Below are 57,671 nucleotides of genomic sequence, written 5' to 3'. Positions count from 1 at the left end.
TTCCTTAATCAATTATTTGCCCGTCCCCTCCTCTTTTGGGGGCAAATAAAAAACACAGCTAAAAATACGGTTCCTCCGGTAAAGTTCAATCTATCCTATTCAAAGAGTAAGAAGAAAAATATATCTTTGCACCGAATACCCGGCAGAGGATGACTGTGCCGAAAATAATATAGATTATGAATATACTGTTACTTATCGGAGGATTGATTCTCATTTTACTAGGAGCTAACGGACTGACAGATGGTGCTGCTTCCGTAGCCAAACGTTTCCGCATACCTTCTATCGTAATCGGACTCACGATTGTTGCTTTCGGTACTTCCGCCCCGGAACTGACGGTGAGTGTCGCATCTGCTCTGAAAGGAAGCGCAGATATCGCCATCGGCAATGTAGTAGGCAGCAACATATTCAATACATTGATGATTGTAGGATGCACGGCACTCTTTGCTCCGATTGTCATCACCCGGAATACTTTACGAAAAGAGATTCCACTCTGTATCCTTTCGTCTGTCGTATTGCTGATATGTGCCAATGATATATTTCTGGATAATGCCACAGAAAATATATTGAACAGAGTAGACGGTTTGCTTTTACTCTGCTTTTTCGCTATCTTCATGGGATATACATTTGCCATCGCTTTTCCCAAGTCTTCCGCTACACCGGAACCGGCAGAACATGCGGCAGTCCAGGAAGAAGAAATCAAATTGCTTTCGTGGTGGAAATCAATCCTCTATATCATTGGCGGATTGGCAGCCCTGATCTATGGAGGCCAACTGTTCGTTAACGGAGCTACGGGCATTGCCCGCAGTATGGGCGTCAGCGAATCTATCATCGGACTGACACTGGTAGCCGGAGGAACTTCTCTGCCGGAACTTGCCACTTCTATTGTAGCCGCCCTGAAAAAGAACCCGGAAATAGCTATCGGAAACGTAATCGGCAGCAATCTTTTCAATATTTTCTTTGTATTAGGATGCAGTGCCAGCATCACTCCCCTTCACCTCAGCGGAATTACCAACTTCGATTTGTTCACACTGGTAGGTTCCAGCATTCTGCTCTGGCTGTTCGGACTGTTCTTTGCCAAGCGAACGATTACACGTATAGAAGGAGGTATTATGATACTTTGCTATGTGGCATATACGATGGTACTGATTTACAATACGTAATCCGGCAAACCACATTAAAAAAACAAAAGGCTTCCGGCAATTATGTCCGGAAGCCTTTCATATTTAGATCCAAAAAGAAGAATCTATTCCACCTCAGCTATAGTCAAAACATTCACGCCATACTTTCCATCTCTGGAAATCCACCAGTCCGTATCTCCATTAGCGCAATGGATAGCATAACGAGGATTATATCTGAGCCTGTCCGATCCGTCCGGTATCCATAACCCTAACTGATAAGTTCCGGCAGGAATCGAAGCCGGGAGTTTAAGAGATAAATTTACCGTGTGCATCAATGAGGTATAGGTCGAATCATTCGGTTCAAACGGTTGCCAGTTCAAAGGATTGGCATCCGTTGGAAATTCCGTAACTTCTCCTTCCTTATCTATCAGCACGAAATAAACAGGATGCTCACCAAATACAGTGGCAAAGCCTCTGTTCTTCAAACTTAACTTCAGCATGTTCTCTTCTCCACCCACGAATTTTGAGGGAAGCTGAAGTGACTGCAGTTCAATCCGATAACCCAGATGATCTCGTATGTAATCAAACACATTACGCTTTACCTTCGTTCCGTCTTTCTTCCGGAAATAGCTGTCGGACACAGGCATATGATGCTGGAGAAGAGAGTCTTCCGTTATCATCGTTTTTTTCCAGACTACCATAGAGTATTCGGGCGGGTTATTTTCGTCAAACCGATTGTTGGGATGCTGTTCTTTATAGTTATGTATAACGCTCAAGGAAGTATAGTGCTGGAGGAACAACCGTCTTGCCGCCTGCACACCGTCAATAATCCATCCGGCAGAAGGACTGTCCGGATCGGCTCCTACACTCCAAAATCCCCAGGGCAGTTCACCGTCAACCACTAAATAAGGAGATTCCGCCACTATCTGATCAAACTTGGGAGTTCCTTCGTGCATGTCGGCATCCCATCTGTCAGGACGTATGACAATAAAATCATCATGGAAAGAAAGTCTCTTATAAAGCTCCGGTTTATCCTTTAACAGATTCTTGAATTCAGGAAGTCTTACTTGTACATTTCTCTCCGCAGGTACTACAGAAAGCAGTTTCTCCAATACGGCAGCCTTTGTTTCTTCCGAGTTTTCCAATCCTTGAACTGAACTATGCCATTCTCCCCATGCACCGATCATTCCGGCTTGCACCACTAAAATCAGATCTCTATTTTTCTCCAGAAAAGGTTTCAACTGGTCCAGATGATCCAGTATCTGTTCGCCGGTAGGACCGATGGGTGATCTCCCCATAAAGTCCCGTTCATAGGCAAAACGCAGTACAGCCTTTTTCCCTTGATTTTGCAGTTCATCAAAATAAGCCTGCATGGTCCGGAAGTTTTCTTCAGATAGCTTCTCGCCTATTAAATAGGTAAGATAAAAGTAACTCTGTGCCAGTGACACACTATCGGAGATATATTTAGCGGACAATTCATCCAGTTCTTTGGTAGGGCTATCTTTTTCGTGCAGTACATCCACGGCTGTTTCCAGCCGGAATCCTCTTCCGGGATTGTACAATCCATGTTCTCCCTGCGCATCATCTACACAAATTCCACGAAACTCCAGAGTCCGCTGTGAATTACCGCACCCGCCCGCCAACAAAGCAAACATGGCAACAACCATACTGCTACATATCCAATTCCTTTTCATAGTCTTATTTTTGTTTACCGGACAAATGTATAACAAATCCGGAGACAAGCATCACCCTACAGTCATTTTGCACAAGAAAGTATCAGTATCTGATAAATAACGCAAAAGTATTAGTGAATGCTAAAATTGTATTTGTCCCACTATCGGAATAATCCTACCTTTGCCGTATCATTCGTTATGACAGTTCATGATCGTAAGATTAATCTTAAAAATAAGGCAATACATGAAAAATCTCAATTGGTTATTACTATTCATTATTCTGCTGATTCCGATAAAAAGTATCAGTGCCAAAAAGAAAGCGGAAAAGAGTGACAGAGAAATCTGGTGTGATATAATGTACCGAATGGCAGCCCCTGTATTGAGTAATATGAGCGAAGGGCTTCTAAAACAGAATATGCTGGTTGAATTAAGTCCGACATGGGACGGACGCAATAAGAACGTCACCTACATGGAATGCATCGGACGTTTAATGGCAGGGCTGGCACCCTGGCTGTCACTGCCGGATGACGACACACCGGAAGGAGTCCGACGCAGGCAACTTCGTGAATGGGCATTGAAAAGCTATGCCAATGCCGTAGATCCGGATTCCAACGATTATTTGCTATGGCGTCAGGAGAATCAGACATTGGTAGACGCCGCTTTTATTGCAGAGAGTTTCTTAAGAAACTATGACGCTTTATGGATGCCATTAGACAGCATCACCAAACAACGATATATCGCTGAATTTACTGATCTCAGGAGAGTAGACCCTTCTTATAGCAACTGGCTGTTGTTCAGCGCCACTGTCGAATCATTTCTCCGGAAAGCAGGTGCATCCAGCGATACCTATCGCATCAGTTCTTCTCTGCGTAAAATAGAAGAATGGTATATAGGAGACGGCTGGTACTCGGACGGTCCTAATTTCGCTTTCGACTATTACAACAGTTTTGTCATACATCCTATGTATATAGAAACACTGGAGATCATTACCGAAGCCGGCAAACATAAAAAGATTGGAAATATGCCCGGCTGTAACTATCATGAAGCGATCAAACGCGCGCAACGATTCGGAATCATTCTCGAACGCCTCATCTCTCCGGAAGGTACACTACCTGTCGTCGGACGGTCTATCACTTACCGCACAGGCTCCTTACAGACCTTGGCCCTGCTCGCCTGGCGCCATTGGCTACCCAAAGAATTACCAAACGGTCAAGTACGTTCTGCTATGACGGCAGTCATCAAACGTATGTTTGGAGACAATCATAATTTCAATGAAAAAGGCTTCCTTACATTAGGATTCAATGGTTCTCAGCCTGATATATCTGACTATTATACCAACAATGGCAGCCTATATATGGCATCTCTCGCCTTCCTGCCGTTAGGTCTCCCTGCCGATGCTCCATTCTGGACAGATGCTCCACTGCCTTGGACGTCGAAAAAAGCATGGGAGGGAGAAGATTTCCCGAAAGACCACTCTTATCATTGCAACAATTGATAATCAATATTATACTATAGTTTCCATTCGTACTGAAAACTATTATTCATGGAGTTGTGTCAAAATGCTGGCACACCCCCATTTTGTTTATATAATTCCCCAATAATCCGAAAATTCTTCCAAAATAGTGTCTAATAAACTTGGAGACCGTTTATAATAAACCCTTCAACTATTTATTAAAAACATTGTGACCGTTTATTCTAAAACTGTAAAGATATTATCTCTAACAAAAAGAGAGTCTATTCATCTTTGGAGAAGAAAACTATGTTGACAGTTAATATTACATACAAAAAACGTATGCGCATAAATTTACAATCAGGATATCGAAAAGCAAAATCAAAATATAGAGCATCCAAAGAAATAGTATAAAAAGTATTAGTATCTGCTAATATTATATTTGTCTTCCCCCTAAAATAGTCCTACCTTTGCCTATCATTAGTTAGGGTCCTCCCCATTAAATAATGAATAAAACATTAACCATATAAATAACAATATCATGAATAAACAAACCTTTTTAACCCTACTTGCTACATTCGCCCTTCTCTTCAGTTTCACCTTCTCCTGCAATGCCAAAGGAAAAGATAAAGCCAAACACGTTGTCTTCATCGGTTTAGACGGCTGGGGAGCCTACAGCCTTCCTAAGGCAGATATGCCCAATGTGAAGAAACTGATGGAAGACGGTTCTTATACGTTGAAAAAGCGTTCCGCCCTCCCCTCTTCCAGTGCCATCAACTGGGCATCCATGTTTATGGGAGCCGGACCGGAACTACACGGATATACCGAATGGGGATCTAAAACTCCGGAACTTCCATCACGCGTATTAAACAAGAACGGTATCTTCCCGACTGTTTTCCAGTTGCTGCGCGATGCTCGACCGGAAGCAGAAATCGGCTGTCTGTACGAATGGGAAGGTATTAAATATCTGGTAGATACACTCTCTCTAAATTACCACTACCATGTGGCCGACTGCAATAAAACACCCAAAGAATTAGGTAATATGTCCTCTTCTTACATAAAGGAAAAACATCCGGCATTGGTAGCCATCTGTTTCGACGGTCCCGACCATACGGGACATACAGAAGGACATGATACTCCGGCATATTATGAGAAACTTAAAGAACTGGATAGTTATGTCGGACAGATCGTTCAGGCAGTCAAAGATGCAGGAATGCTGGATGATACTATTTTTATATTAACTTCCGACCACGGAGGCATTGATAAAGGACACGGAGGCAAAACAATGCAAGAGATGGAAACCGCTTTCATTATATCCGGTAAGAATATTAAAAAAGGCCTCCGATTCGACGATGTAAGTATGATGCAATACGATGTGGCTTCCACAATTGCCCGCATCTTTAATTTAGAACAACCACAAGTTTGGATAGGTAGACCCATGGAGATTGTTTTCAAATAATCATTCAAGATGATTAATAGGAAGAAGAAGAGACTAGAAATAACGAGTTTCTCCTTTTTCAATTTAACTCTTGGCACTATCATTATATAGGCTACAAAAATTATTTCCTATAAGTAATAAAATGGGGAATCATAACAGTTTTATTACTTATAAGTAATAAAACTCCTTCTTTTATAGCTGTTAATTACAGCATAATACTTGCATCAAAATACATATCCTTATACCTTTGCCCTCGATAACAAAACAAAATATAACTTTCATCATATAATGTATAGCGACAAATGAATATTATACCCCGAAAATTTGCCTTCCCCCCAATATACTCTATCAGCATCCTTCACAGGCAATCCAGCGAATTCAAACAGCATCAAAAAAACTGATAGCACATTTGTCCTTTCGCAGAATCAGCTTGAAATACAAAACGATAGAATTGTATTAGTAAATGATAAAATACTACTTGTCTGACGGAGTAAAGCCAAGTAACTTTGCCACATATTAAATAACAAAAATAACATGCAATGAAAAACAAACTATCTTATCTTATTGGAGTAGCGTGTCTATTGTGCTACACAAGTACATTTACTTCTTGTGTCAATGGTGTCGATGACGAATATCTTGAGCAGAAGTTTACAGAAAACAATGGAACTGACGAAGAAGGTGATGAACTCCCTGATCTAAATGGTGATTATAGTATAGAAGGAGATTATGAGTTAATTATGACTTGCAACGGAGAACCCCTTGAAGGAAAAAAAGTGGTTATGGCAGTGGATGAAACAAATGAATCAGCTACTATCACCTTTGCTGCCGCAGAAACTGATTTGGAAAGTATAATCGGCTTGATTCCCGGTGCTAACCTGATTCAAGGTCTGGGTCTTAAATATACAGGCAATAGCCCGGTTCCGGGAGAAAAGGAAATCACCATTACGAATGTTCCTCTATTCAGAAATGGAATGAATTATATGTTCAAAGGTAGCTATATCCAGCCAACATATACTATGGACTATGAAGGGAAAATTGAAGACGAAAAGCTGACTGTCGATATAAATTACGAACTGACAAATCAAAAACTGGCAGGCACATGGAATCTTGCACCGGTTAACACCAATGCGATGATGGAGGGAATAAATTGCGTAACAACTTCTCCATTGTGGATTAACTGGGACTCTCAAGTAGCAATTGATCCCGGCTATATTGAAGGAGTAGACAATTTAAAGCAACAACCTAACGGAATATTTACATATCTTATTGTTATATTAGGTGATCCCATAATGGCAGATTATCTTCCCATCAACTTGCCTGTTCAAAAATGGATATCAAACCTACTGAAGAGTGTGACAGCTAAACCCAATGGCGGTATGTATGCTATTTATTCATATAGCGGTGATCTTGAACATCCACAATGGAGCAGCTCAGACGGCATGCCTCACAATGCAATGCGTTACTACTACGATCCCGAAAAACCGGATGAAAAAATACACCTTGAACTCAACTCGGGTTTACTCATTGATATTATCCAAGGATTTATAACCCCCGTCTCACGCGGGACCCGTGCTGAAATAGACTATGGAAATACAAAAGAAATAGCCAAACAACTGGTTAAATTATTGGTTCCGATGCTCGAAAAAGGTATCCCTTGTGATTATGAACTTAATGGTGACAAATTAATACTTAACATAGACGGAGTTGCATTGAGAGACATTTTAGCCAAATTAGTAGAACTGGCAAATGACCCGGCGGCAAAGACCGTTATTAACGAATTTCTTGACAGCCAAAGCTTAGGAGCATATAAAGAAAATATAGCACTGCTACTGTCGACACTTCCGAACGCCTTAAAGTATCAGAACTATGACGAGAAGAGTGGAGTTGGATCCGGCGAATGTACTTATGTTAAACTTGGATTAAAATTTGTCAAAGAATAATGTAAGGTTTATGATCATAAGGTACCCTCAGATAACATCACATCTATTTTCATTGCAGTAAGAAATGAAAGGAGAGAATCAAAGCATTCTCTCCAATTCAAACTACATTTATTGATTGCTGATACATTAAGTATGAGCCATCAATCAAGAAGATAAATGTGCAGTACCTATACCTCATACCTCCCCAAAAACAATATATGTTTAATACCCTAAGTATTATGAAAAAAAGATTTTATTTATTCTTTATATTATGCCTCATAACCCTTTCCGGATTTGCCCAGGAAATAAAGGTTACGGGTGTAGTAACGGAGGCTTCGACCAATGAACCGATGCCCGGAGTTACAGTTCAGGTGAAAGGAACCACCAACGGCACTATCACAAATTTAGATGGGCAATACACCATTCAGACAAAGATGAACGACATACTCGTTTTCTCGACTATAGGCATGAAAACAGTTGAAAGAAAAGTTTCTTCCAACTCTCCCATCAATATCTCAATGTCAGAAGACAATGTTCAGCTGGATCAAGTGGTCGTTATCGGCTACGGTACGGTAAAGAAGAGCCACCTCTCGGGGGCTGTCAGTTCCGTAGGAACGAAAGAACTGAATGGAGATGTAGCAACTTCTGCGGCTAATGCATTACAAGGAAAAATTGCGGGTGTGTCCGTCATGAGTTCAAGCGGTAACCCGAATGACGGAACTACGATCAACGTTCGCGGTATCAGCTCTTTATCCAACAATGCTCCACTATTTATTGTTGACGGTGCATTCGGCGATATCAATATGGTAGATCCCAACGACATCCAGTCTATAGAGGTATTGAAAGATGCGGCTGCAGCTGCCATCTATGGTTCCCGTGCAGCAGGCGGTGTAGTATTGATTACCACCAAAGGCGGTCGCAAGGAAATGCCGACCAAAGTGGACGTTAATTTCTTCACAGGTGTTCAGCAGAACCCTAAAAAACTGAACGTACTGAATGGCGAAGAATACAGCCGTTTCGCACGCTATTACGGACTTGCCGCTGATGGTTATGGTGCAGAAACCGATGCAGTGCCATATACCGGTGAAGGTACGGACTGGCAAGATGTCATACTGAATACAGCCATGGTGTACAAAGCAAACGTAGCTGTCACAGGCGGTTCAAAAAACGCATCATTCAGTGCATCCGGTGGCTATCTGAATAAAGACGGCATCATGCGCAACAGCAGCCACGAATCTTATAACATCCGGTTGAAAAGCGACTTCAGCTTTCTCAACAACCGCGTCACTGTAGGCGAGTCTTTAATCCTTCGCATGGCAGAAGGCAAAGGCGGTACGGATCAGGATACGATGAACGGCTTGTTGCGTTTCCCCAGCGTTATTCCTATTTTCGACCCGGAGAACGCTACAGGATGGGGTACCTCTGCAGACATCAACCTTCCGAACCCTTATGCAATCTCTGAAATCAATGATATTACGAGCGAAAGTACACAAATCTTTCTGAACGCATACCTCCAAGCTGAAATCATCAACGGATTAAAATACAAGTTGAACCTGGGTATGAGAAGAAATCACACGAAAAACCGTAATTATACAGGCGTATATGACTTGGGGACTTATGGAACCAATGAAGCACCGGACCTTTCGGAAAGTTTTTCAAGCTTCGACTCATGGGTACTGGAAAATACGTTGAATTATGACCGCACCTTCGGCAAGCATACAGTTTCGGGAATGGTAGGCTATTCTGCACAGAAAGATAAAAGCTACGGACTGAACGGAAGCAACTCCGACCTTCCGAAATTTATCGACACAATGACCGGCAACGTGACTACCATGAAATCCAGCAGTTCCATACACGAACAGGCATTGGTTTCTCTCTTCGGACGTGTGATGTATTCATACGACGACCGTTATCTGTTCTCTGCTTCTATCCGTCGTGACGGTTCATCACGCTTCAAAGACGGACATCGTTTTGGCAGCTTCCCCTCAGTCTCTGTGGGATGGAACATCAACCGTGAAAAGTTCTTCCGCCCGTTGGAAAACATCTTCGACCAAGTGAAACTGCGTTTAAGCTACGGTAAACTGGGTAATCAGGAAATGGACAGCTATTATCCTACATTGAGTGTGGTAAGCGACGGTATGAACTACCTGCAAGGCAACTCGATATGGTTTGGTAAGCTACCTTTTGTAAATGCCGTATCACCGGACAACCTGACATGGGAAAATACGGAAACTTACAACATCGGCCTGGACGTAACTTTACTGAACGGGAAACTGGCACTAACCGCAGATGCTTATATCAAAAATACAAATAATGTATTGCTGCCGATTCCTTACGCCTCTTCTACCGGTATCAACGGACTCTCCATCCAGAATGCGGGACAAGTACAAAACAAGGGTATCGAAATTTCCGCTACATGGCGCAGTTCTATCGGTGACAAAGCAAACTACTACATCGGCGCCAACCTAAGTACGGCAAACAACAAGGTGACTGAAATCAACGCCGGCGGAAAGTATATGTCTATCTCCGGTTATTCGGCTCACGGAGCAGGCGGACGCGGTATCAACATGTTTAAGAAAGGACATTCCATGTCTTACTTCAACCTGATTGAAACAGACGGTATCTTCCGCAGCATGGAAGAAATCGAAAACTACAAGAACAGAAAAGGTGAACTGATTCAACCGGGTGCACAAGTAGGCGATGTACGCTACAAAGACTGGAACGGCGACGGAAAAATCGACACGAATGACCAGCACGACGTAGGCAGCCCCCTTCCTAACTTCACCTTCGGACTGAGGTTAGGCGGCGACTGGAACAACTTCGACCTCAACATCTTTATCGACGGTGTGGCAGGCAACAAGATTTATAATTATCCGCGCTATTGCCTCGAATCAGGCGCATTCAACGGTAACTTAAGCACGAACGTCGCCAACTCATGGAGACCGGATAACCCGAATACCGACATGCCCCGTTTCTCAAAGGTAGACGGTACGGACAATAAACTGGCTTATACCGACAGATGGCTGGAAGACGGCTCTTACGTACGACTGAAAACGATTGATATCGGTTATACCTTCCCTAAACAATGGCTACAAAAAGCTATGATCCAGAACCTGCGTCTTTACGTATCTATGGAAAACCTGCTGACCTTGACCAAGTATACCGGCTATACTCCCGACCTGGGCGAAAGTTCTTCTACCGGCGTGAGCTACAATGTTTTCTCAAGAGGAATTGACCAAGGCCGTTACCCTATTCCACGTACATTTTCCTTTGGAATCCAGTTAGGTTTATAACATACTAAGATTAATACATTGAAACATTGAATTATGAAAAAGAATTGGTTATCATATATGCTTGTATCAGCTCTCCTATCCGGAGCGCTGACATCATGCAGCGACTCTTTTCTGGATCTGAAAGACCCGAACCACTTTACCAACGAAAACTTCTGGCAGGATAAGGCAGATGCGGAAAGCGCATTGGCAGCAGCTTACTCACCTATCAAATACCAGATGAACGGATATTACGGCGCATTTGACGGATGGCTCAACCTCAACAGCCGTGGAGACGATATCTTTACGATACTGAATGAAGAAGCCAGTATGTGGGATATAGCTACATTTCAAAACTCCGCCACAACAGGAAATGACCCGTACGGTGCTTTGTATGCAGGTATACAACGTGCCAATATCGTACTGAGATACATCGACCAGGTACCGGCAAGCGGTATCACGGAAAGCGACCGTGCCATGATTAAAGACGAAGCTCTCACGTTGAGAGCCTATCAATATTTCCTGTTGGTAAATAACTACGGAGATGTGCCTTTGCGTCTGGTTCCGTCGAATGAAGACGATCCCAACAAAACGTCATCTCCCGAAGCTGAAATCTGGCAACAGATTGAAAAGGACCTGACCGACGCAATCAATGACGGCAACCTGCCGGAAACCCGCCCGGCTGAACAAAAAGGACGTATCGAGCAAGGGGCAGCCATCGCCATACTTGGCAAGGTGTATGCAACACAGCACAAGTATAAAGAAGCCAAAGAAACACTGAAAGGTTTGATTGACTCTTCATACAGTCCATTCGGAACTTCAGGAAAGCGCTATCGTCTGATGGAAAACTTTGTCGACAACTTCACTACCGCCAATGAAAACAATGCCGAATCTGTATTCGAATTACAGTACAGCAGCGACGGTGACATGTCATGGGGTAATGAAGGTGGTATTAGCCTGGGCAGTTCATTGGCACAGTTTGTAGGTCCTGCTAAATCAGGGGGATGGGCAAAGTTGATGCCCTCAGCCTTCCTTGTCAGCGAATTTACTACTGAAACACGCGGAAGCAAGCCCACCGTTCTAGTCCCTGATCTGGATAAAGACGGAAATCCACAATACAACGAAGACGGAACTCAGAAAATGAAAGAAATCGCCAATCCTGATAAAACAGCAGAACCAAATTCGAAATATGACAAGCGAATTTATGCCAGCATGTTCTTTACTCCGGAAGAATACGGTGACTGGGTTACAGAAGAAAATGGCTGGTATGACGGAAAGTTCTACGGTGGTCTCTTCACGATGGACGACCTCTGGACAGGAAATGCTTCCAAAATGGCTGGTGGTGCTCCTATCTTTAATGTAAGTCAGGCAAGCGGTGCTCAGATCGGTAAGTTTCTATTAAAGAAATACACTGCCCACTATGTAAAATCAAAAAGTGCCGATAACATGGGTAATGTAGAAGGCAGAGCAAACAATGTCCGCATCATACGTTTTGCGGAAGTATTGCTGCTGTACGCCGAAGCGTGCACAAAAGAAGCGGATAAAGACGGAGCCAACTGGGCATTGAACGAAATCCGCCAAAGAGCAGGACTGCCTGAAAAAGAGTTCCAACAACCCGAGCTGATGAAAGAAATAGAACATCAATGCCTGCTTGAATTTTTTGGAGAAGGTCATCGTTTCGACGACTTGAAGCGCTGGTATACAACCCCTCAAATTCAGATGATCTTAAAAGGAAATGATAAACAGGGAGCATATAACTTCAGAGAAAAACATAAATACTTCCCTATCCCCGCAGGAGAACTTAACAACTCATCTGTAGAACAGAATAAATTCTGGAAATAATTAGAAACACTATTAAGAAACAGTTTATGAAAAAGATATATCTATTTTTAAGCACATCATTGTTCCTGTTGCTCGGAGGCGTTACGGCTTGTGACGACAACAGCCTGAGTCATGATGAAGTGAATATTCCGGACCCGGTAGTGATATCCGACGAAGATGACGGCATTTCAGCCGAACCGACTACAGAATCAGTAATCAGAATCCAACCGGAAAACAAGCATCAGGAGATTGACGGTTTCGGATGTAACTTCGGATGGGCGGAAGCTGTATACGGATGTATGAAACGTGAACAAATCATGGACGACTTGTTTGGCGAAAACGGATTGAAATTTAATATCTATCGTGGAGAGGTATGCGCCTCATCCGCCTCTGAAGATGGTAATACTTTTAATTTCAAAACAAATGAAAATTATCATCTGGGAGCACATTCTTCTGAACAGAAAACGCTCTTTAATTCAGATAGCGGGAAATACAAAGAATATTCCCAACTATGGATCATTGACTACCTGTGCAAAAGAAAACTGATGGATATCTATTACTTCTTCTCCGTATGGACTCCTCCTGTAGTATGGAAATCTTTTGGCGAAGGCGAAGTAGCCAGTGGCGGAAGCGGTTCTTTCAATAGCGAACACAGTCAAGTTTATGCCGAGTTCCTGACAGGCTTTGCAAAAGCTCTTGAAGATAAATTCGGTATCAACGTCTATGGTATCTCCGGCTGGAACGAACCCGACCAAGCAATGGGAGGATGGGACGGATGTATGTGGGGAAATCAGCAAATGGCGGATTTCACGATGGACTATCTGCGCCCGGAACTGAATAAGCAAGGCTTACAGGACACAAAAATCATTTACGGTGAGTTGCCTTGGTGGGCAAATGCCGTGACATGGGTGGAAACTTCTTTGAAAAACAACCCGAATTTAGCGGACGCCAACATCGTTGCAGCAGGACATGGTTATTCTACAGTGGATGCCAATATCCTGCCAATGACAGCAGCTCAAGAAAAAGGAATCCATGTGTGGCAAACAGAGACTTGTGATGACAAAACCCGCGACGAAACGTGGAATGATGCAATGAAATGGGCAAAGAACTATCATGATTACCTGACAAAAGCCCAGACCAATGCCGTCGTATGGTGGGCAGGCGCACGTCAATGCACATCGACCGGAGAAAACCTTCTTCAAACAGATGCATGGGATTTCAGTAATTCATATTATCGCATAGACCGCTACTACTCTATCGGACAATTCTCCAGATATATCCAGCGAGGTTCAACGCGTGTAGACGTAGAAACGAAATCAACAACGGCGAACAGAATCCCAAAAGATTTGAGTGCATCCGCATACATCAAAGACGACACATATACCATTGTATTAGTGAACAAGTCAAAATCCAAAGCCTTCGATGCCTTGCTGGAAATAGACGGCAAAGATTTCGACAGTATGGTTTCATATACCTCCAGTTCCAGCGTGAAATGGTTGCGCAAAAAGCTGAATCCGTCTTCGACCGGCAAACGTTCTGTGACTGTTCCCAAATATAGTGTAGTAACAATCACCGGAAGGTTCAAATAAAACACAATCCGGCAAATTGAAAGAGGAACAATTAAGTTTTGTATTGTCAATAAAATGATTCCGGATTCCCTTATCGGATCTGGAATTATTTTATTAAAGAAATAGTATTATGAGTAGAATTTATGACAACAGATTGCGTCTTCTACAAGAAGCGCATGAGACTCTGATAACCCGCGCGAACAGGATTATTCTTCCCGGCAATGGGATTTTCGAAAGATACGAATACCCGGTTTTAACAAACGAGCATGCCCCTCTGGAGTGGCGTTACGACCTGAATCCGGAAACCAATCCATGGCTAATGGAACGGATCGGAGTCAACGCTACCATGAATGCGGGAGCCATCCAATGGAATGGAAAGTATCTGATGATGGTACGCGTAGAAGGAAATGACCGAAAATCTTTCTTCGCCATCGCCGAAAGTCCCAATGGCATCGATAATTTTCGCTTCTGGGAATATCCGATAGAGCTGCCTGACACAGACCCGAATGAAACAAATGTCTACGACATGCGTCTGACGGCCCACGAAGATGGCTGGATTTATGGTATATTTTGTAGCGAAAGCCTTGATCCGAACGCTGTACCGGGTGACCTGTCTTCTGCCATAGCCAAAGCAGGCATCGTGCGTACAAAAGATTTGAAAAACTGGGAACGACTGCCCAATCTGATTTCCAAAAACCAACAGCGCAATGTAGTGCTACACCCGGAATTTGTAAATGGAAAGTATGCCCTGTACACCCGACCGCAAGATAGCTTCATTGATGCGGGAAACGGAGGAGGTATCGGCTGGACGTTAATTGACGATATCACCCATGCGGAAATAAAAAAAGAAACAATCATTAATTATCGACATTATCACACTATAAAAGAAGTAAAAAACGGCGAAGGTCCTCATCCTATCAAAACCCCCAAAGGATGGTTACACCTCGCTCACGGTGTCCGTGCCTGTGCCGCCGGACTTAGATATGTCTTATATTTATATATGACATCCTTAGATGACCCAAGTAAAGTTATAGCCCAGCCGGGAGGTTACTTCATGGCACCTGTAGGAGAAGAAAGAATCGGAGATGTATCCAACGTATTATTCTCTAACGGATGGATTGCAGATGAAGACGGAACCGTTTTTATTTATTACGCTTCCTCCGACACACGGATGCATGTGGCAACTTCCACTATTGAACGATTAATAGATTATTGCCTGCATACACCGGAAGACAAACTTCGCTCAGCAACCTCCGTCAATAGTATCTCTAATCTAATAGAAGCTAACAAGCTCGTTATGTCGGAAACAGCTGTGGCATTATAGTTCCGGAATCATTAGTTAACCGGGAAAACGATTTCTAATCAAACAAGGTTCTTATACAACGAATGTATAGGAATCTTGTTTCTTTATATCGGCGCAAAAACTATAGAGTACACTCCAAAACAGCAGTATTATCGTGTATCTTTCAAGGTGCTCTATTCAGCATTTCAAACGTTAATACCTGATTTGCGGGATGTTAATATCTGACACGCCAAGTATTAACACTTGGGGAGTCAGATATTAAGATATGGGAAGTCAGATAAATAGTATCAGCATGGGTTAAAATAATATTTGTTTCTTCTCTATATTCGCCCTACTTTTGTATCGAATAGATAATTAATATATTAAACCAAATCAAAACAACGACATGAAATTACACACAGCCGATCTTCTTATCATCTGCGCCTATCTCATTACCATGATTATCATCGGACTCATACTGAAAAAGCGAGCTGCACAAAATATGGATTCCTATTTCCTAGGAGGCAAATCACTACCTTTCTATATGCTGGGGCTATCCAATGCATCCGGCATGTTCGACATTACAGGTACTATGCTGATGGTATACTGGGCATTCGCTTATGGCTTTAAAAGTCTTTGGATTCCCTGGTTATGGCCGGTATTCAATCAGATATTCCTGATGGTTTATCTGTCCGTGTGGCTGCGCCGTTCCAATGTACTCACCGGGGCCGAATGGATCAAAACCCGTTTCGGCAAAGGCAAAGGAGCTACCCTTTCTCACACAATCGTGGTAGTATTTGCTTTATTGAGCGTACTTGGCTTCCTGAGTTACGGATTTATAGGAATAGGTAAATTCATGGAAATCTTTATTCCTTGGGAAGTCATCTCACCTTATATTCCTTTCACTGTTTCACCGGAGTATGTTCCGCATGTATATGGCATTTTCTTTACAGCTATCGCCACCTTCTATGTAATGTTGGGAGGAATGCTGAGCATTGTATGGACTGATGTCGTTCAGTTCCTTATCATGACAGTAGCTGGCATCGTCATCGTAGTGATTGGTATGCAGATGGTGGCACCCGATATGATACACTCCTTTGTACCAGCAGGCTGGGATTCCCCTTTCTTCGGATGGACACTCGATATAGACTGGAGCAGTCGGATGAGCCTGTTAACCGAGCGAATGGCAAACGAACCTTACAGCCTGATAGGTATCTTTGTCATGATGGCTTTACTCAAAGGTATCTTCATGAGCATGGCCGGTCCTGCCCCCAACTATGATATGCAGAAAATCCTATCCTGCAAGTCGCCTAAAGAAGCGGCGATGATGAGTGGTTCTGTATCTGTAGTGCTATTAATTCCCCGTTATCTGATGATTATGGGATTTGCGTTACTGGCTATCTACTTCTTTAAGGAAGATGGAGGATTGTCACAAATGGAAGTTACACGCACAGACTTTGAGACAATTCTTCCTCATTTAATAACCCGATATGTTCCGTCAGGACTTGCCGGATTACTACTGGCAGGTTTGCTGGCAGCTTTCATGTCCACTTTTGCTTCTACCGTCAACGCAGCTCCCGCCTATATAGTGAACGATATTTATCTGAAATATATCAACCCGAAAGCAAGTGTCAAAACGCAGATACGCAGCAGCTATGTCATTTCTGTAGCGGTAGTAGTAGTCAGCACTATCATCGGATTCTTCCTGAAAGACATCAATGAAATATTCCAGTGGATTGTAGGCGCACTTTTCGGAGGCTATATCGCAGCTAACGTACTAAAGTGGCATTGGTGGCGATTCAACGGTGAAGGCTATTTCTGGGGAATGACTGCGGGAGTAATAGCCGCTATTGTCATGAAATTCACTGTACCCGATGCATGGGTAATCTACTTCTTCCCTGTATTATTCGGCATTTCACTGATCGGATGTATCATTGGAACTTATAGCGCCCCGGCTACAGATGAAGAAACACTTATCAGTTTCTATGTCAATGTGCGTCCGTGGGGCTGTTGGAAACCGATTCAGGAAAAAGCAATAGCACGCTATCCTCACATCCGGGTAAATAAAAACTTCAAAAGAGACGCATTTAATGTGTCTGTAGGAATTATCTGGCAATGTACTCTTACTATCATCCCCATGTATCTTGTTGTTCGTGAACAGCTGGGACTCTGGAGTTCTATCGCTTTGCTGCTGATTACTACGCTTATATTGAGAAAGACGTGGTACAAGCCTTTATGCAAAGAAGAAATAAGATACAACGAGGAGATGAAACAAATAAAAGAACAAAAAGAAGATTTAACTTAACACACTAAAACAGAGAACCGGCCATGAAAAGACTATCAGTAATACTATTGTCATTTTTATTATACCTTCCGCTATACGCTCAATTCAGAGGAACAGTCTATATCGACACCGATCAATCGGGCACATTCGACAAAGGAGACAAACCACTGGCGGGAGTGATGGTAACTGATGGAATGAATGTAGTAAAAACAAATAAAAAAGGACGGTTCTCCCTGCCAGGGTTCGAGAAAACCCGGTTCATCAGCATGACTACCCCTGCCAGGTTCGAGACGCAACAATTCTACCTCCCTGTCAAAGAAAACAGAAAGAGTTATGATTTCCTGCTGACCGAAAGCGAACGGACCCAACCGAGAGAGCATTCTTTCGTTCAAATCACCGATACGGAAGTAACCGGAGAAATGGGACGTTGGGTAACTGACTTACAACAATATGTAAAGAACGAAAAGCCTGCCTTTCTGATTCATACCGGAGATATCTGTTATGAACCGGGATTGAAAATGCACAATCAAGTAGTGAACGCAGAGACTATGAATTGCCCGGTCTACTATTGCATAGGCAATCACGACTTAGTAAAAGGCAACTATGGTGAAGAACTCTATGAATCGATTTATGGTCCGACCTGGTATTCGTTTGATATAGGCAACATTCATTATGTCGTTACCCCCATCGATCACGGAGACAATCCCACCGATTATACTCAAAGGGATGTATATAACTGGCTAAAAAACGACCTCGCCATGATGAAGAAAGATCAGTCATTGATTCTCTTCAACCACGATCTGTTCACCCCCGGCGATACTTTTGTTTTCAAAGCCGATAACGAACATATCCTCGACTTCCGTACCTTCAATACAAAAGCACAGCTCTATGGACACATGCACTACAACTATGTCCGTAATCAAAAAGGTATTTACACGATCTGCACCGGCACACTGGATAAAGGGGGCATCGACCATTCACCTTCTTCTTTCAGGGATATAAAAGTAGATGCAAATGATCATATCACAACGCAACTGCGATACACTTTCATTGAACCGCAAGTCGCCATCGTTTCTCCGATGGAGAATCAAACAACCCCAATACATCCGGACAACAACCTGCTTCCGGTTTCGGTCAACACCTATAACTCACAGGCAAGAACATCGCGTGTTTCTTATATCCTGAATGATTTGGAAAATCATCAGGAAATAGCCAAAGGCGAACTGACTCCCCGCAGTGACTGGAACTGGAGTGAAAACATCCAAATTCCAGCTAATACAGACGGAAAGAAGCTGGGGCTGACAGTGACCTCATTCTTCAACGACGGAAAGAAAGCGACTGCCACAAACCGATTCCTTTATCAAAAGGACTTTAAATTGACTTCCATTCCGGGAAAAGACTGGAACACTTTACTTCAGAATGCCAGTCATTCCGGCGGAATAAATGACTCTCAGATCAAACTTCCCCTGCAACTCCAATGGACAGCAAACACAGGCAGTAATATTTTCATGACGTCCCCCATCATCACCAGACAAAAAGTATTCATTGCCACTACCGACGATAACACGTCACTCAATACATACATTTGTGCATTCGATTTCAATTCCGGCAAACAAATATGGAAATTCCGCACGGAAAACTCAGTAAAGAATACGATTGCCTGTGAAGATGGAATCATTATCGCCCAAGATGCCTCCTGCAATCTCTACGCCCTTGACGCAGAATCAGGAAAACTACTGCGGCAGCAATACATCCACCTGAATAGCTATCCTTATCTGACGGAAGGACTAACAATAGACAAGGGAATCGTTTATGCCGGAATCGGTACCGGACTTTCAGCCTACGACTTGAAAACCGGAAAAGTAATATGGACAAACAAAGACTGGAAACAACGGGAAGGCTCTACCACCACACTCACCGTTGCCGGAGATGTATTAATCAGTGGAACGCAATGGGGAGGGCTATACGGCAACGATATCCGTACAGGCAAACAACTTTGGAAACTCTCTGATAACGGACTCGGTAACCGGGGAGCTTCTCCGGTCTATAAAGATGGGAAATTGTGGATCATTTCTTCCAAGAGCTTTTTCATAATAGAACCTCAAACCGGAGAAGTACTCCAACAAAAAGAGTTATCAGCCAATCTGGATGTTACGTCTACACCGCTTGTCACCGAGCAAGAAATTATATTCGGAACCGCAGACCGTGGAATCATGGCACTGGACAAATCCACACTTTTCATCAAATGGAAAGCTGAAACAAAACCTTCACTCGTATATACAGCCCCTTATTCTTCCACTCCACAAGCCGGAGTAGAAACAAGCCCTGTATTATCACAAGGAATTGTTTACATCGGAGCTTCCGACGGATACTTATACGCCATCGACCAAGCAACGGGAATTATCAAAGACAAGCTGAATCTCGGGGCACCCATTTTCTCCACAGTGGCAGTGTCAGGAAATAAAATGATAGTTTGTGACTTCGCCGGGAATGTCTATTGCATAACTACCCCCTTTTCTCTAAATATCAGTCCGGAGAACGATTTATAACTTTTTATTTTTCCCGGTCAGCTCTCCGGGCACACAGTTTTCTCGCCCCACAGCGTTGTAATTTAAAGATTATCACGTATCTTTGCCCCTCAATCATAAATACGAGATATGGCTATTACAATCAAGAAAGTCTCTACAAAGAGAGAACTTAAGAAGTTTATTCGCTTTAATTACAGGATGTATAAGGGCAACCCCTATTCCGTGCCCGATCTCTACGATGATATGCTCAACACATTCAACAAAAAGAAGAATGCGGCATTCGAGTTCTGTGAAGCAGACTATTTTCTGGCATACCAAGACGACAAAATCGTAGGCCGTGTGGCTGCTATTATCAATAACCGTGCCAACGAAAAATGGGATGCTAAAAACGTCCGTTTCGGATGGATAGATTTCATAGATGATCCTGAAGTATCATCCGCACTTATCAAAACTGTAGAAGACTGGGGAAAAGAACGAGGTATGACCCATATTGCCGGACCACTCGGATTTACCGACTTCGATGCTGAAGGAATGCTGATTGAAGGCTTTGACCAGCTCAGTACGATGGCCACCATCTATAATCACCCGTACTATCCCGTACACATGGAGAAACTCGGTTTCGAGAAAGACGCCGACTGGGTGGAATACAAAATCTACATCCCCGATGCCATCCCCGACAAGCACAAGCGTATCTCCGAACTGATTCAACGAAAATACAACCTGAAGATAAAGAAATACACCTCCGGAAGAAAAATAGCCAAAGACTACGGACAGGAAATCTTCGAACTGATGAACGAAGCATACAGCCCGCTCTACGGCTACTCCCCGCTGACACAACGGCAAATCAACCAATACGTAAAAATGTATCTTCCGATTCTTGACTTACGAATGGTTACCCTTATCACCGATGCCGATGACAAGCTGGTTTGCGTAGGTATCTCGATGCCTTCACTGGCCGAAGCCCTGCAAAAATCACACGGACGATTACTGCCACTCGGATGGTTTTATCTGCTGAAAGCATTATTCATGAAACGTCGTGCCAAAATGCTTGACCTACTGCTTGTAGCAGTGAAACCGGAGTACCAAAATAAAGGTGTTAACGCTTTGTTATTTTCCGATTTAATTCCAGTTTATCAAAAATTAGGTTTTATCTTTGCGGAAAGCAACCCCGAACTGGAACTGAACGGAAAAGTTCAGGCACAATGGGATTACTTTGAGACTAAGCAACATAAGCGCCGCCGTGCGTTCATCAAAGAGATAAAATAAAAAGCAACTATGGAAGAGAACGAATTGATACCTGTAGACAACAACAATACAGTAGAGTACACAGATGACAATATCCGCCACTTAAGCGACATGGAACATGTACGCACACGCCCCGGTATGTATATCGGCAGGCTGGGCGACGGTGCGCATGCCGAAGACGGAATCTATGTCCTTCTGAAAGAAGTCATTGACAACAGTATCGACGAGTTCAAGATGCAAGCCGGTAAGAAAATCGAAATTACCGTTGAAGAAAACCTCCGTGTCAGTGTTCGCGACTACGGTCGAGGCATTCCTCAAGGAAAACTAATTGAAGCCGTAAGCATGCTGAATACAGGTGGTAAGTACGACAGCAAGGCATTTAAGAAAAGCGTCGGTCTGAACGGTGTCGGTGTAAAAGCCGTCAACGCATTGAGCTCTCGTTTTGAAGTACGCAGTTACCGTGACGGTAAAGTACGCATCGCCACTTTCTCGAAAGGCAACCTGCTAACTGACATGACGCAGGACACCGAAGAAGATAACGGAACATACATCTTCTTCGAACCGGATGCCACACTGTTCGTAAACTACTGCTTCAAGCCCGAATTCATCGAGACAATGTTACGCAACTACACGTATCTGAATACGGGACTTGCCATCATTTACAACGGCCACCGAATCTTGTCACGTAACGGTCTGGTAGACCTGCTGAACGACAATATGACGGCAACCGGACTCTATCCTATCATCCACCTGAAAGGAGAAGACATCGAAATTGCTTTTACACATACCGGACAGTACGGAGAAGAATATTACTCCTTCGTCAACGGGCAGCATACTACCCAAGGAGGTACTCATCAAAGTGCCTTCAAGGAACACATCGCCCGCACCATCAAAGAGTTCTTCAACAAGAACATGGATTACACCGATATTCGTAACGGGCTGGTGGCAGCCATCGCCGTCAACGTAGAAGAACCGATCTTCGAAAGCCAGACTAAAACCAAACTGGGCTCTACCAATATGGCTCCCGGAGGTATGACAGTCAACAAATACGTAGGCGACTTCATCAAACTGGAAGTAGACAACTTCCTGCACAAGAATGCGGACGTAGCGGAAGTGATCCAACAAAAAATACAGGAATCGGAAAAAGAACGCAAAGCGATCGCCGGCGTAACAAAATTGGCTCGCGAACGTGCTAAAAAAGCCAACCTGCACAACCGGAAGCTACGCGACTGCCGTATTCACCTCAACGACCCGAAAGGGAAAGGAATGGAAGAAGACTCCTGCATCTTCATCACCGAGGGAGACTCAGCGAGCGGCTCCATCACCAAAAGCCGTGACGTAAACACACAGGCAGTATTCAGCCTCCGTGGTAAACCGCTGAACTCATTCGGACTGACGAAAAAGGTAGTTTACGAAAACGAAGAGTTCAACCTGCTGCAGGCTGCCCTTAATATAGAAGACGGCATTGAAGGACTACGCTACAACAAAGTAATCGTAGCTACCGATGCCGATGTGGACGGCATGCACATCCGCTTGTTACTGATTACTTTCTTCCTGCAATTCTTCCCCGATCTGATAAAGAAGGGGCATGTATATATTTTGCAAACGCCTCTGTTCCGCGTACGCAACAAGAAGAAAACGATCTATTGCTACAGCGATGAAGAACGGGTGAATGCTATCAATGAATTAAGTCCCAACCCTGAAATCACCCGATTCAAAGGTTTGGGAGAAATTTCACCGGACGAGTTCAAGCACTTTATCGGCAAAGACATGCGTCTGGAACAAGTGACATTACGTAAGACTGATGCCGTGAAAGAACTTCTGGAGTTCTACATGGGCAAGAATACAATGGAACGACAGAACTTTATTATAGACAATCTGGTTATAGAAGAAGACTTGGCATCATGAGAAGAGCAATATTTCCGGGTACTTTCGACCCCTTCACCATCGGTCATTATTCGGTAGTGAAACGTGCACTCACCTTTATGGACGAGGTTATTATCGGAATCGGTATCAACGAAAACAAGAATACCTATTTCCCCATCGAGAAAAGAGAAGAAATGATCCGGAATCTCTACAAAGACAATCCCTGCATCAAAGTGATGTCTTATGACTGTCTGACGATAGACTTTGCGCAACAGGTAGAAGCGCAATTTATCGTCCGCGGTATCCGCACAGTGAAGGATTTCGAGTATGAGGAAACGATTGCAGATATTAATCGTAAACTGGCGGGTGTCGAAACCATCCTGCTCTTCACGGAACCGGAACTGACCTGTGTCAGTTCAACCATTGTACGTGAACTGCTGACCTACAATAAAGATATCAGCCAGTTTATCCCCGAAGGAATGATAATCAGCGAATAATAATCAAGTTAAGCACTTGCCCCAAAGAGAACAGCAGGCAAACTTAACCCAATAATACAGAAGATGATAAAAAAGCTAACGATACTGTGTATTTGCCTGTGTGCTATTAGTGTACAAGCTCAGAACTTCGGTTCTTCCGCCATGCGAAAACTACAGATGGCAGAATTTGCCATTTCCAACTTTTATGTAGACAAAGTAGATGAAGACAAACTGGTAGAAGAAGCCATCATCAAGATGCTGGCACAGCTTGACCCGCACTCCACCTACTCGGATGCCGAAGAAGTGAAGAAAATGAACGAACCGCTTCAAGGCAACTTCGAAGGTATCGGTGTACAGTTCCAGATGATTGAAGATACCCTACTCGTCGTACAACCTGTCAGCAACGGACCTTCCGAGAAAGTAGGTATCCTTGCCGGAGACCGTATCATAGCTGTTAACGACTCCACCATCGCAGGAGTAAAGATGAGCACGGAAGATATCATGAAACGCCTGCGTGGACCGAAAGGCTCAAAAGTTGATCTGACAATTGTCCGTCGTGGCGTACAAGAACCGTTAATATTCACTGTGAAAAGAGATAAGATTCCTATTCTCAGTCTCGACGCTTCTTACATGATTCAGCCAAAGACCGGATATATTCGTATCAACCGTTTCGGAGCCACCACTGCCGAAGAATTCAAGAAAGCTATGACGGCTCTCCAGAAGCAAGGTATGAAAGACCTGATTCTCGACCTGCAAGGCAACGGCGGAGGATATCTGAATGCCGCTATCGACCTTGCCAATGAATTCTTAGGGCAAAAGGAACTGATTGTTTACACCGAAGGCAGAACTGCACAGCGCAGCGAATTCTTCGCCAAAGGAAACGGAGATTTCCGTACCGGTCGCCTCATCATACTGGTAGACGAATACACTGCTTCTGCCAGCGAGATTGTGAGCGGTGCAGTACAAGACTGGGACAGAGGTATCATCGTAGGCCGCCGTTCTTTCGGCAAAGGACTGGTACAACGTCCTATCGACCTTCCGGATGGTTCTATGATCCGACTGACCATTGCACGATACTATACTCCTGCCGGTCGTTGCATCCAAAAGCCTTATGACAGTTCGACTGATTACAATAAGGACCTGATAGAACGCTTTAATCACGGAGAACTGATGAATGCCGACAGTATTCACTTCCCCGACTCTCTGAAAGTGCAGACCAAGAAACTGAAACGTACTGTCTATGGTGGAGGCGGCATCATGCCGGACTACTTCGTTCCAATCGACACAACTCTCTACACAGATTATCACCGGAATCTGGTCGGAAAAGGAGTCATTATCAAATTCACGATGAAATTCATAGAGGATCACCGGAAAGAATTGGCTGACAAATATAAGAAATTCGAGCACTTCAACGAGAAGTTCATCATTGATGACGATATGCTGGCCACTCTCCGTGAAATGGGCGAGAAGGAAGGTGTGAAGTTTAACGAAGAGCAATATCAAAAATCATTGCCGCTTATCAAAACACAACTCAAAGCACTGATAGCCCGTGACCTCTGGGATATGAACGAGTACTTCCGGGTGATGAATGCCACGAATGAAAGTGTTCAGAAAGCTTTGGAAATACTTAATTCAGGAGAATATCAAAAGAAGCTGAAATAAATAGCAAAAGAAAACAGATAAACCGTACCCGATCGGACACCTTTGTTGTAGTATAAGTAAAATCATTAAAACAGAAGTATGATACGACAGTTTAGTTTTACTTGGACAGCAATCGGCTGGTTACTGATGGGATACGGTTTATTTTTTGTCCTTTCCCCTTTGCAAGCGCAGAGCGCCATCAAGAAATTCTCTCTAGAGCTGAAGAACGAAAGTCTGCCCGAAGCGCTGAAACAAATAGAAAAAGCAGGCGGAAAGAATATTCTCTTCACCTACAACGGAACAGAAAGTTATCGGGTAACCGTCAGCATCCACGAAAAAACGGAGCACGAAGCCATTGACCTTGTATTAACCGGCAAACCTTTTGTCTGTATCGAACGGGAAGAGTATTTCGTCGTACAGCGCAAGAAATCGGACAAAGCCATCGCCGTAGAAGGCAAAGTATATGACGAAAAAGGGATGCCCCTGCCTTTTGTCAACATTCTCGCCCTTGCCGCTGATTCCAGTTTCCTTGCCGGAAGCGTGACCGAAGAAGACGGTTCCTTCCATCTGCCCCCGATAGCGGGAGAAGACTGTTTGCTGAAAGCGACTTACATAGGATACTGTCCTCAAATAATCCCCTGCCGCCAACAAAATACCATCCGCCTGCAACCCGACACAGAGTTACTGAAAGAAGTAGTCATCACTGCCTCCCGCCCCCTGATAGAACGGAAAGGCGGAACGCTGACAGCCAACATAGCCGGAACGCCCCTTTCACTGATGGGATCGGCCAAAGAAATGATCTCCCACCTCCCTTTTGTCACCGGCTCGGACGGAGAATATACCGTACTGGGCAGAGGCACCCCCGAAATCTATATCAACGGTCGCAAAGTCAGAGACAAGACTGAACTGGACCGCCTGCAAGCAAATGAAATACTATCGGCAGAAATCATCACTACACCGGGCGTACAATATGGCTCTTCGGTGGGCGCGGTCATCCGTCTGCGCACCATCCGCAAACGCGGACAGGGAATGAGCGGCAGTTTCTACACTGACTACTCGCAAGGACACGAACCGATCGGTAACGAAGGCATCTCCTTGAACTACCGTACCGGCGGACTAGATATTTTCGTGAAAGGGGACTTTGCGGAAATCAACAATTACAGAACAGGTACCTCCAGTCAGGACATTTATGCCTCATCCGACTGGAACCAATCGACAGAGGATAAGAGCAAACAAACCTATCGTACCTTCAACGGTGAACTGGGATTCAACTACGAAATCGACGAAGATCAGTCATTCGGCATGCGCTATATGCCCGGCACGAACATAGGCAATGCACATACTACCAATGAAGGGATAACTCGCATTCTGCAAGACGGCAAAGAAGTAGACCATCTGCACGCTCTCCGCCAAACAGATGCCCATACCGGCTGGTGGCAGGCAGCCAACGGATACTACAACGGTACATTCGGCAAGTGGAACATCGACTTCAACGCCGACTACCTGTACGGACGCGACCGCATCCATCAATATGCCGAAAACAACGGAATCGAAGACGCCACTTCGAGCAACCGCGTACGCAACCACCTCTATGCCGCCAAACTGCTGATCACCGCCCCACTCTGGAAAGGCAAACTCAGTTTCGGCACAGAAGAGACATTCACCAACCGCCACGACATTTTCCTCCAAAGCGGCTTCTCCGCCGATGCCGACGACCGCATCAAACAAACGATGTTCTCCGGCTTCATCGACTACAGCCTGCCATTGGGAAAGTTTAATATCTTAGCCGGACTGCGCTATGAATTTCAACAAACAGATTACTACGAGAAAGGGATTCACCAGGACGGACAAAGCCCCATCTACCACGACTGGATACCTGTAATCAGCATCAGATACACTTCCGGAAACTGGTTTCTCGCCCTTTCTCACCGCACTCTGAAATACAGTCCCAGCTATGACATGCTCACCAGCGCCATCACCTATCAGAACAAATACTCCTATCAGAGCGGAGAACCGTTTCTCGTTCCTCAGATACACCGTTCAACCACCTTCGATGTCGGATGGAAATGGGTCAACTTCAACATCAACTACGACCATTGCTGGAATATGTACACCAACTACACCCGACCGTATGACGACATCAACCATCCCGGCGTACTGCTATTCGGTATGGCAAGCATTCCGCATACCAACATATACGGAGCCGGCATCGCCCTCTCACCGAAAATCGGCATCTGGCAACCTCAGTTCACCACCAGTGTCAACTGGTACGACTCACATGCTGCCTGCGTAGGCATTCCCCAAAACTGGAATGAACCACGATTCCATTTCAATTTCGACAACAACTTCAGTTTCCCTAAAGGTTGGTTCTTCAACATCAAAGGAATACTGTCACCCGGTGCCAAACAAAGTTACGCCATCTGGAAAACCGAAGGAAGAGTGGATGCCCAACTGACCAAATCGTTCCTAAAGGACCAGTCGTTGAAAATATCAGTAACTGCAAAAGACATCTTTCATACTGGCTACAGATACTTCACCATCTATGGTGACCGGACCTTTAGTTCCAACCGTGATTACCTTGATCAACAGCGTTTCGGCATCCGACTGAGTTATCAGTTCAACGCCACGAAGAGCAAATATAAAGGAACCGGAGCCGGAGCAAGCGAAAAGTCACGTTTGTAAACTGGTAGTTTGAAAGAGAAAAGCTACTTTTACAGCCACAGAATCCTTAAAAGAATGTTCCTGTTCCATAAAAGTCAAACAAAGCGAGAAGCCTTCGGACAGATGTTTACGGAAATGTATCCGCGAATGGTACGATATGCCACACAATTGATGGGGGATAGAGAAGAAGCACGTGATATAGTGAGCGAAGTAATGGAACAAGCTTGGAAACATTTCGAGCAATTGAACAAGAATGACCGGGGCGGATGGATATACACAGCCGTCCGCAACAACTGCCTCAACCGCTTGAAGCATCTCCAAGTAGAGCAGGAAAATGTAAAAGCTCTCTACGAAGCAACACTGGCTGATGTAGAAAATAACTATCGGGAACACGAAGCGCTGCTACAAAAAGCGGAAGCGATTGCCCGAAGTCTGCCTGAACCAACTTGCACGGTACTTCGTTTGTGCTACTACGAACATCTTACCTACCGGGAAGTCGCCCGGCAGCTTGGTATCAGTCCCGACACAGTAAAAAAACATATATCTAAAGCTTTGCGTACACTACGCGAAGCCATGAAAGATTAAAAAGGAGGACAGGTTATGAAAGAGAAAGAAAAATGTACGATGAAAGCGGAAGATTCCAGTTATGGACCGGTAGCAGATAGCCGTTGTCCATTCTCTGAAGATGCTGAGATACACCGCTTGCAGAACGCCTTCGGTGAAGCATTGGGTGATATGCCCCTGCCGGAAGAAACCCGGAAAGAATGGAGTATATTCGTGCAACGTCAAGAACAGAAAAAACGGAAACTCCATCTCCGCATCTGGTTGTCCGGCGGCGTAGCAGCAATGCTCGCTTTATCCATATTGCTCTGGTCGCCCTGGCAGAAAACGGATAACAGACAGTTTATCGAAATCTTTAGTGCCCTCCATGCACCGGAGCAGATTACAACCACGGAAGAAAACGGCATCATCATCATCTCTACCCCACCAGCTACAACGACCAAAGTCACTTTGGAGGACGGAAGCAAAGTACTGCTAAACGCAAACAGTCGTCTGGAATACCCGAAAGAATTTGCTTCCAAAAAGAAACGTATCGTAAGTCTTACCGGAGAAGCACGTTTCGAAGTTACTAAGGACAACCACCATCCCTTTATCGTCTCCGCCGGGAAGATGCAAACACAGGTACTGGGTACTGTATTCGATGTAAACGCTTATCCCGGCAATCCTCCTGTCGTCACACTATACCAAGGACATGTGAGTGTAGGCAAAGTAAAATCTCTACCCGAAAAGAGAATATTGCCCGGACAATGCGCTACATTAACGGCAAACGGTGATATTCAGTTATCAAAAGCCACCCAAACAGAAAATGAAGGGTGGCTCAAAGACGAGTTTTATTATGATAATACCGAGATGCTAACAGTACTGCAAAATATAGGCACTTGGTATAATATCAGCATCATCTGTCATTCGGCGGACCTGCTACACAAACGAGTTCATTTCCGCTTTAGCCGGAACGTCCCGATAAAGACTTTGCTGAATGTACTGAATGATTTAAACATTGCACACTTTCAGTATGACAATAAACAGATAATAGTCGAATAAACTTCTAGTAAGAACTGTACGGTCTGATAAACAGAGGAAAAAGAATCAAAGTATAAAACAGTTTTTATTCAAAAGAATAAACAAATAATTCTCTTCTATGAAAGCGGTTTACTCAATAATGTTATAATCGAACGTGCCGGAATCCTGACCGTTTTTCCACTCTTTACCTTTTCAACGGGCATTAAGTCTTCTCCTTCTATATCAGAAGTCCGATAAACTTGCCATTGAACTCTGTTACCGTCAATTTTGTCGATGGCAAATTCTTTCTCCGCCTGTGCATAGTTAATGAGAACAATAACGTACGAACCATCCGCATTTTTATAAGCAGAGCACATCAACCCCTGTTGATCCGTATCACCACCGGGAATTAAATTCTTCATTTTATCGAAAGCAGAAACAGTCAGGCGGACAGCTCCCGGACGGATAAAGCGACTGTAATTACCCAATGCCCACATAAGTTTGGAATCTTCCACACGTCCATCTCTGAGATCTTCATCGGTATATTCCCGAATCAATCCGTCTTTATAATCGCCGCCAATGGCACGCCACCACTGCCAGCTCTTCGCTCCCGCATACACGATGTCATGATGGATGATACGAGCGACGTAAAGCGCTGTCTTCATCGTACGGTCGAAGCCGTGACCACCGCCTATCTCTTCATCATTCCCCATGATGCAGGTTTCTGACTGCCAGAAGCCGACGTTGTATTTATCCAAGGCTTCACGCAGTTCGCAGCGCTTGGCACGCAATTCACTCAGAGGAGTCGTTGTCCAGTAGCTATGTCCAAGCATTAATCGGGGAACATTGGGTATATCCCCCAAATAAGTATCCACACTATCCGGACAAAAGAAAGACTGAATCTGATAGCCACGCTGCCAATCCGTTTGATGGGTACGGAGCATACAACGATAATCCGAAGATTCATTCACCATAATCTGCGTATCCATTTTCCGGTTCACAAACTCTTTGCTCAGCAAACGAACGGTCCGGGCAACTTCCCGATTGGTTGCCGGAGAACCTTCTTGCTTCGGTCCTACCCAGTTCCAATGCCCGTCCGGTTCATTGAAAGGGCATATATAGTCAAACTTAATTCCATCCTGCCTCTCTACTCCTTCTACTACATCTGCCAGAAAACGTGCATACTTCTCGTAACAGTCCGGTTTCAAGTTTGCCGTCCCTCCACGACCGGTATTAGTAGCCAAACCGTTTTGAGTATAATACACAGGAGGAGAATTAAGGAAAGCAAGAAACTTGGTAACACCCCGTTCCTTTGCCAGTTTCAAGAAGTTACGCTGTCCCTGTTGCTTATTCCAGTCGTACGTTCCGTCCGCTTGCAGAAAACATTCGGTACGCATCCAAGGTGAAGCAATCTGGCTTGCTTCACCTTGTTCCGTACTACCTGCTCCAACGTTGAAACGCCAGAGAGACAAACCAATCCCTTTCGGTTTACCATTCTCATCATTCTCCATGCTGAACAGCCAGTCAGCGATCTGATTTTGTTTTTCCTGCGGCCATAAACCAATGAACTGCATACTCCAGGCATCAGAAGCACCGAAATAGTCCATTGTCTGTAGCGGTTTATCCACTTCAATCTGATAGCACAGATCAGGGACAGGCTGAGAACATCCACCTACTATCCCCATATATAAAAAACCGAAAGCGCCCAAAAACATTTTACCTTTCATTACCTAGTCTTACTACCTATTAAAATATGCTCACGATCAGTTATTCTTTAAAACAACGCCTCCTTGCGGTTGAATGGTCAACTGAAACTTGCCATCAGATTTTACATTATACTGCCGTAACTGTGGTTGCAATTGTTTGTCATCACTATAGAAAGAAACTGATTTTCCGGCAAACATCGGTAAATCCAGTTTCAGTTTCAAGGGTTCTTTAGTAGCGTTCACAGCAGCCAGATACCAACTATCACCATGACGACGGGCCAGCACTACATATTTCCCGGGATAACCATCAACAAAACGACTCTCATCCCACTCAGTAGGAACTTCTTTCATAAAGTCAATGCAGACCGGGGAAACATCTGTCAGATTATTAGGAGTCAAAGCAAAGTTCTGAACCGGATTTTGGAATAAAACAGCAGTCGCTAACTGAAATACATCTGTAGTCCGGCGTGTTGTTCCCCCGTTATTTCCCTTATTCAATCGTCTGTTGAAGAAACAGCCGCCAAATTCCATAGAACCGACCGAATTACGTATAAAGGGGTGTAAACAAGCATTGAAAGCCTCTTCATCACAGAAATGCTGATTGAAAATCATATTCTCCGAAGCCAGCACCGCTTCACTGCCTACATAATTGGGATACATCCGTTCCCAGCCACGCGGCAAAGTACAACCGTGGAAGATAACCATCAGCCCATGATCATCGGCATCACTCAATATAGCTTCGTACAAACGCATTGTCTCCTGCTTGTCACCGCCGAAGAAATCGACCTTAATACCTTTTACTCCTTGACTTTGCAACCATTTCATTTCGCGCTTACGGGCAATAGGGTTATCCATCAAATTCGTAGGCCCTTGTTCGATATCATTCCAATAGCCGCTGGAACTATACCACAAAAACATATCCACCTTCTTACTCTGTGCATATTTAATAAGTTGCCCCATACGCTCATAACCGATATTCGTATTCCACCAATTATCTATCAGTACATATTCGTAACCCATAGTTGCAGCCAGATCGATATAGCGCACCTGATCATCATAGTTAATACTACCATCCTGCCAGATTATCCAACTCCATGTTCCCCGTCCCATACGATATTGGTGTTCCGTTTCATACAGCGGTTCGACTACATCCCACGGGACAGTCGTTTCCACAATAGGCTTCAATGTTTCCCCCACAGTAATAGTACGCCAAGGAGTAGAACCGGGTAAAGAGAAAGCCGGTTCTACCGTTCCATTACCATTGTTCTCTTCAGGCATAGGAAAGGTAACTGTATAAAGACTTCCCTCTGTGACATCGCTCAGACGTGAACCGCAATAGCGGCTGTCCACTCCCGTCTCACTGACAAGCACCCAACCATTTTCCCCGATTTTAAACAAACAAGGGAACGTATATCCATGTCCATATTGTGAACGCACATCCATCGGGATATCTGCCTTGTACTCTTCTTCGTAACTAGGTTTCGTCCGTTTCCAGCCAATCATAGGATCACTCTGCGGACAAAGAAAGGTGGTAGTTCCGGCAGGAAAACGGAATCCCGTTTCTTCGCTATTCACTACAACACTTCCTGTCTCTCCCTGACGAGGCAATGTATACCGGAAAGCTACATCATTGTTGCTCACCCGAAACGTTACATTCACTTTCTGCCCCTTATCATTAGAGAAATAGCAAACCAGTTCATTAGCACGATAGTGTATGCGGGAAAATTTTATGCGCGACTGAGTATAAACGGTATCAATCTGCTTCTCCTGATGTCCGATCAGCTTCATTCTTTTGACAAAACTACCCAAATTCGTTTCCAACCCCAACGGGGAAGATTCGAGCATCTGCTTTCCGTTATAAACAAGAGAGTAGGATGCCTTGCCTTCTTCCGGACACGAAACCGTGACCTGCAACTTACCATCAGGTCCGTTAACAACCACATTCTGTGCAGTCAGCGACGAAACAACTGTCGTCAACATAAAAGCGAAACCTTTTAGTCTATTCTTCATCATATCAAATATTTAATAGTCAATATAGGCAGGCGGATATTTTCCGCCTGCCATATTTATAAAAGCAATCTAAAACAACTGATAACCTTTTAAGATTCATGATTTGAATCACAACCCATATGCATATATCTCTGCCAAAGAAGTATTGAGGTCTCTGTTACTTTGTGTAATCTGTACCTTGAAATAACGGCCTTGTACCGGAGTCTCCAAAGTAAAGTTCTGAGTAGCATGAATTTTCTTCATAGTGAACGTTCCGACTTCTGTCCAGTTTACCTTATCATCACTCACATAAAAGACTCCTGTACCCGCATCCATATAACTATCATGTTGTCTTTGTACCAGACCAAACTGAGTAAATGTATATGACTCTTTGGTATCAATAATCAACTCATGAGGTAAAGCATGGGTACCACTCTGCCAGGACGAATGCCAGTAAGTCGAAAGATCGCCGTCCAATGCACATGAAGGCACACCATTTCCGGAACCTTCACCACTCGGTTCTTGTGTATTGGCCTCTATCGTCCAACTCGTACGATCTAACAGCGGACCAAGAATACGAATAGTCAAAGGATACACATCATTGGTTGAAGAGATACCAAATATAGAAACCGATTCAATACGGATAGGTAACATATAATCACCCGGTTCCAACTGATCAGTGTTTATCGTGACAGCCAATTCCGTATTCGTAGTACCGGGAGAAAGAGTCATCTGATCCTGAAAAGAATAACTGCCATCCGGCAAAGCCTGAAATATAGTCTTATTCTTTGTATTATAAGCTGTGCGATATGCATCGTCTACAGCAAACTCACAGTTTATCTCCCAGCTATTTTCCGTATCAAGCCCCAAAGCGACTTTTTCGGTAACAGCAGAACCATAACTATACTCCTTCACAGATACAGCCGAACTTTCAAATCCAAAAGACGGGGTGATGACTCCGGTTATTTGCAGAAACAGCTCATTCTTCTCACTATTTACAGAGTCATTTTCACTTACAACCTGCAAAGGCAATACCCATACCGCATCCGGATTGGCTGTTATCATAGACTTAATATTCTCTGGGTCCAATGACACCGTAACCGGTTTATAACGGTCGGTAGCCGAAAAATCCAGATGGGTCGACTCTATCGAATAACAGTCTGTACCTATCAATTTATAGTTTACAGCCTCAGGATCACTATACTCGTTGTCAAGTTCTTCCTGTGTCAACACATAAATATCTGCGCTGGCAGTCAGACTGGGTTCACTTCCCGATTTGAATATTGAAAAAGTGTATGCATAGCTCTCCCCCGTATCATACAAAGTCACTTCCTGTTTACCACTATTATTCACATACAATATCTTATGATACTGTTCCGGGACCAAGCTGTCCAGATCATATTTTGATTCATCGCAGGCACCCAATAAAAGCAGGCTTCCCGCCAACAATAATGTATTTCTTATTTTCATAATGCATTGTTTTTAGATGATTAATAACCGGGTGCCTGCACCATCTGCGGATTACTGTAAAGTTCATCCATATCACTTCTCGACCATACCGGAAGCAGATACAACCGATCGTCCCATTTAAAAGGCTGGTCAATCTGAGTTGGTGTGTTGAATTCCTCGAAATTCGGGTTTAGAGCTAGTCCGTTCAAACCATAGCGGAGTCCTGCTTTAAGCATTTGTGGAGCAATTGCCCAACGACGTAAGTCATAATAGCGGTGTCCTTCTTCGTACAACTCAATAAAGCGTTCATTGCGTACCCATTCCGTTATATTCATATCTGTCAGGTCAGCTGTTTCCAGGTCTCTGACTCCGGCACGTTTGCGGATTACGTTCAGATTCTCAATAGCATTCGGTGTATCGTCCAATGCTGCGTAACATTCTGCCAGATTCAGATAAAGTTCCGCCATACGGATAAACGGACGTCTTGAAGGAGTATGGCTACGGGTTCCACTTGCACTGAAACGTATATTCGGATCAATAAACTTCTTCGACAAATAACCGGTACCTGCTATATTGCGTGAATCGGAAGAACGCCATCCATTGGTATTGGTGTTTTTGAAATTCAGCCAAAGTGGATTACCATTATTGATTTTCTTTGCATACTCGCAACCATCAAAAGCAATCCATGCATAGAAACGAGCTTCACGCTTGGCATTCAGTTTGATGATATCATTCTTCACATCTTCACTATCCAGCCCGTTAGTTGCGAGTTCGGGACTCGAAGTTCCTTCATAAAAACGGGTATACCATTCTGACTTCGGATAAAAATCACTGTCCTGTTCCGGAAGTTCTCCATTCTCTGTATAAAAGTGTTGCACAGCGTACAAGGTAGGTGCCAGACCTGCCCAACCGCCTGCCCAACTTCCATCACTTTTCTTCACTACACGGTTCGGCAAACGAGAGTCGGTAGCTTCTCCACCATTATTCACATCTGAGTCAATACGCTGTCCCCAGATAATTTCTTTGTTATTGTCCCCTTCATTGGCAGTAATCAGATACTGGAACATACGGACACGCTCTTTGAATTCCTCATTTTCCGGTGTGTCTTCTTCCTTACCTGGGATAAAAGGTAATTCTACTCCGTCACGTTCCGCTTTCTTGTTAGCTGTATCAATATCGAACAGGGCATGACCAGCTGCTTTAGCAGCTGTCAGAGCTTCCTGACACGCAGTCAATGCACGGTTCCATTTTTCACGGTCGTAAGAGCTGCTAACCAGCTCTTTGCCATAATCCGGTGTTTCATAGTTCTCATTCTGCCAGTCCGGCTTAAAGAAAGAACCATTCCATAGCGGAGAAGCGGCATACAGCAGTACACGAGCTTTAAGACATTTACAAATGGTAGAAGTAGCACGACCGAGGTCTTCCGTCGCTCTCGTAGCCGGAAGAACATTGGCTGCATCATCCAGTTTACCTACAATGTAATCCACGCAGTAGTCAAAATGTGAACGTCCGGGAATCTGATCGTTTGTTATATTCGGATCCACTTTCTCTGTAATGAGCGGACACGGTCCAAAAGCCTGCAACACACGAAAATGATAGTATGCTTCCAGGAAATAACATTCAGCTTTGTATTGTGCCTTGTCATCTTCGGTTACTCCAGTAGGCTGTAGCTCATCTATCAGACTCAGGAAATGATGCACATAACCCAGCCAGTTGTAGCTGGGTGTCCAGATATTCATGTCATCACCACCCCAACTGTTGTAATAAGAAGGCGAAATCGTTCCCCACGCTACTTGTTGTTGATAATCATCCCACATCTTAGGTGATATAAGTTCATCAGCAGATTGTTCGAATGCTTTAAATTCGAACGGATGTACACGGGGAATATAGCCGTAACAAGTAAACAGGAAATTCAGCGTAGCAGCTTCATCTTTCATGGTATCATCAAAGTCAGCTTGTGCAGGCGGAATGACGTCCAGATAATTACAAGAAGTCAACAGGCAGCAAGAGATCAGCAAGGTCCGTGATATTTGGATTATTTTTTGTATTAGTTTCATACTTCTTTTCTGTTATAAGTTAAACTGTGCTTTTAGAAAGTAAATTGAACGCCTAAGTTAAAGGTTCGTTGCAAAGGATAAGCATTCCAAGAAAGTTCCGGGTCCCATAACTTGAACGGACTAAACACCGCCAGGTTGTCACCGCTAAAGTAAACACGGCAATATGGAAAACGATAACCTACTTCCAGACTCTTAAAACGCAAGAAATTTCCATTGCGCATCCAGTAAGAACTAGGCTGAGTATTATTGGAAGTATCGGCACTGGTTATACCCAAACGAGGATAAGCCGCATTCGGATTCGGGTTATCTACCGACCAATGATCATCAGCAATCCATTGCATCAGGTTGCGTTCCAGACTTTCAGTAGTCATACCATCGCCACCGCCGGAAAGGAAAGGAGCATATCCGCTGTTGATCATGATCTTGCGTTTTGCTGAACCATTGAAGAATACACCCAAATCAAACTTCTTATAGGTTAGATTCAAGCCGAAACCATATTGAATACGGGGAACACTATTATAGGGAGACAGCATCACCTGATCTTCCGTTGTAATGGCTCCGTCGCCATTGATATCACGATACTTAATATCGCCCGGCATAATGTTGGCTCCCAGTTGTGACTGATCCGGCCAGTTAGCTATTTCTTCCTCGCTGGTAAATAATCCTTCAGCTACATAACCGGTCAAGGTATTCAATGGCTTCCCTGTTTTAGTCTGCCATACATAAGGATACTCCGGCTCATCGACATACTTATATTCATTCTGATTATAAGTAAAGTTACCACGGAAATCTACAATCCAATCTTTGCCAAACCGCTTATTCCAGTTCACGCTCAATTCGACACCACGGTTGATTACCTCACCAATATTGCTCCAAGGCAGAGATCCCCAGTATCCTAACATATTCGGCCAAGATGAACGTGCCATCAAAATACGGTCACGATGATCGCGGAAATAATCAAAAGTAATATTCAACTGATTGAACAGAGACATATCAAAACCGACATCAAACTTCTTCACATGCTCCCAACCTGCATTTTCAACAGCTAATACATAGAAAGCAGGACCTTTTCTGTTAATTTCATTGGAAGGAAGACCGGTCCAGAAACTGTGTCCCGCACCAATACTGATATTATTTTGATACAAGAAGTGCGGAGCACTGCCGTTAAACTCATCACTACCGACCAAACCATAAGAAGCTCTAAGTTTTAAGTGGTCGACATACTTACTCATCGGTTCCCAGAACTTCTCAGAACTTACCACCCAACCAACGGAAGCAGCAGGGAAAAATTCAAAACGTTCACCGGATGCCAAACGTTCAGAACCGTTATAGCCAAAGTTAAATTCAAATAAATAGCGGCTGGAGTAATCGTAAGTCAAACGCCCTGAGTAACCTTGATTACGGTTAGGTAATACACTACTACGATATTCACGCATCATATACATAAGCATCGCAGTCAGATTATGATCACCAAAGCTACGCTTCCAGTCAGCACGAAAATCAAAGTAGAAGGTTTGATCGGCACTTTTACTGATATCCGACTGGCTAACATAGTCCGATCCTGTCTGTAATGTCTGAAGTTCATACTGATTCGTTCCAAAATCATAAGACCCATCTTTCACTTTATAATAATAAGGTGTAATGGAACGGTTATAAGTAGATTCCGACCAGTTTTTAAAGTTAACTAATGCTTTCACGCTCAATCCTTTGGTAAGAAAACTCAAATCCTGAGTAATATTCAGTGAGGTATTCAGCGTATTATAGTTGCCTTCTTTAAAAGAACTCATCATATATGCGTACGGGTTCTGTCCGTAAACACCGGATTTTATTTCTGCATTACCGAAGCGTATATGCTCATCACCATCTTCACTGGGGAAATAAGCAGGAAATGCTACAGGATTAGCCTGCATGACGATCTTATATAAATCGGAGGTAGAATAATTAGGCCCTTTTTTGTTACCAATCTGTGCCATCATACGCAAGTCAACGGTCGTCGTATTAGTCAACTTATACGATATGTTGTTCTGAAAATTATATTCCCAGTTGTTTATATTAGGGCTATAGTAATAATCAGGAGCATCTAACAGTCCGGTATCGTGATTTGCCTGCAAACTCATATAGTAAGTCACACGTGATCCCCCTCCCTGCACATTTACATTGGCACGCTGGTTGAAATTGCCTTCTCTGAAAATAAGGTCATACCAGTCGACATCCGGATATACATAAGGATTTACCCCATTTGCAGTATTGGTGATTTGCTCTTCCGTATACTTCGGAGAAGTAATCTGCGTTGCACTTCTGGCTTGGGCAGCTTCATTATAGGTCTGCATATAAGTTGCTCCATCAGCAAATTTCACCCGATTCATCGGGCGAAAATAAGAAGCTTCCAAAGACACATTTACAGTCGCTTTTGTGTTTTCAGTACCACTTTTGGTAGTTACCAACATAACACCATTAGCTCCACGATTACCATAAATAGCTGTAGCAGAGGCATCTTTCAGTAAAGAAAAACTTTCAATAGATTCTGCCGGAATTCGATTCAGGTCATTAGAAGAGATTTCTACCCCATCCAACAAAATCAACGGTGTAGAACGTCCGCCGAAAGTATTGATACCGCGAATATAAAAATCAGAAGTAGAACCCGGTTCACCGCTATTAGTAACAGAAACGATACCCGATAACTTTCCGGCAAGTGAACTGGTCAGTGAAGAAGATGGTAGTTTCAGTGTAGCACCCTTGACTGTAGCGATAGAACCTGTTACAGACACCTTTTTCTGAGTACCGGCGCCGATAACTACCACTTCATCCAACATCTCATTATCAGATTCCATTTTAACAGTCATCACCCCCAAGTCTCCTACCATTAACGTCTGTGTCTTATAACCGATATAAGAGATTTCCAGTTGCGTCTGGCTCGTTACCCCGATAGAGAATTTACCATCCAAATCGGTAATAGTACCTTCTCCCGTTCCTTTCACCTTAACATTGACTCCAATCAGCGCATCTCCAGTACTTGCATCTATTACAGTACCAATCAAAGTACGCTTTCCTACAGTCTTTTCCTTTGCAGCTGCACGATTAACAGTGTTCGCCTGTTGTGCATTTCCCGACAAACAAAATAGCAGACATAATGCCACTAACAACTTTTGTTTAGAGTTACAACATAAACTTTTCATCATAGTATTAATTGTTAATATAGATATTTCAGAAAACTCAAGTTCGCAGTGAAACCAAACAGTATTTCTTCTGTTTTACTGCACAAATATAGACCAATAACATAGAGATAACAGACAAAAATCATGCAGAGAGGCTATGTAAATCATGCAATGCACGATTTACATAGCCAAAATAAAATATTTATTTCTATTTTTGGAATTGAATATAAAACAAATAAACACAAATCATGAAACGATACATCATTCTTGTGATTTTGCTTCTGACATCCTCCTGTTGGTTGATGGCTCAACCCTATATTATCAAGCGATTAGGTATAGAGCAGGGACTCTCCAATAATTATGTAGTAGGCATTACACAAGACAAGCAAGGTTTCCTATGGTTTGCCACAGAAGAAGGGCTGAACAAGTTTGATGGTACCCGTTTTATTACCTATTATAAGAATGATCCGTCCAACAATACCCAAAGTATCACCGGTAATGAACTAAACCAAGTATATGCTGATCCGAAACGTCCTATTATCTGGATTGCCACCCAGCGTGACGGGCTTAACGCTTACAACTATCATTCACAAACCTTCACTGCCTATCAGAACGATCCGCAGAATCCAAACAGCCTGATAACGAATGATGTTACTGACATCGTCTCAGCCCAAAACACAGATGGTTTATGGATTTGTACCTATTATAGAGGTATAGAATATCTTGATATCGCTACAGGTAAGTTCACACACTATAACAAAAAAACTGTCCCTACATTAGAAAGTGAACAGACCTGGACAGTACTTGACGGAGGAGATGAAAATCTCTATATCGGTCATGTCAACAGCGGTTTCAGCATCCTTTCATTAAAAGACCGAAGTACAAAAAACTTCCGTCATGATCCCAATGATCCTAACAGTCTGCCGGGAGATGAAGTAAGTACCATCTTAAAAGACAGTTATGGAAATATATGGCTGGGGACAGATGGAGGGTTGGCTCTTTACAACTCAACTACCCAAAGCTTTGTCACTTTCAAGCAAAATCGGAACGACAAATATGGTACACTTTCCACCCGTATTTTCTGCATCAAACAACTAAAGAATAATAAACTTTGGATTGCCTCCGAGCTAAGCGGTATCGCAATACTGGATTTAAAACAAAGCCAGTTCCTGTCACCCGAGCAAATCACCTTTGAGTTTCTCCGGGAAGGAGACGACAGCCGCAGCCTTTCCAATGCCAGCGTACGCTATATCTATCAGGACTCTTTTGACAACGTATGGCTCGGAACATGGGGAGGAGGAATCAACTTCATCAGCAGTGAACCTGCTTTGTTCACAACGATCGATTATTCTCCTATTCCCACCAACAGCAACAGTTTGAATAACAAGATTGTAAGCAGTATATGTACAGATCAACAAGGACGTCTATGGATTGGTACAGATGGCGGAGGAATCAATGTTTTTGAAAACAACAAGCGTGTAGCCATCTACAAAAAAGAAACAGGAGAACTGCTGTCCAATTCCGTACAGACTGCTTTCCGGGATTCTAAAGGAAATTTATGGTTTGGAACCTTTCTGGGAAGTGTCAGCTTCTATAATTCCCAAACAAAGACATTCCGCTCAATCACTCCAATGGGCAGAACCAATTTAGATGTACGTGCTTTCTGCGAAGACAATCATCATCGTATCTGGATAGGATGTAGTGAAGGCATATACATTTACGATCCGGAAAAGATGGAAGTGATACAGCATTATCATTCCGGCAACAGCGAATTACACGGTAATCTGATCCGTACAATTGAACAAGATGAGAAAGGACGTTTCTGGATCGGAACATTCGGTGATGGAATGGGAGTATATAGTCCGGACTTTCACCTAATCAAGCATTATATACAAAGAGAAGGATTTTGCTCCAACACCGTCAATCAAATATACAAGGATAAGGAGAAAAGGATGTGGGTGGCTACCGGTGACGGGCTGGTATGTTTCCGTTCACCGGAAGATACGGATTACAAAACCTATCAGCGTAAAGACGGTTTTGCCAACACCTTCATTCAGGCAATTACCGAAGACCAGCAAGGAAATATCTGGTTCAGTACCAACAAGGGGATCGGATGTTACGTGACAAAGAAAAAACGGTTCTATCACTATGGACACTCTGACGATGTTCCTGCCGGAAACTTTATGAGAGGTAGTGTAGCAAAAAACACCGATGGCTCCATTTATTTCGGATCTATCAACGGACTCTGCTGCTTTGCTCCCAATATTGCGATGAGCAATTTCAAGATACCACCTGTCATCATTACCGAGATGAGAATATTTGAAAGATTGGGGAATCAAAAAAACAGCGAAGTATTTGTTTCACTATCCGATAAACAGGAAGTAGAGTTGACACATGAGCAGAACACATTCAGTCTGACATTCAATGTACAAAACTATTCTTTTGTGAATCAGATGGATTATACCTATATGCTGAAAGGACTTGAGAATTCCTGGTATACCGTTAATGAGAACAACAGCGTAACCTTCCGAAATATTCCACCCGGCAAATATGAGTTCCTTATCAAAGCACGCATACACAATCAGGAGTGGCCGGAAGAAGCCACTTCCCTTATCATCCGGGTCAATCCCCCTATTTGGCTGACATGGTGGGCAAAGCTTATCTATATCCTGACATCTATCAGCATCATTTATCTCATTCTACATGCTTACAAAAAGAAAATAGATTTGGAAAGCCTCTATACACTGGAAAAGAAAAATCATGAGCAGGAACAAGAACTGAACCAGGAACGCCTGCGTTTTTACACCAATATCACACATGAGTTGCGTACACCTCTCACACTGATTCTCGGTCCTCTGGAGGATATGCAAAAAGATACATCTCTGCCGACAAAACAAATACAAAAACTTTCTGTCATTCATCAGAGTGCCCTTCGTTTACTCAATCTGATCAACCAAATTCTGGAATTCAGGAAAACGGAAACGCAGAACAAGAAGCTATGTATCTGTAAAGGTAATCTCACCCCGCTCATTTATGAAATAGGACTTAAATACAAAGAACTGAATCAAAAGCCTAAGATTGATTTCCAGATTCAAACAGAAAAAGAAGAGATACTGCTTTTCTTTGATAAAGAAATCATTACCATTATATTGGACAACCTGATATCCAATGCCATCAAATACACAGAGCAGGGACGTGTAACTCTTAGTTTGTATCAAACTATAAGAAATGAAGTTTCCTATACAGAGATAAAGGTCAGTGATACAGGATACGGTATTTCAGCGAAAGCCCTACCGCATATTTTCGACCGTTACTATCAGGAAAGCGGCAAACATCAGGCATCAGGTACCGGCATCGGACTGTCATTAGTCAGAAATCTTGTCAAACTGCATGAAGGTGATATACGTGTAGAGAGTACACTGAATGAAGGAAGTACTTTCTATATCAGTTTACTGACGGATAACACCTATCCGAATGCCTTACATGCCGACTCCACAGAAATGACTCCAAAACCGGAATATCAGGAAACAATCACGGATGATTCTCAAACAGCAACAACAGAGAACAGCAAACCTATCCTGCTAATTGTTGAGGATAATGAAGAAATACAGAATTATATCGCCGAATCCTTTTCCGACTCTTTTGAAGTGATCGCAGGAAGCAATGGTGAAGAAGGAAAAGAGCAGGCACTCAACCGCATTCCCGATATTATAGTCAGTGATATCATGATGCCGGTGATGGACGGTATCACACTATGCCGGCACTTAAAAGAAGATGTACGTACCAGTCATATTCCCGTCATCCTGCTGACTGCCAAAGACTCACTACAAGATAAAGAAGAGGGATATCAGGTCGGAGCAGATTCCTATCTGACCAAACCCTTCAGTGCTTCTCTACTGCGTAGCCGCATCAACAATCTGCTCGATTCGAGAAAGAAATTGATCGCTCAATTCCAACAGTCCGGAACAACTCATGCCTCCAGCGTCCATTTGGACGAGAAACATTCCATCATCACTGAAGCTCTCAGCAAGCTGGACAATGAATTCATTGAGAAAATTACACAATTGGTTGAAGACAACCTCTCATCAGAGAAGATTGATATCACCTATTTATCTGACAAAATGTGTATGAGCGGTTCTACACTCTACCGAAAAATGAAAGCACTAACCGGACTTTCCACAAACGAATATATCCGTAAAGTAAAAATGCAGAATGCGGAACGTTTGCTCCTCGAAGGAAAATATAATATCTCAGAAATAGCCTATAAAGTAGGGATGAATAGTACAGGCTATTTCCGTCAATGTTTTAAAGATGAATTTGGTGTTTCTCCTTCGGATTATCTGAAGTTGATAAAACAGGAATAAAGAAACAAAGTCAGTCAATAAGCCGTTAAGTCCAGAAAGTGTCCGAGGTGTGTTTTGCCCTGTTATCGGGCTTTTAAACTATCTTCCCAACTCCTCAAGCATCGTTCTGAACAATGATCTGCTGTCTTTCAGCGGCATATCCGTCGCCAAGTCCCAGCTCATCATCCCTTTCAGCTGCTGTTCCATTGCATAGCGCGTTTTAGTACGGATATGATCCTGCCCGTCAAAAACATATACTTCTCCCTTATAGGTCGCTTCATTCTGTGCAGGCGTGGTAATCAATCCATCCTGTACAAAGCTGAAATATGCTTCCGTTTTCTTCGAGCCATTTTTCGTCACTCCATAAAAGGGAACGCCGGCCACCAGTTTCTCTTTGGGAATGCCGTAAGCCAGTACCATCTGTATATCCGAAGCATATTTCTCCATAGGAAAACGGACCGGAGAAGGACCATAACATTGCAGAGAGATAAAATCAACGGCAGCTATCGCTTCTTTACTGATTTTATAGGAAACAGGATGCAAAGACACACTGAAAAGATACTTGTCTCCCAACACTTCTCTCATTTTCAGGATAGCCAGACTGTAATCCTTATACTCCTTCTCAGTCTCTGCCCACTCAAAATCCAGGTCGATGCCGTCCAGTTTATTTTCTCCCAATACCTTCTTTATATTTTTTGCAAATGTTGTCCGGGCAGCCTCATCCGCTACCATTGCTTTCCATTCGCCACCGGCGGCACCCAACCGAAGTTTCGCTTTCGTCCCCTTCACATCGGCACGGACCGACTTTATCAGTTCCTCCCAGGTCGTCACTCCTTTTTCCTGAAAAACACGGGGATTCTCAAAAGAAAGAGAACCGTCTTTATGGGGACGGACATTCAAAAAGATCAAGTCATCGCTTGCCCTCAAACTTTCAGCAGCAATACGACCACGGTTATAAAAATTACCCCGTACATAGGAGCTGACAAAATAGTCTTGTTGCGCATACAACGATAATCCTACTAACAAAAAAAGAAAGAATACAATTTTTCTCGGTACTAGCATAATGATTGATAATTAATCGGTTCAGGTCGCAAAAATACGCATACCTCACCCAAACAGATGTTCAAAAATCACTATTATACTTCCAAAAATCAACAGATAGTTTATCCTTAGAATATGAAAAACAGAACATCCCCCCAAAAATGCCAGGAAAAACAAAATAAAGTATGTTTCTTTGCAGCCAAAATCACCATCTTCTACTATATTAAGAAAAGAGAACCTATGAATAAAAATCAACGTATAGAAAACGGGTAGCAGATACTAAGATCAGTATCCGAAGGCGATTCGCAGGCTTTTCGTACGTTGTATATGCACTATTACGACAGGTTGTTCAACTTCGCCATGCTGTTTCCACACGTAGCTATGGTATACGACCAGACTAAATGTCATTTTTACGCCAACGGCAAGAAGGTGCAGGATGTAGATGCTACCGGTGTACCCGCCGATATGACTTCCATCACCTTCTTCAATGCCAACACGAAGAACGAACATATGATGGGACAGGTACGCTTATGGAACAAAGCACTGACGCAAGCGGAAATTCAGAGTAACATGGGAGGCCCCGTAGCTGTCAGCTCCAACCTTACCGGTTATTGGAAGATGGACGAAGGTGAAGGGGATGTGGTACACGACAGCTCCGGCAATGGCAATGACGCTACCGTGGTGACCGGAAAAATCATTGAATGGAGACCTGAGCAATGCTTCACCAAAACGAAGAGCAACAACTAACGGTTGGTTAGCCCAAGGGCGATATATACTGGACAACCAACATTTTTTGTAGGGAAAACAGTATAATGTAAATCACATTCACTATCTTTAGGCGTGAATTAAGTAGTCCCGCGAATTTATTTGTAATTCGTTCTGTCTGCTTGATTCGCGTCTAAAACTTTAATAACACATCGTTTATATAACATACCCCCTTCATATGAAATCAGCTATCCGATACTCTTTTATATCCCGATATCTGCCGCTGGCGTTCACGCCCCTCGCCATCGGGTGCCAGTCGAAAACAGCCGGCGAAGTGCCGCCTCCCAATGTCTTATTTATTCTGACGGATGACATGCAGGCCACCTCCATACACGCCCTGGGCAACCGCCCTGCAAGCCAACGGATACAACACCGGACTGGTCGGCAAATGGCATATCCAGTCGCAACCGCAAGGGTTTGACTATTACTCTATCTTCTTCGACCAGGGCGAATACCGCGATCCTACATTCATCGAGAGCACCGATCCCTGGCCGGGCAACCGGCGTTTCGGCGAACGGGTGCCGGGCTTCTCTACCGATCTGGTGACAGAAAAAGCCATCAAGTGGATCAAACAGCAGGACGGCAAGCAGCCTTTCATGATGTGCTGCCACTTCAAGGCGACCCACGAGCCTTACGATTATCCGATACGCATGGAGCACCTCTACGACGGAGTCACCTTCCCCGAACCGGAAAACCTTCTCGACTGGGGGCCGGAAACCAACGGGCGTTCTTTCGTCGGCCAGACACTCGAAGAACTGGAACGCCGCTGGCGCATTGCCTCGCAAGACCCCGACAAATGGTGGTGCCGTTATCCCGGACTGCCATTCAGCACCGAAGGCATGCAACGGACCGCTGCCAGAAAAGCCGCATACCAGAAGTTTATCCGCGACTACATGCGTTGCGGAGCCACTGTCGACGACAATATCGGCAAGTTGCTGAAAACATTGGACGAAATGGGCATCGCAGATAACACCATTGTTGTCTACGTTTCCGACCAAGAAATCTACTATCGCTACTGGACTAACCACGCGATTCGTCCGGCACACTTCGCTATCCGGTCAGACCGTTACAAACTCATCTTCTACTATGCCCGCAATCTGGATATGACGGACACGGAAAACTTCGACTTCACTCCGTCATGGGATTTCTACGACTTGCAAAATGATCCGCACGAGAATCACAACGCATACAATGATCCTAAATATGCACCTGTCATCAAGCAGATGAAAAAGGACATGCTGAACCTTCGCAAAGAAGTAGGAGATACGGATGAAAAGTACCCGGAAATGCAGGAATTATTAGAGAAATACTATTATAAATAGGGAACAACAAGGCCGGTCAGCCCAAGCAAATAGTTCCAAATTCAGTTCCAACCGTTGAAACAGCGTGTTTCATGCCTTGGAACAAAGTGTTTCAAGCAATGAAACAAACTGTTTCAAGTAATGAAACAAAGTGTTTCAAGCGGTGGAACAAAGTGTTTCAAGCGGTGGAACAAAGTGTTTCAAGCGCTTGAAACTTTTTGAAACACCTGTCGATAGAGCTGAATGAACCGCACCATCCGGTCAGGTTGACCGGATCTGTTGCTCCAATTCACCTGTTCTTTCAGAAGGCTTGAACCATTTATCGGCTAATAATGTATGACGTCTCAGCTATTAACGTCTGATTTATCAGTTATTAACAGCCGGGACGTCAATCATTAATAGTTGACACATCAAGTATTAACACACTAGAGATCAACAAATAACATCAGGAAAACAATATACTACAGAACAAAAACAAAGTGAGAGCAAACGCTTGCCCTCATACTTGCCACCACAGTTGCTACCATCACTGCAACTCCGATGAATAAAGGGATACAGGCAGACTGTGAGAGCATGAGAGCAAAACTCATATTTAAACTCGTTGAGAAGAAATCAATCTACCCGTATTTCATCTACAAATAAGAAAGGGGGTTCGCCTTCGCCGGAATGTCCTTTGGGCAATCCCTTAAAAGGTTCTACGAGCACTTTTACATATCTCGCAGATTTTTTATTGAATGAGAGTCTGTTCAACTCACTTCGTTTCTCGCCCATGGCATCTGTGGGTGCCTGATAAGTTTGCCGGGATACCCGTTTGTAGCTCTTTCCATCCGAAGAGAGAAATATGGAAATAGCCTGCGGTCCCATAATCCATGCACTCAAATCGGTCAATGCCGAAACCTCTACGGAAGAAATGTGCTGCAAAGAGCCAAGGTCAATCACTGCAACCATATCAGAAGTATAATATCCTACCCATAAACCCGTGTTATGAAAGTTGACACTCCAGTCCAGCTCCATCATCACATCTCCATAAAGACAATTATGTGCGGGTTTATGCTAGAACATAAATGGAAGAAAGAATCTAAAAATCACAAAAAAACGATTATCTTTGTCCCTGAAGACAATAATTCACATGATAGAACTCATGTCCAAAGACTCACTTTGCATACAACAGAAAGATTGCGCAGGATGTCCTAAAGCAACAGAAGGTATTCTTATCCACAGACATATGCTCAGGGGTCAGCATATTCCGAAAGATAAGTGTACGCAAAATTGTATGCTCTTTATCATAAAAGGTGAATTATTGGTCAACAGCGACGAGTATCCCGGAACTACCCTGCACGACAAGCAATTCATCCTGCAAGCCATCGGCTCGAAGCACGAAGCACTGGCACTTACAGATACCGAATACATTGTCTTCTGGTTCAACGAACTGCCGCTGCTTTGCGAAGACCGCTACCGCGAAATCATCGACCAGGCGGAAGCTCCGCTAGCCTATACCCCTCTGGTGATGGACCACCGACTGCTCAACCTCGTCACCGATATGGCGGCTTATCTTGACGAGCCTGTTCCTCCCTGCAACAAATTCATCAACCTGAAATGCCAGGAACTGGTTTACTTAATAACCAATTACTATCCCCTGCCCCAGCTGAAATCGTTCTTCCACCCGATCAGCTCCTACACGGAAAGTTTCCATTACTTTGTCATGCAGAACTACACCAAAGTGAAGAACGTGGAAGAATTTGCACATCTGGGCGGATATACCACTACCACTTTCCGCCGCCTCTTCAGAAACTTCTACGGCATTCCGGTGTACGAATGGATACTGGAGAAAAAACGGGAAGGCATCCTGGAAGACCTCCAGCACTCTAAATTACGAATTACGGAGATCTGCAACCGGTACGGTTTCGACTCCCTCTCCCACCTTGCACACTTCTGCAAAGATTCTTTCGGAGACACTCCGCGCGCCTTACGCAAGAAAGCAGCCAATGGCGAAAAAATCGGAAAGATCACCGATTAAGGAATTATTTCTTTAATTCTTTGGTCAATCAATCTATTTCCCCTATTTTTGCAGTCTGTAAGAGGTGTAAAACGTCGAAATTTTAGTTCTAACAATTAAATAATTTAAATTCAATCATTTATGTGGTTAAGTAATTCATCTGTAGGAAGGAAAGTGGTGATGAGCGTTACCGGTATCGCCCTTGTCCTGTTTCTAACATTTCACATGGCGATGAACTTGGTTGCAATCATCTCGGCTGATGGTTACAACATGATTTGTGAGTTTTTGGGAGCAAACTGGTATGCGCTGGTAGCTACCGCAGCACTGGCTGCTCTTTTCATCATTCACATCATCTACGCGTTCTGGCTGACAATGCAGAATCGCACAGCGCGCGGCAGCGAACGCTATGCGGTGGTTGACAAACCGAAAACTGTAGAGTGGGCTTCTCAAAACATGTTGGTGTTGGGCCTTATCGTTATCGTAGGTCTCGGTTTGCACCTCTTCAACTTCTGGGCAAAAATGCAGTTGCCTGAACTGATGCACAATCTGGACATGCATGCTGACACACTGACGCTGGCTTATGCAGCAAACGGTGCCTATCACATCCAGCAGACATTCTCTTGTCCGGTTTATGTAGTGCTCTACCTCATTTGGCTGTTTGCTTTGTGGTTCCACCTGACTCACGGCTTCTGGAGCTCCATGCAATCACTGGGATGGAACAACAAAGTATGGATCAATCGTTGGAAATGTATTTCTAACATCTACTCTACGATTGTAGTACTCGGTTTCGCACTGGTAGTAGTGGTATTCTTCGTGAAATCACTTCTTTGTGGCGGTGCTTGCTAAATAGTAAATTGTAAATGATTAAATTGTAAATAATATTATGATCAAGATAGATTCAAAAATTCCAGAAGGCCCGGTGGCTGAGAAATGGACCAACTATAAAGCTCACCAGAAATTGGTGAACCCCGCTAATAAACGCCGTTTGGATATCATCGTTGTGGGTACGGGTCTGGCAGGTGCTTCTGCTGCTGCATCCCTCGGTGAAATGGGTTTCAGAGTATTCAACTTCTGTATTCAGGACTCTCCGCGCCGTGCACACTCTATCGCTGCACAGGGTGGTATCAATGCTGCTAAAAACTATCAGAATGATGGTGACTCTGTTTACCGTCTGTTCTACGATACAGTAAAAGGTGGTGACTACCGTGCACGCGAAGCTAACGTATACCGTCTGGCTGAAGTATCCAACGCTATCATCGACCAATGTGTAGCTCAGGGTGTTCCTTTTGCACGCGAATACGGTGGTACACTGGACAACCGTTCTTTCGGTGGCGCACAGGTATCACGTACATTCTACGCTAAAGGCCAGACCGGCCAGCAGCTGTTGCTGGGTGCTTACTCTGCACTGAGCCGCCAGGTAAACGTAGGTACAGTGAAACTGTTCACCCGTTACGAAATGCAGGACGTTGTTATCATCGACGGACGTGCCCGCGGTATCATTGCCAAAAACTTAATCACAGGTGAACTGGAACGTTTCGCCGCTCACGCCGTAGTAATCGCTACCGGTGGTTACGGTAACGCTTACTTCCTGTCTACCAACGCTATGGGTTGTAACTGTACAGCTGCTATCTCTTGCTACCGCAAGGGTGCTGTATTCGCCAACCCCGCATATGTTCAGATTCACCCGACTTGTATCCCGGTACACGGTGACAAGCAGTCCAAACTGACTCTGATGTCTGAATCTCTGCGTAACGACGGTCGTATCTGGGTTCCGAAAAAGAAAGAAGATGCCATCAAATTACAGAAAGGCGAAATCAAAGGAAGCGATATTCCTGAAGAAGACCGCGACTACTACTTGGAACGCCGTTATCCGGCATTCGGTAACCTGGTTCCGCGTGACGTTGCCAGCCGTGCAGCTAAAGAACGTTGCGACGCAGGCTTCGGTGTAAACAACACAGGTCTGGCTGTATTCCTCGATTTCTCTGAAGCTATCAACCGCCTGGGTATCGATGTAGTTCTCCAGCGTTATGGCAACCTCTTCGATATGTATGAAGAAATCACTGACGTTAATCCGGGTGAACTGGCCAAAGAAATCAGTGGTGTGAAATATTATAATCCGATGATGATTTATCCGGCTATCCACTACACAATGGGTGGTATCTGGGTAGACTACGAATTGCAGACTACTATCAAGGGTCTGTTCGCTATCGGTGAATGTAACTTCTCTGACCACGGTGCAAACCGCCTCGGTGCTTCTGCATTGATGCAAGGTCTGGCAGACGGTTACTTCGTATTGCCTTACACAATCCAGAATTATCTGGCAGATCAGATTACTGTTCCTCGTTTCTCTACCGATCTTCCTGAATTTGCTGAAGCAGAAAAAGCTGTTCAAGCCAAGATCGACAAGTTCATGAGCATCCAGGGTAATGAATCAGTTGATTCTATCCACAAGAAACTGGGTCACATCATGTGGGAATATGTAGGTATGGGACGTACGGCAGAAGGCTTGAAGAAAGGTATCGCCGAACTGAAAGCAGTCCGCAAGGAATTCGAAACAAATCTGTTTATCCCCGGTTCTAAAGAAGGTATGAACGTAGAGCTCGACAAGGCTATCCGTCTGTACGACTTCATCACTATGGGTGAGCTTGTTGCTTACGATGCATTGAACCGTAACGAAAGTTGTGGTGGTCACTTCCGTGAAGAATACCAGACTGAAGAAGGAGAAGCAAAACGTGATGACGAAAACTTCTTCTACGTAGCATGCTGGGAATATCAGGGTGACGATGAAAAAGCTCCTGTATTGATCAAAGAACCGCTGGTATACGAAGCTATCAAGGTTCAGACCCGTAACTACAAGAGCTAATCGGTGAAGTTAAACATTTAAAAGAATTAGACGAAAATGGATAAAAATATATCATTTACACTGAAGGTATGGCGTCAAGCAGGCCCGAAGGCTAAAGGCGCTTTTGAAACCTACCAAATGAAAGATATTCCCGGTGATACTTCCTTCCTCGAAATGCTGGATATTCTGAACGAACAGCTGATCAGCGAAAGAAAAGAACCGGTTGTATTCGACCACGACTGCCGCGAAGGTATCTGCGGTATGTGTTCTCTTTACATCAACGGACATCCGCACGGTCCTGCAACAGGTGCTACTACCTGCCAGATTTATATGCGTCGTTTCAACGATGGTGACACCATCACTGTTGAGCCTTGGCGTTCGGCTGGTTTCCCTGTAATCAAAGACTTGATGGTGGACCGTACTGCTTATGACAAGATCATGCAGGCAGGTGGTTACGTAAGCGTTCGTACAGGTGCTCCGCAGGATGCCAACGCAATCCTGATTCCGAAGCCAATCGCTGACGAAGCTATGGATGCCGCTTCTTGTATCGGTTGTGGTGCTTGTGTAGCTGCATGTAAGAATGGTTCTGCCATGTTGTTCGTTTCTGCAAAGGTTAGCCAGTTGAACTTGCTTCCGCAAGGTAAACCGGAAGCTTTGCGCCGTGCAAAGGCTATGTTGTCCAAGATGGACGAACTGGGCTTCGGTAACTGTACCAACACTCGCGCTTGCGAGGCTGAATGTCCGAAGAATATCTCTATCAGCAACATCGCCCGCCTGAACCGCGACTTTATCATCGCCAAGCTGAAAGACTAAGCGTGAGCTTGATTTGATTAATAGCATAAATCCCCCGCCGGCATTGCCGGTGGGGGATTTTCTTTTTGCAGGCAGATGCTGATGGATTGTGTATGGATGTTATCCGTTGTTCATCCTTTCCAATCCTCCGGTTTCATCCTTATCTCAGAAGCAGACAAAAGGTTTCAACTCATTTCCTTGTTTATCAACCGGATAAAGAGCTCCTTCCTTTTCCAACTGAGCCGCCATCTCCTGAATCATCTCTCTGCATTTATCCGGATGCGTAGAAGAGAGTTCCTTTCTTTCTTCCGGATCATCTTTCAGGTTGTAAAGCAAAGCTTTGGGTTGCTTCGGAGTTTCAGGAGAATAGTAATAAATCAGTTTCCAATCGCCCAGACGGTAGGTAGTGAAGTAGCTGCCACGATGGGCATGAGGGAAATGCATCAGGAAAGATTCGGGACGTTTCCGGTCCGCCTTACCGCTCAGTTGCCTTTTCAGGTCGAACCCGTCTATCACATAGTTTTGGGGAACTTCACAGCCTGCCACAGACAAAACTGTCGGATAAATATCCATGATTGTACCTAGCTGCATCTGTATGCCTCCGGCCTCAATTGGCAAATGTTTTTGTACTGCACTCTTCTTTTCCGGTTTTGCCCAGCCCACTATAAAAGGAACCCGCATACCACCTTCAAACTCCGTACCTTTTTTCCCTCTCAAAGGAGCAGAAGAACCATATCCGCGTTCATCTCCCAGAGGAGCATCACCGCCATTATCTCCCAAAAAGAATATTAAAGTATTTTCGGCTATCCCCAGCTTCTCGAGCTGGTCCATCACGTCGCCCAAAGATTTATCCATTCCTTCTATCAAAGTAGCAAAGGCCTTTGCCTGGTCGCTCTTATCCGGATCAGTATACCGTGACAGGAAACGCTTATCTGCCTGAAAAGGTGAATGAACAGCATAATGAGCCATATTCAGGTAAAAAGGACGTTTCTCCTTCACAGCGGCAGCGATCTCCCGATTGGCTTCTACAGTCAGAGCTTCACTCAAAAAAGTGTCTGTACCATGATATTTCTCCAGGTCCGGAACCGCTCTTGCCTTTTCTCCTTTGATAGAGCCATATCCCCATTCGCCATAATAACTGCCGGGATGGCCTATACCGGAACCTGCGATATTTACATCAAACCCAATATTCAATGGATTTTCTCCTTCGCTTCCCATACAGCCGAAATGTGCCTTTCCTACATGAATCGTCTTATATCCGGCTTGTTGCAGGACTCTGGGCATAGTAGGCATATCCTTTCTGAGACCTTTCCAGTTCCATTCGGGTGGTCCGAAAGGAGTCCGGTTATTACTTTCAGCGTTAATCCAGTTAGTGACTCCATGCCGGGTCGCATTTTGTCCGGTCATGATCGAAGCTCTGGAAGGGGAACTTACACTTTGTGCATAAAAAGTAGAAAAGCAAATGCCTTGTTTGGCCAGTCTCTCCATATTCGGAGTATGGTACCAGTCATTTAGAGGGTGGCGTACCGGTTGCCCGCTCTCATCCGCCAGAAAAGGGACTGAAGTATCCATAAGTCCCATATCATCTACCAGAAAGACAATTATATTCGGACGTTCCTGAGCTACTCCGCAAACGGAATAAGCTAAGCCTCCTAATACACAGAATTCTTTAAAAGCTCGATTTGTTTTCATTACATGGTTTTTCATTTACACTCAGGTTATTGTATGTAGGTATAATAAATTCAAAAATCATTGAGATAAAAAACAAGATTCCTATTCCGCCTTAGTATGGCTTTATTTGAAGTGCACAACTCTGTAATAAAGATGTATTAGACTGGTTTTAAGGAAAATGGGTAGAAATATACGATAATAGCGCTATATGTGCAAAGAAAAAAAGAAACTTTGACATACTCTCTGAAAAATTACAGAATAGGCTTGTTACAGTTCCTGGCATACGGATACGGAGCAATTTTCCAAAAGCTCCTTTTTTACATCGGCTCACATCCAGCCGCAGCATATCGGTTCATGGAAATGAGAATATGTCAAAATTCTCATTTTAACGAAACCATCCCCGCCACAGACTGAACTGCAATCCGAAAGTTTTGTGTTCAACTTTTGGGGTGCAGTCCAGACAGTTGTAGCAAGGGTGGCTTTTAGTTTATGAGAGTTTGTACACTCACTTTCTTTTTATATGAACTCACTTAGTAATTTCAGCAATAGGGATCAGATGTTTTCCATGAGTTAATTTTCAGCATACATCTAATCAGAAATTATAATTCTCTGATCCAGATATTACGGAAACTAATCGGAGCACTCGGGTCCCCATGATCCTGCAATGCGATAGGACCATCGCCGTGCTGAACCACTTCTGGAAAACCGACATAGGGAGTTGTTCCCAAAATGGTCGTATTGTTCTGCAACAGTACTCCATTCTGCAAGACAGTGACACGTGGAGGTGTGCGGTAAGTACCGTCTTTTTTGAAAGTAGGAGCAGTATAAATTATATCGAATGTATTCCATACACCGGGTTTATTCATGGCATTGACCAAAGGAGGAGTCTGCTTATAGATACTTCCGGCCTGACCATTGACATACGTTTCGTTCTCGTAGTTGTCCAAGATCTGTATCTCATAGATACCTTGTAGAAATACTCCGCTATTACCTCTTGCCTGATTTGTACCTTCAATACCTTCCGGGATACACCATTCCAGATGTAACTGAAAATCATTGAATTTCTGTTTGGTACGGATATCACCTGTACCCTTCTTTACTGTGAATACTCCATCATGAACAGTCCATCCCGCAGCTTGTCCTTTAGAGTTTTCCCATTGAGACAGGTCTTTACCATCAAATAGGATAATAGCATCAGACGGTGCACCGATTGCTTCTGCCGGTGCTTTTCCCGGAGTAACGATGGGAGGCTGAGGTGTCCAATACTCTGACATGGCAGGGGTCATTGGCGCACGAGAGGGATATTCTTTCTGGGCAAAAGCCGATACTACAGCCAACATACCGATAGTAGTCAGCAAATTTCTTTTTGTCATGTAATACATAGGTTTCATATATTTATTTAGATATTTAATTATTATCCCGGATATTGGGACTTACAAATATACAACATTAAAAAACATATTGTTAATCTCTGAAGCAATTCTGTTATAATAAACCACCGGATGAGTATTCAATCTCTTTCGTATCAGATAGTTTGTTTTTATTCTCGTACTCGTTCTTTCGTAAATTGCGTGGAGAAGCTCCGAAAAACTTCTTGCAGAAGTTGGAGAAATGAGGCAGGGATTCAAAGCCATATTTATAACATATTTCAGATATACTATAGTTGGAATTATGCAAATCATCTAAAATACCTTCTTTACGCCGTGCCTGCATCCATTCGTATACCGGCTCATGAAATACACTGGTAAAAATACGGCGCAATGTGCTGAGTGTGTACCCACCCAGTTGGGCAAGCTCTTCCACTGTCTTTACTTTCTTATAGTTCTGAAGCACAAAGCATTGAAAGCTATTGGTATATTTAGCGAGAGGGTGTACTAAGGTCGCAAGGTCATAATCGGAATAATAGTAACCCAAAACGAAAGCCAGTTCTTTGCGCTTTAATGACAGCAGTTCCCGGCAGATTTTATTATCTCTCAGATAAGCAATAGACCCACTTAATAGATATTGTAACTCAGGAATTATTTTTAAAGGGGAATAGATAAGCGGAGAAGGCACATCTTTCATGATATGGTTGAAACGAGAATCACAAAACATCTCCGGTTGAATGAAACCATAATAGATACACTCACAATCAGTCATAGCAAGCATCTCAAATTTTGAACCGATAGCCTGAAGGATAAATTCTCCTTCTTTGAGCATCGTACCCGCATACTCCTGACTATTGACTAACATCTCTCCCTTTATCAAAAAAAGGATGAAGTTCTCCTCACATTTCTGGGCAGGTTTATGAAAACCTCGCTGGTATATAATGTGAATAATTGTATTGCCTACGGCCTTCGGACAATCCTGACAATCCCAAGTGCCTTGACAGATAGATGCCATATATTGTTGTTGGTGTTTGTATCTATTTATGTTTCCAACAAAAATATATGAAATCTTTTATATAGCCATAAAAAAGGAAAAGAAAAGTAAAATATGCATGAAATTCATTTCATTAAAACTATAAAAGGGTGATATTTATTACACTCTCTCAGAATTTTGTAGACCAGCCCTCATAGGCGAAAATCTATTTTATAGTAAAAGAATCCTAGCTTTTGACAAAGCCAGGATTCAAAATATATTTAGAGGATATAAAATCTTACTCCTTCAAATCTACTCAGTTATTTAAAACAATACTCTGTTAATTCTTATGTAATCGATTGAAAATGAGAGAGTTAATTAACGTAATATAACTAATAAAATTTGGTTAAGTGGCTGATTATCAG

General features: G+C 43.7%; 34 protein-coding genes and 1 pseudogene. 24 read left to right on the top strand and 11 right to left on the bottom strand.

What is annotated here, in order from left to right; translation table 11 throughout:
* Window positions 1-176 precede the first annotated feature (176 nt).
* A complete protein-coding gene (locus BLW31_RS15155; protein WP_010535806.1) occupies window positions 177-1,160 on the top strand; it encodes a calcium/sodium antiporter in 984 nt (327 codons plus the stop codon).
* Window positions 1,161-1,243: 83 nt separating this feature from the next.
* On the opposite strand, the gene BLW31_RS15150 is transcribed toward BLW31_RS15155, so the two are convergent.
* On the bottom strand, window positions 1,244-2,812 hold the full coding sequence (locus tag BLW31_RS15150; RefSeq protein WP_022301273.1) for a DUF4832 domain-containing protein: 1,569 nt from the start codon (window positions 2,810-2,812) through the stop codon (window positions 1,244-1,246).
* Between the two features lie 223 nt (window positions 2,813-3,035).
* On the opposite strand from BLW31_RS15150, the gene BLW31_RS15145 reads away from it, so the two are divergent.
* From BLW31_RS15145 to BLW31_RS15070, 16 genes are all read left to right on the top strand, one after another.
* Window positions 3,036-4,286 carry a DUF2264 domain-containing protein gene (locus tag BLW31_RS15145; protein WP_010535808.1) on the top strand — a complete coding sequence of 417 codons (1,251 nt, stop codon included), beginning with the start codon at window positions 3,036-3,038 and terminating at the stop codon, window positions 4,284-4,286.
* A gap of 496 nt (window positions 4,287-4,782) precedes the next feature.
* A complete protein-coding gene (locus tag BLW31_RS15140; protein ID WP_010535809.1) occupies window positions 4,783-5,700 on the top strand; it encodes an alkaline phosphatase family protein in 918 nt (305 codons plus the stop codon).
* A gap of 518 nt (window positions 5,701-6,218) precedes the next feature.
* Window positions 6,219-7,619, top strand: a complete 1,401-nt coding sequence (locus BLW31_RS15135; protein WP_010535810.1) for a DUF4925 domain-containing protein — start codon at window positions 6,219-6,221, stop codon at window positions 7,617-7,619.
* Window positions 7,620-7,837: 218 nt separating this feature from the next.
* Window positions 7,838-10,891 (top strand): SusC/RagA family TonB-linked outer membrane protein, encoded by a 3,054-nt coding sequence (locus BLW31_RS15130; RefSeq protein WP_022301275.1) that lies wholly within the window; start codon window positions 7,838-7,840, stop codon window positions 10,889-10,891.
* A gap of 33 nt (window positions 10,892-10,924) precedes the next feature.
* Complete coding sequence (locus tag BLW31_RS15125) at window positions 10,925-12,709, top strand: RagB/SusD family nutrient uptake outer membrane protein (protein ID WP_010535812.1); 1,785 nt, start codon at window positions 10,925-10,927, stop codon at window positions 12,707-12,709.
* Between the two features lie 26 nt (window positions 12,710-12,735).
* Window positions 12,736-14,277, top strand: coding sequence for a glycoside hydrolase (locus BLW31_RS15120; protein WP_010535813.1), 1,542 nt, complete (start codon window positions 12,736-12,738; stop codon window positions 14,275-14,277).
* A 109-nt stretch (window positions 14,278-14,386) separates the two neighbouring features.
* The gene (locus BLW31_RS15115; RefSeq protein ID WP_010535814.1) at window positions 14,387-15,580 is read left to right on the top strand and encodes a glycoside hydrolase family 130 protein; all 1,194 of its coding nucleotides are present in this window, start codon (window positions 14,387-14,389) and stop codon (window positions 15,578-15,580) included.
* Window positions 15,581-15,944: 364 nt separating this feature from the next.
* Window positions 15,945-17,843 carry a sodium:solute symporter family protein gene (locus BLW31_RS15110; RefSeq protein ID WP_010535815.1) on the top strand — a complete coding sequence of 633 codons (1,899 nt, stop codon included), beginning with the start codon at window positions 15,945-15,947 and terminating at the stop codon, window positions 17,841-17,843.
* Between the two features lie 23 nt (window positions 17,844-17,866).
* Window positions 17,867-20,371, top strand: a complete 2,505-nt coding sequence (locus tag BLW31_RS15105) for an outer membrane protein assembly factor BamB family protein (protein ID WP_050544897.1) — start codon at window positions 17,867-17,869, stop codon at window positions 20,369-20,371.
* Between the two features lie 108 nt (window positions 20,372-20,479).
* The gene (locus BLW31_RS15100; RefSeq protein WP_010535817.1) at window positions 20,480-21,616 is read left to right on the top strand and encodes a hypothetical protein; all 1,137 of its coding nucleotides are present in this window, start codon (window positions 20,480-20,482) and stop codon (window positions 21,614-21,616) included.
* A 9-nt stretch (window positions 21,617-21,625) separates the two neighbouring features.
* Window positions 21,626-23,503: a DNA topoisomerase IV subunit B gene (locus tag BLW31_RS15095; protein ID WP_010535818.1), complete on the top strand. Its 1,878-nt coding sequence runs from the start codon at window positions 21,626-21,628 to the stop codon at window positions 23,501-23,503.
* A complete protein-coding gene (coaD, locus tag BLW31_RS15090; RefSeq protein WP_010535819.1) occupies window positions 23,500-23,958 on the top strand; it encodes a pantetheine-phosphate adenylyltransferase in 459 nt (152 codons plus the stop codon). The genes BLW31_RS15095 and coaD overlap by 4 nt, the downstream gene beginning before the upstream one ends.
* A gap of 63 nt (window positions 23,959-24,021) precedes the next feature.
* Window positions 24,022-25,599 (top strand): S41 family peptidase, encoded by a 1,578-nt coding sequence (locus BLW31_RS15085; protein WP_022301278.1) that lies wholly within the window; start codon window positions 24,022-24,024, stop codon window positions 25,597-25,599.
* Between the two features lie 78 nt (window positions 25,600-25,677).
* Window positions 25,678-28,260 carry an outer membrane beta-barrel family protein gene (locus tag BLW31_RS15080; protein WP_010535821.1) on the top strand — a complete coding sequence of 861 codons (2,583 nt, stop codon included), beginning with the start codon at window positions 25,678-25,680 and terminating at the stop codon, window positions 28,258-28,260.
* Between the two features lie 54 nt (window positions 28,261-28,314).
* Window positions 28,315-28,824 carry an RNA polymerase sigma-70 factor gene (locus BLW31_RS15075; RefSeq protein ID WP_010535822.1) on the top strand — a complete coding sequence of 170 codons (510 nt, stop codon included), beginning with the start codon at window positions 28,315-28,317 and terminating at the stop codon, window positions 28,822-28,824.
* Window positions 28,825-28,839: 15 nt separating this feature from the next.
* Window positions 28,840-29,841 (top strand): FecR family protein, encoded by a 1,002-nt coding sequence (locus BLW31_RS15070; RefSeq protein ID WP_010535823.1) that lies wholly within the window; start codon window positions 28,840-28,842, stop codon window positions 29,839-29,841.
* A gap of 95 nt (window positions 29,842-29,936) precedes the next feature.
* Here BLW31_RS15070 and BLW31_RS15065 read toward each other — a convergent pair whose 3' ends face one another.
* The 5 genes from BLW31_RS15065 to BLW31_RS15045 all read right to left on the bottom strand — a co-directional run bounded on the left by BLW31_RS15065 (window position 29,937) and on the right by BLW31_RS15045 (window position 40,179).
* Entirely contained in the window at window positions 29,937-31,526 is a 1,590-nt protein-coding gene (locus BLW31_RS15065) for a glycoside hydrolase family 30 protein (protein WP_029425119.1), read from the bottom strand.
* A gap of 36 nt (window positions 31,527-31,562) precedes the next feature.
* Window positions 31,563-33,515, bottom strand: coding sequence for a glycoside hydrolase family 97 protein (locus BLW31_RS15060; RefSeq protein WP_029425121.1), 1,953 nt, complete (start codon window positions 33,513-33,515; stop codon window positions 31,563-31,565).
* Between the two features lie 108 nt (window positions 33,516-33,623).
* On the bottom strand, window positions 33,624-34,964 hold the full coding sequence (locus tag BLW31_RS15055) for a BT_3987 domain-containing protein (RefSeq protein WP_010535826.1): 1,341 nt from the start codon (window positions 34,962-34,964) through the stop codon (window positions 33,624-33,626).
* Between the two features lie 20 nt (window positions 34,965-34,984).
* On the bottom strand, window positions 34,985-37,000 hold the full coding sequence (locus BLW31_RS15050) for a RagB/SusD family nutrient uptake outer membrane protein (protein ID WP_022301282.1): 2,016 nt from the start codon (window positions 36,998-37,000) through the stop codon (window positions 34,985-34,987).
* Between the two features lie 32 nt (window positions 37,001-37,032).
* Window positions 37,033-40,179, bottom strand: coding sequence for a SusC/RagA family TonB-linked outer membrane protein (locus tag BLW31_RS15045; RefSeq protein ID WP_010535828.1), 3,147 nt, complete (start codon window positions 40,177-40,179; stop codon window positions 37,033-37,035).
* Window positions 40,180-40,403: 224 nt separating this feature from the next.
* Here BLW31_RS15045 and BLW31_RS15040 point away from each other — a divergent pair, with 224 nt between their 5' ends.
* Window positions 40,404-44,519 carry a hybrid sensor histidine kinase/response regulator transcription factor gene (locus tag BLW31_RS15040; RefSeq protein WP_010535829.1) on the top strand — a complete coding sequence of 1,372 codons (4,116 nt, stop codon included), beginning with the start codon at window positions 40,404-40,406 and terminating at the stop codon, window positions 44,517-44,519.
* A 78-nt stretch (window positions 44,520-44,597) separates the two neighbouring features.
* On the opposite strand, the gene BLW31_RS15035 is transcribed toward BLW31_RS15040, so the two are convergent.
* Window positions 44,598-45,560: a glycoside hydrolase family 18 protein gene (locus tag BLW31_RS15035; RefSeq protein ID WP_029425124.1), complete on the bottom strand. Its 963-nt coding sequence runs from the start codon at window positions 45,558-45,560 to the stop codon at window positions 44,598-44,600.
* Window positions 45,561-45,866: 306 nt separating this feature from the next.
* Here BLW31_RS15035 and BLW31_RS15030 point away from each other — a divergent pair, with 306 nt between their 5' ends.
* Together BLW31_RS15030 and BLW31_RS15025 are read left to right on the top strand one after the other, a co-directional pair.
* Window positions 45,867-46,286 carry a LamG-like jellyroll fold domain-containing protein gene (locus BLW31_RS15030; protein WP_029425125.1) on the top strand — a complete coding sequence of 140 codons (420 nt, stop codon included), beginning with the start codon at window positions 45,867-45,869 and terminating at the stop codon, window positions 46,284-46,286.
* A 359-nt stretch (window positions 46,287-46,645) separates the two neighbouring features.
* Window positions 46,646-47,626: pseudogene (locus BLW31_RS15025) on the top strand (sulfatase-like hydrolase/transferase); the annotation flags it as partial.
* A gap of 591 nt (window positions 47,627-48,217) precedes the next feature.
* Here BLW31_RS15025 and BLW31_RS15020 read toward each other — a convergent pair.
* On the bottom strand, window positions 48,218-48,622 hold the full coding sequence (locus BLW31_RS15020) for a galactose-binding domain-containing protein (protein ID WP_010535833.1): 405 nt from the start codon (window positions 48,620-48,622) through the stop codon (window positions 48,218-48,220).
* A 124-nt stretch (window positions 48,623-48,746) separates the two neighbouring features.
* Here BLW31_RS15020 and BLW31_RS15015 point away from each other — a divergent pair, with 124 nt between their 5' ends.
* From BLW31_RS15015 to BLW31_RS15000, 4 genes are all read left to right on the top strand, one after another.
* A complete protein-coding gene (locus BLW31_RS15015) occupies window positions 48,747-49,622 on the top strand; it encodes a helix-turn-helix transcriptional regulator (protein ID WP_029425127.1) in 876 nt (291 codons plus the stop codon).
* A 120-nt stretch (window positions 49,623-49,742) separates the two neighbouring features.
* Window positions 49,743-50,447 (top strand): succinate dehydrogenase/fumarate reductase cytochrome b subunit, encoded by a 705-nt coding sequence (locus BLW31_RS15010; protein ID WP_010535835.1) that lies wholly within the window; start codon window positions 49,743-49,745, stop codon window positions 50,445-50,447.
* A 37-nt stretch (window positions 50,448-50,484) separates the two neighbouring features.
* On the top strand, window positions 50,485-52,464 hold the full coding sequence (locus BLW31_RS15005; protein WP_010535836.1) for a fumarate reductase/succinate dehydrogenase flavoprotein subunit: 1,980 nt from the start codon (window positions 50,485-50,487) through the stop codon (window positions 52,462-52,464).
* A gap of 36 nt (window positions 52,465-52,500) precedes the next feature.
* On the top strand, window positions 52,501-53,256 hold the full coding sequence (locus tag BLW31_RS15000; protein ID WP_008761731.1) for a succinate dehydrogenase/fumarate reductase iron-sulfur subunit: 756 nt from the start codon (window positions 52,501-52,503) through the stop codon (window positions 53,254-53,256).
* Window positions 53,257-53,400: 144 nt separating this feature from the next.
* On the opposite strand, the gene BLW31_RS14995 is transcribed toward BLW31_RS15000, so the two are convergent.
* The 3 genes from BLW31_RS14995 to BLW31_RS14985 form a co-directional block, all read right to left on the bottom strand.
* On the bottom strand, window positions 53,401-54,927 hold the full coding sequence (locus BLW31_RS14995; RefSeq protein ID WP_010535837.1) for a sulfatase: 1,527 nt from the start codon (window positions 54,925-54,927) through the stop codon (window positions 53,401-53,403).
* A 578-nt stretch (window positions 54,928-55,505) separates the two neighbouring features.
* Window positions 55,506-56,279, bottom strand: a complete 774-nt coding sequence (locus tag BLW31_RS14990; protein WP_029425128.1) for a 3-keto-disaccharide hydrolase — start codon at window positions 56,277-56,279, stop codon at window positions 55,506-55,508.
* A 112-nt stretch (window positions 56,280-56,391) separates the two neighbouring features.
* Complete coding sequence (locus BLW31_RS14985) at window positions 56,392-57,288, bottom strand: helix-turn-helix domain-containing protein (RefSeq protein ID WP_010535839.1); 897 nt, start codon at window positions 57,286-57,288, stop codon at window positions 56,392-56,394.
* Between the last annotated feature and the right edge of the window lie 383 nt (window positions 57,289-57,671).

This window comes from Bacteroides faecis MAJ27, assembly GCF_900106755.1.
Taxonomy (GTDB): Bacteria; Bacteroidota; Bacteroidia; order Bacteroidales; family Bacteroidaceae; genus Bacteroides; species Bacteroides faecis.
Note: the sequence above shows the minus strand (reverse complement) of the source record. Positions and strands in the feature narration are given on the sequence as shown.

Coding starts and splice junctions, on each gene's coding strand:
- BLW31_RS15155 (WP_010535806.1), top strand. CDS start 177: ATGAATATACTGTTACTTATCGGAGGATTGATTCTCATTTTACTAGGA.
- BLW31_RS15150 (WP_022301273.1), bottom strand. CDS start 2,812: ATGAAAAGGAATTGGATATGTAGCAGTATGGTTGTTGCCATGTTTGCT.
- BLW31_RS15145 (WP_010535808.1), top strand. CDS start 3,036: ATGAAAAATCTCAATTGGTTATTACTATTCATTATTCTGCTGATTCCG.
- BLW31_RS15140 (WP_010535809.1), top strand. CDS start 4,783: ATGAATAAACAAACCTTTTTAACCCTACTTGCTACATTCGCCCTTCTC.
- BLW31_RS15135 (WP_010535810.1), top strand. CDS start 6,219: ATGAAAAACAAACTATCTTATCTTATTGGAGTAGCGTGTCTATTGTGC.
- BLW31_RS15130 (WP_022301275.1), top strand. CDS start 7,838: ATGAAAAAAAGATTTTATTTATTCTTTATATTATGCCTCATAACCCTT.
- BLW31_RS15125 (WP_010535812.1), top strand. CDS start 10,925: ATGAAAAAGAATTGGTTATCATATATGCTTGTATCAGCTCTCCTATCC.
- BLW31_RS15120 (WP_010535813.1), top strand. CDS start 12,736: ATGAAAAAGATATATCTATTTTTAAGCACATCATTGTTCCTGTTGCTC.
- BLW31_RS15115 (WP_010535814.1), top strand. CDS start 14,387: ATGAGTAGAATTTATGACAACAGATTGCGTCTTCTACAAGAAGCGCAT.
- BLW31_RS15110 (WP_010535815.1), top strand. CDS start 15,945: ATGAAATTACACACAGCCGATCTTCTTATCATCTGCGCCTATCTCATT.
- BLW31_RS15105 (WP_050544897.1), top strand. CDS start 17,867: ATGAAAAGACTATCAGTAATACTATTGTCATTTTTATTATACCTTCCG.
- BLW31_RS15100 (WP_010535817.1), top strand. CDS start 20,480: ATGGCTATTACAATCAAGAAAGTCTCTACAAAGAGAGAACTTAAGAAG.
- BLW31_RS15095 (WP_010535818.1), top strand. CDS start 21,626: ATGGAAGAGAACGAATTGATACCTGTAGACAACAACAATACAGTAGAG.
- coaD (WP_010535819.1), top strand. CDS start 23,500: ATGAGAAGAGCAATATTTCCGGGTACTTTCGACCCCTTCACCATCGGT.
- BLW31_RS15085 (WP_022301278.1), top strand. CDS start 24,022: ATGATAAAAAAGCTAACGATACTGTGTATTTGCCTGTGTGCTATTAGT.
- BLW31_RS15080 (WP_010535821.1), top strand. CDS start 25,678: ATGATACGACAGTTTAGTTTTACTTGGACAGCAATCGGCTGGTTACTG.
- BLW31_RS15075 (WP_010535822.1), top strand. CDS start 28,315: ATGTTCCTGTTCCATAAAAGTCAAACAAAGCGAGAAGCCTTCGGACAG.
- BLW31_RS15070 (WP_010535823.1), top strand. CDS start 28,840: ATGAAAGAGAAAGAAAAATGTACGATGAAAGCGGAAGATTCCAGTTAT.
- BLW31_RS15065 (WP_029425119.1), bottom strand. CDS start 31,526: ATGAAAGGTAAAATGTTTTTGGGCGCTTTCGGTTTTTTATATATGGGG.
- BLW31_RS15060 (WP_029425121.1), bottom strand. CDS start 33,515: ATGAAGAATAGACTAAAAGGTTTCGCTTTTATGTTGACGACAGTTGTT.
- BLW31_RS15055 (WP_010535826.1), bottom strand. CDS start 34,964: ATGAAAATAAGAAATACATTATTGTTGGCGGGAAGCCTGCTTTTATTG.
- BLW31_RS15050 (WP_022301282.1), bottom strand. CDS start 37,000: ATGAAACTAATACAAAAAATAATCCAAATATCACGGACCTTGCTGATC.
- BLW31_RS15045 (WP_010535828.1), bottom strand. CDS start 40,179: ATGATGAAAAGTTTATGTTGTAACTCTAAACAAAAGTTGTTAGTGGCA.
- BLW31_RS15040 (WP_010535829.1), top strand. CDS start 40,404: ATGAAACGATACATCATTCTTGTGATTTTGCTTCTGACATCCTCCTGT.
- BLW31_RS15035 (WP_029425124.1), bottom strand. CDS start 45,560: ATGCTAGTACCGAGAAAAATTGTATTCTTTCTTTTTTTGTTAGTAGGA.
- BLW31_RS15030 (WP_029425125.1), top strand. CDS start 45,867: ATGCACTATTACGACAGGTTGTTCAACTTCGCCATGCTGTTTCCACAC.
- BLW31_RS15020 (WP_010535833.1), bottom strand. CDS start 48,622: ATGATGGAGCTGGACTGGAGTGTCAACTTTCATAACACGGGTTTATGG.
- BLW31_RS15015 (WP_029425127.1), top strand. CDS start 48,747: ATGTCCAAAGACTCACTTTGCATACAACAGAAAGATTGCGCAGGATGT.
- BLW31_RS15010 (WP_010535835.1), top strand. CDS start 49,743: ATGTGGTTAAGTAATTCATCTGTAGGAAGGAAAGTGGTGATGAGCGTT.
- BLW31_RS15005 (WP_010535836.1), top strand. CDS start 50,485: ATGATCAAGATAGATTCAAAAATTCCAGAAGGCCCGGTGGCTGAGAAA.
- BLW31_RS15000 (WP_008761731.1), top strand. CDS start 52,501: ATGGATAAAAATATATCATTTACACTGAAGGTATGGCGTCAAGCAGGC.
- BLW31_RS14995 (WP_010535837.1), bottom strand. CDS start 54,927: ATGAAAACAAATCGAGCTTTTAAAGAATTCTGTGTATTAGGAGGCTTA.
- BLW31_RS14990 (WP_029425128.1), bottom strand. CDS start 56,279: ATGACAAAAAGAAATTTGCTGACTACTATCGGTATGTTGGCTGTAGTA.
- BLW31_RS14985 (WP_010535839.1), bottom strand. CDS start 57,288: ATGGCATCTATCTGTCAAGGCACTTGGGATTGTCAGGATTGTCCGAAG.